This is a genomic window from Pseudomonas sp. GM41(2012), from assembly GCF_000282315.2.
Classification (GTDB): domain Bacteria; phylum Pseudomonadota; class Gammaproteobacteria; order Pseudomonadales; family Pseudomonadaceae; genus Aquipseudomonas.
On the sequence record NZ_AKJN02000011.1, the window covers coordinates 112,284 to 169,954 of the forward strand.

Here is a 57,671-nt window from a genome sequence, read left to right on the forward strand (position 1 = left end):
AGCTTGAGCTGATGCCGATGTTCTGGCTGGCCTTCACGCTGCTGGCCTATCTGTTCAGTCGCTGGATCTATCGGCGCACCGGGCGCTATGTGTTGTCGCCACTGATTCTGGTTCCAGCCTTGCTGTTGGCACTCGCTGTGCCGCTGCACACCGCGTATGCCGAATATTCGAGCAACACCCATTGGCTGATGTTGGTGCTGGGGCCGGTTACCGTCGCTTTTGCAGTACCTATCTGGCAGCAGCGGCAGATGCTCATGCGGCATTGGTCGGCGTTGTTGCTGGGGATGCTGGCGGGCAGCGCGGCGTCCATCGGCAGTTCGTTCGGGTTGGCCAAGGCGCTGGCACTGGACAGTTCGGTGACGATGTCGCTGGTGCCGCGCTCGATCACCACACCTTTTGCCATGCCGCTGGCCCATGACCTGGGTGGCGTACCGGAACTGACCGCGGTGTTTGTGATGTTCACCGGGGTGTTCGGGGCGATGCTCGGCGGCATTTTGCTCAAGTGGTTGCCCCTGCGCAGTGCCTTGGCTCGAGGGGCGCTGTTTGGTGTCGGTGCCCACGGTGCCGGAGTCAGTCGGGCGAATGAAGTGGGGGGTGAAGAGGGCTCGGTAGCGGGGTTAGTCATGGTTCTGACGGGGCTGCTGAATCTGTTCGCCGCCCCCTTGTTGGCGGCAGTACTTTGACATGGATCCACGTTCATCGGCGTACTGACTCGCTAGGCCATCAAGCTGGCTGCCAATGCAACTACACGATCCCCGGGGCGTGACTAGACTGGTGTAACGTCGGTAAACAATAGAAACCCCAAGAATAAAAATTAGAGGTTCCTTGCCGTGAACGTAGCTCCAGTCCAATCGCTACACAGTGTCAAAGACCAGGTCAGCGCCGCCGAATGGCAGACCCGAGTTGATCTTGCCGCCTGCTATCGTCTGGTCGCCCTGCATGGCTGGGATGACCTGATTTTTACCCACATCTCGGCCAAGGTCCCCGGTACCGAAGACTTTCTGATCAACCCGTTCGGGCTGATGTTCCACGAGATTACTGCGTCCAGCCTGGTCAAGGTCGATCAGGCCGGCAACAAGCTGATGGACAGTCCTTACGAGATCAACCCGGCCGGTTACACCATCCACAGCGCGGTGCACGAGGTTCGTCACGATGTCGTCTGCGTGCTGCACACCCACACCGCTGCCGGTGTCGCCGTGTCGGCGCAGAAACAAGGCATTTTGCCGATCAGCCAACAATCGTTGTTTGTCCTGTCCAGCCTGGCTTATCACGCCTACGAAGGTGTTGCGCTTAACCATGAAGAGAAAGCGCGGCTGCAAGCCGATCTCGGCGAAAACAATTTCCTGATGCTGCACAACCACGGTCTGCTGACCTGCGGCGGCACCATCGCCGATACGTTCCTGATGATGTTCACCTTCCAGCGCGCCTGCGATATCCAGGTGCTGGCGCAGAACGGTGGCGCCGAGTTGATCGCCATCGAACCGCAGATTCTGGCGGGCGCCAAGGCGATGATCGCCGGCGTCACCAAAAGTGCTCAAGGGATGGGCGGCGCACTGGCCTGGCCAGCGCTGCTGCGCAAACTCGATAAACAAGACCCGGGTTATAAACTCTAATGCCTCTCGCCGAGATTCCCCTGTGTGTCTGGCGCAAACGCGGCCAGACGTTCGTATTCCGTGGCCAGACCATCCGTTACTGGACGGCGGGGCAGGGTGAGCCACTGTTGCTCATTCATGGCTTCCCGACCGCCAGTTGGGACTGGCATTTCCTCTGGCAGCCTCTGACCCAGCGCTATCGGGTGATTGCCTGCGACATGCTCGGCTTTGGTGATTCGGCCAAACCGGTGGACCACGAATACAGCCTGCTGGAGCAGGCCGATCTGCAACAGGCCTTGCTGGCACACCTGAAGGTCGAGCAGTCGGTGCACCTGTTGGCCCACGATTATGGCGACAGCGTGGCTCAGGAACTGTTGGCCCGGCATTACGAAGCGTGCATTCATATCGCCAGTTGTGTGTTCCTCAATGGCGGCCTGTTTCCCGAAACCCATCGTCCGATACTGATGCAAAAGCTCCTGCTCAGCCCCTTGGGCTGGATGATCGGGCGAGCCTTTTCCCGTGACGGTCTGGTGAGGAGTTTCCGGCAGATCTTCGGTCCGCATAGCCGCCCTACCGAGAGCGAGATGGATGATTTCTGGAGCCTGATCGAGAGCAATCACGGGCCACGGATCATGCACAAATTGATCGCCTACATCCCTGAGCGGCGTGCCCAGCGCGAGCGTTGGGTCAGCGCAATGCAGCGTGGTGAAGTGCCGTTGCGGGTGATCGATGGTGAGGTCGATCCGATCTCTGGCGTGCACATGGTCAAGCGTTATCGGGAACTGATCCCGAACCCGGACACGGTCTTGTTGCCCGGTATTGGTCACTACCCGCAAACCGAGGCGCCGGGGCTGGTGCTCAAGCATTATCTGGAGTTTCGCGATCAGCTGGTTTCAACGCCGCGCAAGGTCGCCTGTTCCTGATTATCCCCCAGCCTTATCGCGCACCATTCAGCCTCACCCCAGTTCGTTGTGACTCGCATTGCCGTGCCTGACACTGGAACTTATTGTCCCCTGGCCTGCTGGAGTCCCCCAATGAATGAGTCTGTGCGCTTCGAAGATAAAGTCGTGATCATCACGGGTGCAGGCGGCGGCCTGGGCCGGGCCCACGCGCTGTTGTTCGCCAAACAGGGCGCCAAAGTGCTGGTCAACGATCTCGGCGGTTCGGCTCAGGGCGAAGGCGCAAACGCTTCGGCGGCCGACCGGGTGGTGGCCGAAATTCGTGAGGCCGGTGGCATCGCCGAGGCCAACCATGATTCCGTCACCGACGGCGACAAAATCGTTCAGAACGCCTTGGACACCTTCGGTCGCGTCGATGTAGTGGTCAACAACGCCGGGATCCTGCGGGACAAAACCTTCCACAAAATGGAAGACGCCGATTGGGACCTGGTTTACCGCGTCCACGTCGAAGGCGCCTATAAAGTCACCCGCGCCGCCTGGCCGCACCTGCGCGAGCAAAATTATGGCCGCGTGATTTTCACCGCTTCGACTTCGGGCATCTACGGCAACTTCGGTCAGTCCAACTACGGCATGGCCAAACTTGGTCTCTACGGCCTGACCCGTACCCTGGCCATTGAAGGTCGCAAGAACAACATCCTGGTCAACGCAATCGCGCCTACTGGCGGCACGCGCATGACTGAAGGCCTGATCCCGCCGCAAGTCTTCGAACAACTCAAGCCGGAACTGGTCAGCCCGCTGGTGGTGTACCTCGCCAGTGAGAACTGCCAGGAAACCTCCGGGCTGTTTGAAGTCGGTGGCGGCTGGATGGGCAAGGTGCGCTGGGAACGAAGCCTCGGCGCGGGGTTTGATCCGCGGATTGGGTTCTCGCCGGAAGATGTGGCGGCGCATTGGCAGCAGATCTGCGATTTCGAAGGCGCGGCGCATCCGCAGGACAATCTTGAAGCGCTGAAGGAAATGATGGCGAATTTGCAGAAGTATTCGATTTAATGGAAACCAGCAAGGTCACCATTTTTTGACCTTGCTGGTTCTTGATAGTCGGTTCCGACATCTGGTTTGCAGTGGTTTTCAAGGAAAATACTTGTGAACCAATGCCGCCAGATTCGCTGCCGTTTGCGCATCTATGATCCCGTCGTACATTTCCGGGCGAAAGTGCAGCTGAAAGGCCCGAACAAGGTGTGTGAAGCCTTGTTCGGTTGATGCGCCGGAAACGTCGTACCCGTAAGTCTTGAACAGTTTGAGCAAGTCGCTTCGGGCTGGAATGCCGGTCTCGCAATATTGCTGCAGATAGATATCTCGGGTGGCTTCGTCGAACCAGGCACCGACGCCTTTCAAGTAAAGGGCATGCCAGGGGAATTTCGGCCCTGGGTCACTCTTGCGGCCGACCGCAATATCCGAATGCCCCAGAACCTGGGTCGGGCTGATATCCGGGTAACGTTCAAGGATGTTTAACGCCAATTCTTCAATGGCGGCAATTTGTTCTGGCTGATACGGCGGAAAGTTGAAAACCCCTTGGCTAAACGTTGCAAGGTTGACGATTTCAACGCCGATAGACGTGTCGTTCAGATTACTTCGATTGCCCCAGGTGCTGACGCCTGCATGCCACGCGCGCTTGGTTTCGTCGACGAGATTGAAAACTTCCTGCCCGGTATAACCTGCTTTCAAGTAGCTCGGATCGGTGATGTCGGGAACCAGGTAGTGGGCGCTGACATTCGGACCGATGAGTGCATTGACCGAACTGGAGAAGTTGCCGGCTGTGTAGTGGAAGATCAGAAAGCGTACGCGGGTGTTGAAGCTTTTGGTGGAGCGGTACTTGTTGTAGTCGATAGGTTTCATGAACAGATTGCTCGCAATTAATTGGGTTAGAGTCAGCGTGCAAAAGAATGGCTGACTTGTTTTTAACCTTAATCGCGAGGGTGCTTCGCGTGATTACAGATCTATGTAGTCGCTTTCCGAGAGGTGTGTAGGTAATAGAAAGTTAGAGTGGATTAAGTAATGGGCGCCACTTTTACTTCTGCAAATCTTTGCCATCGCTATAAAACCATCCCCCATAAAAAAGGCCGCTGCAAACGCAGCGGCCAAAGTAAGACGATTGATCAAGGAGCAATAAATCAACGTCAGTGAACACGGGGCGATGAGTCGAACATCTTCAACTCCTCTGAAATCTGTTACCCATGGCGTGGACTGGCCACCGCCATTGTTTCGTGCTTTCCGGCCGTTTGCCGTGAAAGCCCGGCAAGAATAAGGCCTTGAGCCAAAAGGAAAAATAGCGATTCATGACATGAACTGTTGCAGCATGAGTAACAGTGCTGACAGACCCCTCCCACACGCCATGCGTCGCGTTGATAACCCCCCATCCAGCCCATCCATAACCGGCGCAAAACGCCGCCCCATGCGGGCATTCATCCTTTGGAGGTACACCGCGAATACCTCCTTGGTGCGCTTATCGCTCCCAACGTGCGGCAGTAGGGTGGGGCCTTCTGTCACTCACCGGGGAAGACGCATGACAAAAACAACAATGCGCGCCATCTTCACACCGCAAGCGCTCGCCGCTGCGGTTGCCTTGGGTTGCTGCGCCCAGGCGCAGGCTGTTTCATTCAACATCGGGGAAATCGAGGGGACCTTCGACTCTTCGCTGTCCGTCGGCGCGAGCTGGGGCATGCGTGATGCCGACAAGTCTCTAGTGGGCACGGTCAACGGTGGTACGGGCCAGTCTTCGACCGGGGATGACGGGCGGCTGAACTTCAAGAAGGGCGAAACCTTCTCCAAGATATTCAAGGGTATTCATGACCTCGAATTGAAGTACGGCGACACCGGGGTGTTCGTGCGGGGCAAGTACTGGTACGACTTCGAACTCAAGGACGAGGATCGCGAGTTCAAACCGATCAGTGACAGCGGCCGTAAAGAAGGCGCCAAGTCTTCCGGGGCGCAGTTGCTCGACGCCTTCGTCTATCACAACTATTCCATCGCCGATCTGCCGGGCACTGTGCGCGCCGGTAAGCAGGTGGTCAGTTGGGGTGAAAGTACCTTCATCGGCAACTCGATCAACAGCATCAACCCGATCGACGTTTCAGCGTTCCGCCGTCCTGGCGCCGAAATCAAGGAAGGCCTGATTCCGGTGAACATGCTGTTCGCCTCCCAAAGCCTGACCGACCAACTCTCGGTGGAAGGTTTCTATCAACTGGAGTGGGACCAGACTGTCGTCGACAACTGCGGCACCTTCTTCGGCAACGACGTGGTGGCAGACGGCTGCAACAAGAATTACACGGTTGCCAGCCCGGCGATCGCACCGTTGCAACCGATCGCTGCAGCGTTTGGCCAAGGCTTCGAAGTCAGTAGGGAAGGTGTGATCGTCCCGCGCGGAGGGGACCGCGATGCTCGCGATTCCGGGCAGTGGGGGACGGCGCTGCGCTGGCTCGGCGACGATACCGAGTACGGCCTGTACTTCATGAACTATCACAGCCGTAGCCCGACGGTCGGCACTACCACTGCCGGCCTGACAACGCTGGCACGGATCCCGGCCATCGTCGGTGCCGCCAACAGAATCGCGCCCGGTACCGGGTCGGCACTGGCTCAGAGTGTGATGCTCGGACGCGGCCAGTATTACCTTGAGTACCCGGAAGACATTCGTCTCTATGGCGCGAGCTTTTCCACCACCTTGTCTACCGGTACGGCGTGGACCGGCGAGATCAGCTATCGCCCCAACGCTCCGGTGCAAGTCAACACCAACGACCTGACCCTGGCCTTGCTCAACCCGATCGCAGGCGGCGCGGCATCGCCTATCGCCACCACGCCAGGTGCCGACAACAAAGGCTACCGCCGCAAGGAAGTGACCCAGGTCCAGAGCACCCTGACGCACTTTTTCGACCAAGTGCTGGGTGCCCAGCGGCTGACCCTGGTCGGTGAGGCGGCGGTGGTGCACGTCGGTGGCCTGGAGTCGCGAACCAAGCTGCGTTACGGCCGTGACTCGGTCTATGGCCAATACGGTTTTGGCGGCGATACCGACGGTTTCGTCACCTCGACTTCCTGGGGCTACCGCGCCCGGGCAATTCTCGATTACGCCAACGTGATCGGCGGGATCAACCTCAAGCCCAACCTGTCCTGGTCCCACGACGTCGCCGGCTACGGCCCCAACGGTCTGTTTAACGAAGGCGCCAAGGCCGTCAGCGTCGGCGTCGATGCCGACTACCGCAACACCTATACCGCGAGCCTCAGTTACACCGATTTCTTCGGCGGTGACTACAACACCCTGGAAGACCGCGACTTCCTGGCGCTGAGCTTCGGCGTGAACTTCTGATCTGGCTGAGAAGGATGAATTTGATGCGCAAGATGATTCTGCAATGCGGCGCCCTGGCCTTGAGTCTGCTGGCTGCCAACGTGATGGCGGCGGTCTCGCCGGAAGAAGCCAACAAGCTGGGCACCAGCCTCACGCCGGTGGGCGCCGAGAAGGCCGGCAATGCCGATGGCTCGATCCCGGCATGGACCGGTGGCATCCCGAAAAACGCTGGCGCAGTCGACAGCAAAGGTTTCCTGGCCGACCCGTTCGCCAGTGAAAAACCGCTGTTCACCATCACCGCCGCGACGGTCGACAAGTACAAGGACAAGCTCTCGGATGGCCAGGTAGCGATGTTCAAGCGCTACCCGGAAACCTACAAGATCCCAGTCTATCCGACCCACCGCACCGTGGCCCTACCCCCGGAGATTTACGAGTCGGCCAAGCGCAGCGCACTGAACGTGAACAGCATCAACGACGGTAACGGCCTGGCCAACTTCACCGGCAACCGCTACTACGCCTTCCCGATTCCGAAGACCGGCGTCGAAGTGCTGTGGAACCACATCACCCGCTATCACGGCGGCAACCTGCGCCGGATCATCACTCAGGTGACCCCGCAAACGAACGGCAGCTACACGCCGATCCGCTTCGAAGAAGAGATCGCCGTACCGCAACTGATGAAGGACCTGGACCCGGAAAAAGCCGCCAACGTGCTGACCTTCTTCAAGCAATCGGTGACGGCACCTGCGCGTCTGGCGGGTAACGTGTTGCTGGTGCACGAAACCCTCGATCAGGTGAAAGAGCCGCGTCTGGCGTGGATCTACAACGCCGGCCAGCGTCGTGTGCGTCGCGCACCGCAAGTGGCTTATGACGGGCCGGGTACTGCGGCGGACGGCCTGCGCACGTCCGACAACTTCGACATGTTCTCCGGCGCACCGGATCGCTACGACTGGAAACTGGTCGGCAAGAAGGAAATGTACATCCCTTACAACAGCTACAAACTCGACTCGCCGAGCCTCAAGTACGACGACATCGTCAAGGCTGGGCACATCAATCAGGACCTGACCCGTTATGAGTTACACCGGGTCTGGGAAGTGATCGGTACGGTCAAGCCGAGCGAACGGCATATCTACGCCAAACGCCACATGTACCTCGACGAAGACAGCTGGCAAGTGGCACTGGCGGACCACTACGACGGTCGCGGTCAGCTGTGGCGAGTAGCTGAGGGGCACGCTCAGTACTACTACGATCACCAGACTCCGGCCTACACCCTCGAAGCGCTCTACGACATCATTGCCGGCCGATACATTGCCCTGGGAATGAAGAACGAAGAGAAGCACAGTTTCGAATTCGGCTTCGAAGCCAAGGCTGCCGACTACACGCCATCGGCCTTGCGCGCCGAGGGCGTTCGGTAAGGGTTTTGATACATCGGCAGTACAAAAGGCGACCGGGTGGTCGCCTTTTTTATGGCTGCCAATCAGCGTGCTGAATACTTCTCAACAAGCGGGTTAGAGAGGGCTAGGGTTGCCGGACAATTATAAAAAGGCACGCCGCAATGACCGCCATGATCCCGTGTCTGGACCGTCCTGGATTCCTGCCCCGTCTGTCCACTCATCACCTGTCACGGGCTCGCTTGACCGAGCCGTTGTTGGCCTCCACGGCACGGGTGAAATTGCTCTGCGCGCCGGCCGGCAGTGGCAAGACAGCGCTGCTCGCCGAATGCCTGTTACAGGCCCCGCTGCAGTGCCGTGTGTTCTGGTTGCCATTGTCTGGCATGGCGGCGAGTGCGGCGGATTTTCGTCATCGTCTGGCAGAGACGCTGGGGCTGGCTTCGTCGAGTGAAACAGAGTTGCTGGGCTATCTGGCGCGATTGCAGACGCCGACCTGGCTGTTTCTCGATGACTATTGCCGCCTGCCAAACCCGGAGCTGGACCTGCTACTGGATCGCATGCTGGCGATCAGCAGTCCGATGCTGACCTGGTGGCTGGGTGCTCGCCGCCGGCCGCCCTGCAACTGGCCAAGGTTGCTGCTCGCCGATGAGTTGTACGAGTGCGAAAGCACTTCGCTGGCTTTCACGCCAGGTGAAGTCGAGCAGATAGTGCAGCCATGGGTACCGGAACAGACCAGCAAGGTGGCCAGGCGGATCATCCAGCGCACCGGCGGCTGGTGTGCCGGTGTGCGGATTGCATTGCTGCAGAAATGCGACTGGTCGCGTCAGGACAAACCCCAGGGACGGGCGGACACCTTGCTCGATTACCTGGAGCATGAGTTGTTCAGCTCGCTGACGCCTGAGTTGAGCGAGGCCTGGCGCGTGCTGGCCCACTTGCCCCGCTTCAATGCCCGGCTGTGCGATCACCTGTTCGGGGCCGGAGAGGGCGCTCAGTACTTGCGGACCTTGCAAACGCTGGGCTGTTTTATCGAACCGTGGGGGGACTCCACCGATTGGCTGCAGATATTCACCCCGTTCACACAGTTGTTGCGCGATGAGCAATGGCCGGCGGGACGCTCCTGGCATCGGCGTGCCTGCCAATGGTTCTGTACCGAACAGGACTGGAAATCGGCCTTCGAACAGGCCTTGCTCGCCGAGGAATACGAAGTGGCGGTCAGCCTGTTGCAGCACTTCAGTTTCGAGCATTTGTTCGAGGAGCAAACGGTGGTGCTGTTGTTGCGTTTGCATGAGCAGCAAGGCGAAGAACTGACGCTGGGCAGCCCGCAATTGGTCGGATTGATTACAGCTGCGCTGTTGTTCGCCGGACGTTTCGAACAGGCGACCGCCTGTATCGCGCATTTGGCGCATTTCACGCCTCAACCCTCGGCGGTGCTTCAGCGTCAACTGATTGCACGTTGGCAGGCCCTGCAGGGTTGGTTGCTGCATTTACAGGGACGAATGGAGGCTTCGCGCGCGCACTTTCTTGACGCGTTGAGCGCGCTCGATCCTGACTGTTGGACGGCGCGCCTGATGTGTTTGTCCGGTTTGACGCAACAGGCTTTGCTAAGGGGCGAACTCGACGTGGCGCAAGCCCACAACCGCGACGCGCTGTGCCTGGCGCGGGCGCAAGGTTCGCTGGTGTTCGAGGGCCTGATGGAGCTCGATCATGCGCAATGGCTGGAGCAGCGTGGCGCCCCGGCTCGCGCCGAGAGTTTGTTGTTCAACATACATGAACTGCTCTGCCAGCAGGCCGACCGGCCCGCGCCGTTGCTTGGACGTATCGCTTTGCGACGTGGGCGACTGGCGTTGACCATGGGCCAGGATGAACACGCACGCGAGTGCTTTCAGCGCGGTCTCGAGTTGTGTCTGCACAGTCACGACAAGCGTGTGTTATATGGATTTCTTGGTCTCGCGCAGCTGGCGGCCAATCAGGGTGATTACACCCAGGCGTTTATCCAATTGCGCGATGCTGAACGGCTGATGCAGCAGCGGCAAATTCCGGATACCGTCTATCGCGGCGTCCTGTTGCAAGTCAGCAGCCAGTTCTGGTTACAGCAGGGGCGACCGCAACTGGCCCATGAGGCACTGACGCGGGTACTGCGTCATTATTGTGGGCCGCAGGCTCGCCAGGCTCCCCCGGCAACACTGGAGCTTGTTCCGCGGATTGAGTGTCTGTTGATTCTGGCCGAGGTTTATCTGCAACAGCTCAGCAACGCCGCAGCGTTGCTTCAAACTCTGATCGACAATGCGCACGCTAACGGTATGTACGCCCTCGAAGCGGAGTTGCATCTGGCGCGGGCCGAAGTGATCTGGCTTCAGGGTGAATCGCATCTGGCCACTGCCGCTTTGCAAGAAGGGGAGCAAATGATCAGCCGTTGCCAAGGGCGGCAAGCGTGGCGCGAGTTGCAATTACGACAACCCCAGTGGCTACTTACATCTGCAGCGCAGGTGTCGATCACTGAACTGTCTGTTGAGGCTCACAGTTCCAGTCCCCTCAGTAAACGGGAACTTGAAGTTTTACAGTTGATCGCGCAGGGCAACTCCAATCAACAGATTGCCGATGTATTGTTCATCTCGTTACATACAGTAAAAACTCACGCCCGTAGAATTAATGGAAAGTTGGGGGTTGAGCGCAGAACGCAAGCTGTTGCGAAGGCTAAGTTATTGGGTGTGTGCGCGTAAAAGGTGTCTGTGTTTGATTTGCTTATATGTGTCTGCTCTTGTGTGTTTTTGTTTCCGGTAATAAGTTGTTCGCGTCTATAATATGTTGTGTTTTTTGAGTCGTGTTGCTTTGCATTGTTCTGGCGTAAGTTTTCGCTAAGTGCTTTGACACCCTGTCAGGCATAAACGTGTTAACAAAGGACGATGAATATGAACAGTTTGTTTAATGCAAAGGCGTTGATTGCCAACGCAACACCCTCGTGGCTGAACGGAATAGCTCAGGAAGATCGCGAACTCTATTTAGAGCATGAAGCATCGCTGGTGGCGAGGGAGAGTGAGTTGAAAAAACAGTTGGGGCACTTCAGCTCGCTCAAAGACTATGCCCGTAGTATCGTCAATCAGAACATTAAACTGGAGTTTGACCAGGACCGGGATGCCGATGAAATTGTGTGTAATGCCCGTTATACATTCCAGGTGGGAGGTCGGAAGATCGAGCAGGAAGATACTCGTACCCTGACCGAGCAGTTCATCTACGGCCTTTACGAGGAGGGGCAAAGGGCCGAACTCGTATTCAAGGGTGACGGACTTCCCGCCGAGCTGAATCAGCAATGGTTTGAAGAGATGATGAGCGCCGATGCCCGGGCTGCCTACGGTGCCCAGTTTCGTTCTCAGTATCAGCGTCAAGAAGTCATGCAAGCCTTGAAGAACGTCATGAGCCAGCGCCTGTTGCTGAGTGCGTTGGCTGCTAGCCATCAGAAGCACATTAACGAAGAAAGCTCCGCACGGATTGTCTCTGCCTTGTTCGGCGACCAGGCATTCACTATTGATGGCGTGCGCCTCATCGACAACACGCGTGCGCTTCAGCAGTTGATTCTGGTCGCAAGACGCGATGGTCAGGACGGTTTCTTGCTGTATGCGCCAGGCTCGCCAGGTGGACAGGACTGGTACGAATGCCAGAATTTGCAACATGTAGGCATACGGGTTGGCGAATGGACAATAGACGACAAAGGTCGGGACTACCTGACCTGGCAATCCCACAGTGTGGATCGAGAAGCCATTGCCACCTATCTGAAACAAGTCGAACGTCTGCCGAGTACCTGGAAAGGAGTGAGTCTGGTTGCATCGCCTTACAAAGGCGCTGAAGTACTGACCGCCACCATTGAAAACATTCGCGCCTGGCGAGTGGCCGAGGAAGAGTCCCGGACACCTTACGCTTATCGCGCGGCTTCCGACGCTCAACGCCAGGACTTTGCTCGCGCTCGGTGCGAACTCAAGGCTTTGCATGTCATTGCCACACGTGAGGGCGGTTTCATTCCCTACGGCAAGTTCTGCTTCGATCTGATTAAACAGCGAATCGAACAAGTTCTGGCTGAAAGGGGGGAGCGGGCAACGGTCAATCCTGATCGCATCTTTGTATCCGTCAGTCCGCAATTGGGCATGACGCTGACCGAACTGATCAGCACCGAAACGCACTTTTACGCCGATGAAAAACAGACGCCGTGGAGCTATCCGCGATTTACTCTGGAACATGATCATCCGCCGATCAGCGAACTTGATATCCGGGATATTGCCGGCTGGTCGCGTACGCTGCGCCCAGGCGAAAAGTACATCGAAATGCTGCGCTCGAAGCATTTGGATAGAAACCATCCCGAGGGTGCGTTTAAACGAGCGGTTCACCTTGAGCTCCAGCGCCGCCAAATGAAAGTAGGGGTAATGCAGGAGCGTTTTAACGGTCGTTTGACTGCCGAGCAGTATCGGCAACTGATGACTGTTATTGAAGACCTGGAAAAAATTGACACACGAACGATGAATCCCATGGGTGAACATCCGGGTGATGTTCGCTTCAGCGCCATGTTCAAGTTGTATTTGAAAGGAAAACTGGTGGTCGGTGTATTCGTTTTCCGATTGGTGATGGCTGATCGGATTGAGGAGTTCCTGTATACGCCTGACGCACCTGACGGCCGACTGATTCGTCCTCATTCGGAGTTTGTATCCGCCGTGAAGAAACTCAAGTTCGGCAACTATTTCTATAATCGGGTTCGTTTTAAGGATCAGCGGGTGGTGCATACGTACATCACAGATATGGAGGAAGCTGGCAACTTCAATGATGCCCCGGTTCTGGCACTCAACAGTCGCGTCAGAGACCTGGGCAGCAGTTATGACGATCTGATTTATCGCACGATTTTCGATGTCGATGAAAAGACCAAAAGCCTCGACGAAATCATCTTCAAGTTGGTGTTCGACGCGGTGCAGGCTGCAGCCACCGTTGTCAGCGTGGTGATTCCGCCGGTGGGCATTGCACTGAGTGTGGTGTTGTTCACCAAAAGTGTGCTGGAAGGTGCCGAAGCCTATAACGACGGGGATCGCGCCACTGCGGCAATGCATTTTCTGGATGCACTGATCGAACTGGGGTCGCTGGGTAAAGCCGCTTACAACAAGACCCAGCCAACCAAGTTGGTGAAGGACTTTATCGGATTGGCGGGTGATATGTATTCGGTTCAGAAGTTTTACAGCCAGGCGACCGGGCATCAGAGTTTGCCTTCACGGGCGCTCGAGGCCATTCAAGCTATTCTCGATGATCCACAAGCCCTCGACAGCAAAACTCGTCTGCTGTAACGGCTGAGACAAGATATCCCTCCCGTATATCGTCTGATGCATTACGTTGTTTAACTTTAAAAGTGTGCTGCACTAATCATTATGTCGATGAATCCGGGATCGGCTGATAGCCCATCCGCCAACTCACGGCCCGCGTCGCAGCCAACAACCGCTGCGCCGCCGGGCCGTTTTCATCGGCGTGAAACAATGATGCCGGGCCGACAATGGTCATCACCGCCGCAACATGCCCGACAGCATTGAATACCGGTGCCGACAACGCATCGACCCCCGGCATCAGCAAACCATGCACATGATGCAGACCGCGTTCGCGGATCTGTTCGCACAACGCCTTAAAGGCTTGATCGTCCGCCAGCGCATGTGAAGCGCTGCTTTGCAGTTCCTGCTCGCGCAAGTCCACGGTTTCACGCTTTGGCAGATAGGCGCCAAACACCAGCCCTGTGGACGAACTGAGCAACGGCAACACCGAACCCAACTGAGTCACCACCGTCACCGCGCGCACCGCCGGTTCGATGTGCACCACGGTCGCGCCTTGATTGCCCCACACCGCTATAAAGCAGGTTTCATTCAGATCGTCACGCAACTCGGCCAAGGGCAGGGCGCCGACTTTCAGCACGTCCATACTGTTGAGTGCTGCCAGCCCTACACGCAAGGCTTCGCGGCCCAGACCGTAATGGTTGGTGGCAGCATTCTGTTCAGCAAAACCGCTGGCGATCAGCGCCTGTAGATAGCGGTGAACCTTGCTCGCCGGCATCTGTACGTGTTCGGCCAGGCGCGACAGTGAAGTCGATGGCGACAACTCGGCCAGGGCCTTGAGGATGTCAGTGCCGACCTCGGCCGAGCGGACTTTCTGTTTATCGTTGCTGCGCGGCGTTTCCATGGAGGCGGTCTGATCCCGGGACGAATGGGCGTCTTTATAGCTTGACGGTCAATACCAATCAAATTACGTTAAGCGTAATCGAATTACGATAAAAATAACCCGGGCGTGCCCAGACCTCTTGAATGGAGCGACAGGCCATGCCTACTCCCTGTTCAGGAGGCTCCATGAACCTCGATTCAACGGCGCCCGAGCTGGCTTATCAGTCCGGCTTCGGTAACGAATTCAGCAGCGAAGCGTTGCCTGGCGCACTGCCCGTCGGCCAGAACTCCCCGCAAAAAGCCCCGTACGGTCTCTACACCGAACTGTTCTCCGGTACGGCGTTCACCATGGCCCGCAGCGAAGCGCGGCGCACCTGGATGTACCGTATTCAGCCGTCGGCCAATCACCCGGCGTTCGTCAAACTGGATCGGCAACTGGCCGGCGGGCCGTTGGGTGAAGTGACCCCCAATCGCCTGCGCTGGAATCCGCTGGATATACCGACCGAGCCAACCGATTTCATCGATGGGCTGGTGAGCATGGCTGCCAACTCCGGCGCGGAAAAACCGGCCGGGATCAGCATTTATACCTACCGCGCCAACCGTTCCATGGAGCGCGTGTTTTTCAACGCCGATGGTGAACTGCTGCTGGTACCGGAGCTGGGACGTCTGCGCATCGCAACGGAACTGGGCGTGCTGGAACTGGAGCCGCTGGAAATCGCCGTGCTGCCACGCGGCCTGAAATTTCGCGTTGAACTGCTCGATCCGCAAGCCCGCGGCTACATTGCCGAGAACCACGGCGCGCCACTGCGCCTGCCGGACCTGGGGCCGATCGGCAGCAACGGCCTGGCCAACGCGCGGGACTTCTTGGCCCCAGTCGCGCATTACGAAAACCTCAAGCAGCCGACCACGCTGGTGCAGAAATTCCTCGGCCAGTTGTGGGGCTGTGAGCTTGATCATTCGCCGCTAAACGTGGTCGCCTGGCACGGCAACAACGTGCCGTACAAATATGACCTGCGTCGTTTCAACACCATCGGCACGGTCAGTTTCGACCACCCGGATCCGTCGATCTTTACCGTCCTGACCTCGCCGACCAGCGTTCACGGTCAGGCCAATCTTGACTTCGTGATCTTCCCGCCACGCTGGATGGTCGCCGAGAAAACCTTCCGGCCACCGTGGTTCCACCGCAACCTGATGAACGAATTCATGGGCCTGATCAAGGGCGAGTACGACGCCAAAGCCGAAGGCTTCGTGCCCGGCGGCGCTTCCTTGCACAGCTGCATGAGCGCCCACGGCCCGGATGGTGAAACCTGCACCAAGGCGATCAACGCCGAACTCGCACCAGCGAAAATCGACAACACCATGGCCTTCATGTTCGAGACCAGCCAGGTGCTGCGCCCGAGCCGATTCGCCCTCGACTGCCCACAACTGCAAAACAACTACGATGCCTGCTGGGCCACGCTGCCCGCCACTTTCGACCCGACCCGGAGATAACCCATGACTCAGACTTCCATCACTCGTAGCTGGGTTGCCTCCGCCAACGGCCATGCTGATTTCCCTCTGCAGAACCTGCCGCTGGGCGTGTTCAGCGTGAAGGGGTCGGCACCGCGCAGTGGCGTGGCCATTGGCGAACATATCTTTGACCTGGAAGCTGCACTGGACGCCGGCCTATTCGATGGCGTCGCAAAAACTGCAGTCGAAGCCACCCGTGGCGGTCAGCTGAACGCGTTCTTCGAACTGGGCCGTGACGCTCGTGTTGCCCTGCGCGAACGCCTGCTGGAACTGTTCAAAGAAGGCAGCACCCTGCACGGCAAGATCGAAGCCCAAGGCGCAAAACTGCTGCCACTGGCGGCGAATTGCGAGATGCACCTGCCAGCGAAAATCAACGATTACACCGACTTCTACGTCGGCATCGAGCACGCGCAAAATGTCGGCAAACTGTTCCGTCCCGACAACCCGCTGCTGCCGAACTACAAGTACGTGCCGATCGGTTATCACGGCCGCGCTTCGACCATTCGCCCGTCGGGCACCGATGTTCGCCGTCCGAAAGGCCAGACGCTGCCAGCCGGCCAGACCGAGCCAACCTTTGGCCCGTGTGCACGTCTGGATTATGAGCTGGAACTGGGCATCTGGATCGGTCAGGGCAACGAGATGGGCGACTCGATCGCCATCGGTGATGCTGCCGATCACATCGCCGGTTTCTGCCTGCTCAACGACTGGTCGGCGCGAGATATTCAGGCTTGGGAATACCAGCCGCTGGGGCCGTTCCTGTCGAAGAGTTTCATCACCAGCATCTCGCCTTGGGTGGTGACGGCCGAAGCGCTGGAGCCGTTCCGTCGCGCTCAGCCGGCACGTCCGGAAGGCGATCCACAGCCACTGCCGTACCTGTTCGATAAACGCGATCAAGCGGCGGGTGCTTTCGACATCGAACTGGAAGTGCTGCTGCTCACCGAAGGCCTGCGCGAACAAAACCTGCCGGCCCATCGCCTGACCCTCAGCAATACCCAACACATGTACTGGACCGTGGCGCAATTGGTCGCGCACCACAGCGTCAACGGCTGCCAGTTGCAGGCCGGTGACCTGTTCGGTTCGGGCACGTTGTCGGGGCCGGAGAACGGTCAGTTCGGCAGCCTGCTGGAAATCACCGAGGGCGGTAAAAAGCCGATCGAACTCGCGTCTGGCGAGGTGCGTAAATTTCTTGAGGACGGCGACGAAATCATCCTGCGTGCCCGTTGCAACCGCGAGGGTTTTGCCTCCATCGGTTTCGGCGAGTGCCGCGGCAAAGTGCTGCCGGCACGCTAAGAGGATCGGGTCATGGAACTCTATACCTACTACCGTTCGACATCGTCCTATCGGGTGCGCATTGCGTTGGCGCTCAAGGGGCTGGATTACCAGGCGCTGCCGATCAACCTGATCGCGCCGCCAGGTGGTGAACATCGACAGCCGCCGTATCTGAGCATTAATCCACAAGGCCGGGTGCCGGCCTTGCGCACCGACGAAGGCGAACTGCTGATCCAGTCGCCGGCGATCATCGAATACCTGGAGGAACGTTATCCACAGGTGCCGCTGCTCTCCAAAGACCTCGCCGCGCGCGCCCATGAGCGTGGCGTGGCGGCAGTGATTGGTTGCGACGTGCATCCGCTGCACAACGTCAGCGTACTCAACAAGCTGCGGCAGTTGGGGCACGATGAACCGCAAGTGGTGGAGTGGATCGGGCACTGGATCAGCCAGGGATTGGCGACGGTGGAGCAGTTGATCGGCGATGAGGGTTATTGCTTTGGTCCGCAACCGGGACTGGCGGATGTTTACCTGATTCCACAGCTGTACGCGGCTGAGCGCTTCAGCATTTCACTTGAGGCGTATCCGCGGATTCGTCGAGTGGCGGCGTTGGCGGCGACGCATCCTGCGTTCATCAAGGCGCATCCGGCGAACCAGCCGGACACCCCATAAAGCCTCACACCGCCCCTTGTAGGAGCAAGGCTTGCCCGCGAAGAACGATAACGCGGTGATCCTGATGGACCGAGTCGCCTGCATCGCGAGCAAGGGCTAGGCGCCCCCCTGGCTCCTACAGGGGGCGGTGGTTAGTGGACGATGGAGTTAGGCGGCAAATGCCCCAATCGTTCAGTCAGGCGAATCCGCTGAATCGGGTCGTCACTGAGCAGCAGGGCATGCTCCAGGTCAAATCGCTCGGCGTTCGGGCAATCCAGCCGTTGATAGAGGCTGGCCCGGGCCAGGTAGTCGGAGGCACTGGCGTTGCCCAGTTCCAGCACTCGTTCGGCGTCGATCAGAGCGCCGATGTAGTCATCGTTAGAAAGGTGTAACTGACGCAGGTTGCGCGACAACCGCTGCAGCATTTGCACCGGTTCGGCGGTGAGCAAATGCTCGGCGCTGAGCTGCATGTTCGGGCCGTACTGGCGTTGCAGCAGTTCCCGGCAATCGTTGGGGTACAACCGACGCCCGCCGCAGGGGTCGAGCAGGTGATCGGCGCCCGGTACCCGCAGCAGGAAATGCCCGGGGAAGTTGACCCCAACCATGGGGATTTCCAGACCTCTGGCCAGTTCCAGGGCAATCAATCCCAGACTCAGCGGCTGCCCGCGTCTGCGTTCCAGCACTTTATTGACCAGCGCGACTTGCGGACGCAATGGCGTGGAGTCGTCCTGAGCGAATCCCAGGTCATTCATACGCCGTAACAACGGCTGGGCCAGTTCGCTCACCGGCAACATCGGCAAGCCACAACTGACCCGTTGTTGCAGGTCTTTGAAATCTTGCAGCACTGCCTCGGGATTGACCTCACTGTCGTGCTCGGCGGCAATCCACAGCGCCGCCTCGAACAGCGCGGGCGGTGAACGTTGCAGGCAGTCGAAAAAACGTTGGCGGGGGGTCATCAAAATCTCCGGGCAATGCCTCGTTTTAGCCCCGTCTCCGGCATTCGTCCAGTGCCGAACATAGGCGGTTACAGGTTATGCCCGAAAGTCTGCATGGCGGCCTCGCTTATTCCGGTGCGCTTCTGCAATTTTCGGGCGCAAGCCTATACTGGCGACTACAAGAAGTGATTCGGGAGCCCTACGATGTTCGCTCTCATGCAAAGCACTCGCCTTGAATCCCTGCATCTGAGCGTCGACTCGGTCACCGGGTTGAAGGCGGTCATTGCCATTCATAACAGCCGTCTGGGGCCTGCCCTGGGCGGGTGTCGTTACCTTGCCTATCCCAGCGACGAGTCCGCCGTCGAGGATGCGGTGCGCCTCGCCCAAGGCATGAGTTACAAGGCGGCGCTGGCCGGCCTGGCTCAGGGCGGCGGCGTGGCGGTGATTGTTCGCCCGGTCCATGTGGAAAACCGCGCCGCGCTATTCGAAGCCTTCGGGCGTTGCATCAATCTGCTCGACGGCCGCTACATCACCGCCATCGACAGTGGTACCTCGGTGGCGGACATGGATTGCATCGCCCAACAGACCCAGCACGTCACCAGCACCACCGCCGCGGGCGACCCTGCACCGCACGCGGCGATGGGCGTGTTCACCGGCATTCGTGCCACCGCCATGGCCCGGCTGGGCAGCGATAACCTCGAAGGCCTGCGAGTGGCGATTCAAGGGCTCGGCAATGTTGGCTATGCCCTCGCCGAACAACTGCACGCCGCCGGTGCCGAACTGCTGGTCAGCGACATCGATCACGGCAAAGTGCAATTGGCCATGGAGCAACTCGGCGCTCACCCGATCGCCAACGAGGCGCTGCTCAGCACCCCTTGCGACATTCTCGCGCCCTGCGGCCTCGGTGGCGTGCTCAACAGCCACAGCGTGACGCAACTGCGCTGCGCGGCGGTGGCGGGGTCGGCGAACAACCAACTGACCCATCTGGAAGTCGCCGATCAACTGGAGCGGCGGGGCATTCTGTATGCGCCGGATTACGTGATCAACTCCGGCGGGCTGATCTATGTTTCGCTCAAGCACCGCGGTGAAGAGCTATCGACCATCACCGCACACCTGTCGAAAATCAGCTCCCGGCTGACCGAAGTCTTCGCCCATGCCCAAGCGGAAAAACGCTCGCCGGCCCGAGTGGCTGACGAGTTGGCGGAGAAAGTGCTGTATCGATGAGCTTGAACCGATGAAGGAGTGAGGGCCTATCCGGCAGACTTGCTCCCAAGGCTTGGCGCCACAAGCGTCAGGCTTGACTGATGCACGCTGACGCGGCGTGCCAGGAGCCCCTGTGATGCCTCACAAGGTTGAGCTGCCTTACACCCGATTTTTATCCCCTGACGGCCAATTGCTCGGCGAACTTCCTGCCTGGGCCGACGATTTCAATTTGCTGACGCGCCTTTATCGGCAGATGGTCCTGACCCGCCTTTTCGATCAGAAAGCCGTCGCCCTGCAACGCACCGGGCGCATCGGCACTTATGCGCCGACGTTGGGCCAGGAAGCCATTGGCGTCGCCATCGGCAGCGTGATGCACGCTGAAGACGTGCTGATTCCGTATTACCGTGACACCGCCGTGCAGTTGATGCGCGGGGTGCGCATGGAAGAAATCCTCCTGTACTGGGGCGGTGACGAACGTGGCAGCGATTTTGCCGAACCGGCGGCGGCCCAGGACTTTCCGATCTGTGTGCCGATTGCCACCCAGGCCCTGCATGCCTGCGGCGTTGCCAGTGCATTCAAAATCCGCGGCGAACATCGGGTCGCCGTCACCACCTGCGGCGACGGCGCCACCAGCAAGGGCGATTTCCTCGAAGCCCTCAACGTCGCCGGTGCCTGGCAGTTGCCGGTGGTGTTCGTGGTCAATAACAACCAATGGGCGATCTCGGTGCCACGACGGATTCAGTGCGGCGCCCCGACCCTGGCACAGAAAGCGATCGGTGCCGGGTTCCACGGTGAGCAGGTCGACGGCAATGACATGCTCGCGGTTTACGACCGAGTACAAGCGGCCCTCGAAAGGGCGCGTCACGGTAAAGGCCCGGTGTTGCTGGAATGCCTGAGCTACCGCCTCGGCGACCACACCACCGCTGACGATGCCACACGCTACCGGTCGGCGGACGAGGTCAAGCAGGCCTGGCTCGAAGAGCCGGTCAAACGCCTGCAACGTTTCATGGTCGACCAGGGCGTGTGGGACGAAGGCCGCGAACAGGCGCTGATCAGCGAATGCCAGGGCTTGGTGCAGCGCGCTGTGGATAACTTCGAGGCAGCGGGTACTCAGGCGCCCGAATCGATCATGGATCACGTCTACGCCCAATGGCCGGCGTCCCTCGCCGGGCAGCGTGAAGAGTTGCTCGAACGGGCGGCGCGTCGCGCGGGAGATTCGAGCCATGAGTAACGGCAAAGTCACGTTGCTGGAAGCGGTGAACCTCGCGCTGCATAGGGCGATGAGCGAAGACGAGAACGTCATCGTCCTCGGTGAAGACGTCGGGGTGAACGGCGGCGTGTTTCGCGCCACCCAAGGGTTGCGCGACAGCTTTGGCTTCAAGCGAGTCATCGACTCGCCGCTGGCCGAAACCATGCTCGGCGGACTGGTGGTCGGCATGGCCGCTCAGGGTCTGAAACCGGTGGTGGAAATCCAGTTCATGGGTTTCATCTACGCCGCCATGGAACACCTGGTGTCCCACGCCAGCCGCATGCGTAATCGCACGCGCGGGCGGATCACGTGCCCGATGGTGATGCGCACACCGATGGGCGCAGGGATTCGTGCGCCGGAACATCACAGCGAAAGCACTGAAGCATTGTTCGCGCACATTCCAGGGCTGCGGGTGGTGATTCCGTCATCGCCGGCCCGGGCCTATGGCTTGTTGCTGGCGGCCATCGATGACCCGGACCCGGTGGTGTTCCTCGAACCGACCCGGCTCTATCGCATGAACCCGCAAGCTCTGTTGGACGATGGCAAGCGCCTGCCACTGGACATCTGTTTCACCCTGCGCGAAGGCAGCGACATCACGCTGATCAGTTGGGGTGCCAGTGTGATGGAAACCCTGCAAGCCGCCACCGCATTGGCCGAGCGGGGCGTCTCGGCGGAAGTGATCGATGTCGCGAGTATCAAGCCGCTGGACCTCGACACGATGGAAGCTTCGGTGCGCAAGACCGGTCGTTGCGTGATCGTTCATGAAGCGCCGCGCTCCTGTGGCGTCGGTGCGGAAATCGCCGCGAGCCTCTATGAGCGGGTGTTGCTGGAATTGCAGGCACCGATCCAGCGAGTCACGGCGCCGGACATTCCGCCGCCGCTGTATCGACTGGAGTCGCTGTACATGCCCAACGTCGAGGACATTCTTCAGGCCTGCGACAACGTTCTTCACTTCACCTGAACCCAAGGAGGCTGCGATGAAATACTTCAAACTGCCGGATCTGGGCGAAGGTTTGCAGGAGGCGGAAATCGTCCGCTGGCACGTTGCGGTCGGCGATACCGTCAAGGCCGATCAACTGCTGGTGTCGGTAGAAACCGCGAAAGCCTTGGTGGATATCCCCGCCCCCTACGACGGCGTGGTGGCAAAACTTTACGGCGGCGAGGGCGACATTGTTCACGTCGGTGAACCCTTGCTCGGCTACGAAGGCGAAGCCGATGCGGGCACCGTAGTGGGGCGACTCGAAGGTGGCGGCAGCAGTCAGGAGGACTCGTTTTTCATCGGGGCGGCCCCCTCGACCCGAGAGCATCTGGCGACTCGCGCCACGCCGGCCGTGCGACAACTGGCCCGGCAACTCGGCGTGGAGTTGAGCGGGTTGACGGGCTCAGGCCACGAAGGGCTGATCACCCGCACGGATGTGGAAAACGCGGCTCAAACTGAACTGGATCGCTTCGGCGGTGAACGGTTGCGCGGTGTACGGCGCAGCATGGCGCTGAACATGGCGCGGTCCCATGCGGAAGTCGTACCCGTGACAATTTTCGGTGACGCCGACCTGCATCGCTGGGGTCAGGCCCGCGAACCGCTGATTCGTCTCGCCAAAGCGATGGCGGCCGCGTGCGCCGTGGAACCGGTGCTCAACAGCGCCTTCGACGGCAAAAGCCTGTCGCTCAAGCAACACGAACGGCTCGACCTGGGCATCGCCGTGGACACCCCGGACGGCCTGTTTGTACCAGTGCTGCGCGATGTCGGTCACCGCACTCCGGCTGACTTGAAGGAAGGCGTCATGCGATTAAGGGCCGACGTGCAGGCTCGATCGATTCCGCCCAAGGAAATGATGGGTGCAACCCTGACGCTGTCGAATTTCGGCACTTTGTTCGGTCGCTACGCCAACCCGGTGGTGGTGCCGCCGCAAGTGGCGATCCTCGCCGCTGGCGCGATCCGTGACGAACCGGTCGCGGTCGATGGCGCGGTGGTGGTGCATCCGGTTTTGCCGCTGTCCCTGACTTTCGATCATCGTGTGGTCACGGGGGGCGAGGCGGCGCGCTTCTTCAAGGCGCTGGTCGAGGCGCTGGAACGTTAGCATCCGGCCAAATCACCCTCCGAACTCCAGCTTTAAGGACGATGGTGTCCGCGTATTTTAAGCGGGCGCGATCACCCTTATCGCCAGGGTTTTCATGCGCCTACGAAGCTCTTATCCCAAATCGTTCAAGGCCCAGGTTGTTCAGGATTGCCTGCAACCCGCAGCAACCATCTCCAGCGTTGCCATCAGCCACGGCATCAATGCCAACGTCATTCGCAAGTGGATGCCGCTCCACCGGGGTCAGCCAGCAGCATTCGGCATGCCCCGGAAGTCATAGTGGCTAGCGAGCAGCTTCAGGCTTTGTGCTGGGGCTGTCCAAGGCAGCGAGGCGGTGCGCTCGGCTCGATCACAGTGCTTTGACACCTTCCGGTAGCCCATCGGTTTATCGCCGCTGATCGCCCGTCTGGCACAATCAGAGGCATGACGTCCTCACGACCAGATGACTCCGGAACAGCTGAGTCCGACCGTGGGCACTTGCGCGCTCGAACTGATTGTTTGCCGGGTCGTTATGCAGCGGAAAATGGGCGGCGGCGATCATGAGCCTGATCCAGTCGGCGCGCATGAATGGGTATGGCCCGAATGCCTATCTTAAAAATGTGCTGATGCGGCTGCCGACACAGCGAGCAAGTGAGATCATGGCGCAATTAACGGAGTAGTCATAACGATGATATTGGTTGTTGAGGGTATCAGCGCCAGTGGGAAAACCACTTGGTGCGATAAGCATGGAGGGCAACATGTCATTCCTGAAAACGGCCGTTTTGAAAACGAGCCAGATCGGATAAAGGATCCGGTCGGAGCGGCAACTTTTTGGGCAGAGCGAAACGTGGATCGCTGGCAAACGGCGCTGGCCATGGAAGACATTTCTTCGTGGGCTTTGTGTGACAGTGACCCTCTCAAGCTCCACTACATTTGGAGTCTTTGGCAGATCGGCGAGGCGAGCGAACACGACTGGCGAACAGAGTTGGACGCTACAAGAGAAACGATCGCACAAGGACGTATTGGCTTTGCTGACTGTTACATTGTTGGCCGCATAGATCCTCAGCTCGCGCGCGAACGAGCCAAAGCAGACACCGCCCGCCGACGGAGTAGATTCGAGCTACACGTGCGCCTCCAGCAAGCTCTGCTGACCTGGTACTCAGCTATGAATGAAACGCTTCCCGGCAGAGTGCGATTCGGGTTCCCTTCAAAAATGCCCACCGTAGAAAACCTTGATGAAAGATACTCGGTAACGGCCTTTGATCAAATGATCGCATCTCTCCCCAAAAAATAATCCGCCCTCTTGCCGACAGGGATTTGAGAGGCTAATGCAGAGAACGTGAATTGACGTGAAAGCAATGTATAGGCGTATTAGCCAGCCGCTTTCGCTGGAACAACCCGAAGCCTGACTTTTCGCAGGCATGAAAAAGGCCCTGAGTCATTTGACTCAGGGCCTATTCAATTCGGGCGTTGCTTACTTGGCAGCCTTGGGCGCTTTAGCTGGCTTGGTCGGCTCAGCGACTTCAACAGGTGCAGGCGCCTCAACGGGGGCAGCCTTTTCAACGACTTCAGCAGGCGCGTTCAGCAGTTCGGACAGAGCATCCGGCTGACTCTTGAACGCCTTGGCGAACACATCGCGGTTCTTCGCCATGTAGATCCCGGCTTCTTCCACTTGCTGTTCGGTCAGGGACGGAACGGCTTTTTGCAACACTTCGGCCAGCAACTCGGCCAGTTCGAGCATTTTGTCATGACGGTCAGCTTCGGCTTTATCCATGAACAAGCGCTCCAGATCTCGGCTGCTGCGGTATACCACTTCGACGGCCATTCACCACCTCACATGCCTTCACATTAAATTGTCTGTTCGACCACTGTATTTATATACAGCGAAAAGGATAAGCGAATCCCTGCGCTTTGGGTAGTGGCTTTTTAATGTAGACCGAATTCAGGTGGTCTGCGCAAAACCTGTGGGAGCCGAGCTTGCTCGCGATGAGGCCCTCGAATCCAGCACAAAAGTGTCCAGTAGCAGCCCATCGCCATCTCACCCAACAGCCCCTGGCCTTTTTTCTGCATGCAGAACAAACGTCACGTCAAACCCGCATCATCCGCTCGAACCGAGCTAAGGAAGAATCATCGTGAAAATCAACTGGGCCGAGAACCTGCGGCAGAACGTGCATCAACTGGCCGAGTCCCTGGGCAACCTGTTCGTCGAGACCTTCCACTACCTGGCGCTGTTCGCCATCGGTGCAGTCACCGCGTGGGCGGCGGTGATGGAGTTTTTGCAGATGATCGAGGCGGGGCACATCAAGATCGATGACATCTTGCTGCTGTTCATCTACCTGGAACTGGGGGCGATGGTCGGGATTTACTTCAAGACCAACCACATGCCGGTGCGTTTCCTGATCTACGTGGCGATCACCGCGCTGACGCGACTGCTGATCTCCAACGTCTCGCACCACAACCCGCCGGATATCGGCATCATCTACCTGTGCGGCGGGATTCTGCTGCTGGCGTTCTCGATTCTGGTGGTGCGTTACGCTTCGTCGCAATTCCCTTCGGTGAAGATCGAACACCCGCAACGCAAGATCGGTGCGGGTTCCGGTGAGCATCCCGAAGTCGAGAAGGGCGAGCTTTAAAGCCGCATGGCTGGCCGGCTGTGGCCCTTGACGCGTGGCGGCGGCAGGTTGTGATTGTCGCCGTCGGTCATGGCTTCGAGGATGGCCACGGCGCTATGGCCCTGTTCGATAGCAATGCCGAACTGAATGCTTTGCACCAGGCGTTTGAGGCGCTGGGGGTCATTGCGTTGTTCGGCGCTGATCATCCGTTTGGCGACCACATGACCGCTGTTCGACAGGGTCAGCATGATGCTGCCATCCAGACCCTGAATGCTCAGGTTGATCTGATAATCCGCTGCAAAAGCATCGGTAATGAGCTGAAAAGGGTTGTCCATGATGCGTTACCGCCTGATTGAACGTGCAGTTGTTGACCCGCCGTGATCGGGATTAGTTCGCAACACCAGACCACCGGCACGTCGCTCGCTGAGGTTTTCAAAAGTCCTTTTGCCTCTGGAGGGTCAAAGCAAGGGGCATGCCGGAAAAATTGTCGAACAATAGACACGGCAAAAAAGAGGCGGGCACTACAGCCCGCCTTCTTTTTGCCTGCCCGTTTCAGGGCATGAATGAGTAGATGATCGCAGACAGTGCAATCAAACCGATCAGCACCACGAACACGTTCGAGGCCTGCCCCGAATACTGGCGCAAGGCTGGCACTCGACGGATGGCGTACATCGGCATCAGGAACAACAGGCACGCGATGATCGGCCCGCCGAGGGTTTCGATCATGCCGAGGATGCTCGGGTTGAAGGTCGCCACGGCCCAGCAACTGAGGATCATGAACAACGCGGTCACGCGGTTCAGCCAGCTCGTTGACATCACCCGGCCACGGCCGCGCAGGCTTTTCACGATCAGGCCCTGAAAGCCTTCACTGGCGCCGATGTAATGGCCGAGGAAGGACTTGGTGATCGCCACCAGCGCAATCAGCGGCGCGGCGTAAGCGATGACCGGCGTCTGGAAGTGGTTGGCCAGGTACGACAGGATCGAGATGTTCTGCGCCTTGGCAGCTGCCAAATCCGCCGGTGACAAGGCCAGCACGCAGCTGAAGCAGAAGAACATCACCGTCACCACCATCATCGCGTGGGCGATGGCGAGGATGCCGCTGCTTTTGCGTTCGGCCTGGTCGCCGTAACGCTGTTTCTGATCGACGGAGAAGGCGGAGATGATCGGCGAATGGTTGAACGAAAACACCATCACCGGAATCGCCAGCCACAAGGTCTTGAAGAACAGCGGCATCGGCATGCCTTCACTGGCGGTGGCGAAGAACGCGCCGTTCCAGTTCGGGATCAGGCTCAAACCGAGCAGCAGCAACGCCGCAACGAACGGATAAACCAGCACGCTCATGCATTTGACGATGACGCCCTGACCGCAACGGACGATGGCCATCAGGCCGAGGATCAGCGCCAGCGACAGAATCGCCCGTGGTGGCGGGGCGATGTGCAACTGATGCTCCATGAAGCTGCTCAAGGTATTGGTCAGCGCCACGCTGTACACCAGCAGAATCGGGAAGATCGCAAAGAAATACAGCAGCGTGATCAGCTTGCCGGCACCGATGCCGAAGTGTTCTTCCACCACTTCGGTGATGTCCCCGGAACGCCCGGACAGCACGAAGCGGGTCAGGCCGCGGTGGGCGAAAAAGGTCATCGGAAAAGCCAGCACTGCCAGGATCAGCAACGGCCAGAAACCGCCTACGCCGGCGTTGATCGGCAGGAACAGCGTGCCGGCGCCGATGGCGGTGCCATAAAGGCCAAGCATCCAGGTGGTGTCGTGTTTACTCCAGCCCTTGTGGGTTGTTTCGCTAATGCGTGTCAGGTCTACAGCAGGATTATCGGCAGCAGGTGTACGTACATCGGTCATCGTTTGGCCTCGTTATTGTTCTTGCTCGGGCTCACGTGTTACAGGCGTCGGGAATGCTCCTCAGCACTCCACCCAGCTAACAGCCAGGCCGCCCCGTGAAGTCTCTTTGTATTTGTCGTGCATGTCGGCGCCGGTGTCGCGCATGGTGCGGATGACCCGGTCCAGGGAAATGAAGTGTTTGCCGTCGCCGCGCAGGGCCATTTGCGTAGCGTTGATCGCCTTCACGGCGGCGATGGCGTTGCGCTCGATGCACGGCACTTGCACCAGGCCGCCGACCGGGTCGCAGGTCAGGCCGAGGTTGTGTTCCAGGCCGATTTCGGCGGCGTTTTCCAGTTGCTCGGGCGTGGCGCCAAGCACGTCCGCCAGCCCGGCGGCGGCCATGGCGCAGGCGGAGCCGACTTCGCCCTGGCAGCCAACTTCGGCGCCGGAGATAGACGCGTTTTTCTTGCAGAGGATTCCTACGGCCGCAGCGCCCAAGAAGAACGCCACCACGTCATCGTCCGACGCGTCCGGGTTGAATTTCATGTAGTAATGCAGCACCGCCGGAATGATCCCCGCCGCGCCGTTGGTCGGCGCCGTGACCATGCGCCCACCCGCTGCGTTTTCCTCGTTCACGGCGAGGGCAAACAGGTTCACCCACTCCATGGCCGATAGCGTGGAGGTGATGACATTCGGCTTGCCGATTTCCAACAGGCTGCGGTGCAATTTCGCCGCGCGACGGGGAACATTCAGACCGCCGGGCAGGATGCCTTCATGGCGCAGCCCTTGCTCGACGCATTCGCGCATCACCGACCAAATGTGCAGCAGGCCCTGACGGATTTCGGTTTCGCTGCGCCAGGCCAATTCGTTGGCCATCATCAATTCGGAAACGCGCAGACCGTGCAGGTTGCAGAGCTTGAGCAGTTCGGCGGCGCTGGAAAAATCGTACGGCAGCACCACGTCGCTGGTGGGCGCGATGCCGGACTCGGCTTCGGCCGCTTCGATGATGAAACCGCCACCGATCGAGTAGTACGTTTGCTCCGATAGCTCACCAGTTTCGCCGAAGGCTGTCAGCGACATTGCATTGGGGTGGTAGGGCAGGCTCTCGTCGAGCAGCAGGAGGTCGCGTTGCCAGTTGAAGGCGATGGTGGTTTTGCCTGCCAGAGACAGTTCGCCGGTTTCGCGCAGGGTCTGGATACGGCTGTCGATAGACGTGGGATCGATGCTGTCCGGCCACTCGCCCATCAGGCCCATGACGCAGGCACGGTCGGTGGCGTGACCGACGCCGGTCGCCGACAGCGAGCCATAAAGCCGGATTTCTACGCGCCGTACGTCGGCCAGCAAATGTTGGTCAATCAGGGCTTGGGCGAAGGTCGCGGCGGCGCGCATCGGGCCGACGGTATGGGAACTGGACGGACCGATGCCGACTTTGAAGAGATCGAAAACACTGATAGCCATGCTAAAGCCTATACAAGCAATGGAAGAGAAATCGCTGCCATTTTTGTAGGACAAGCGCAATGTCGGCGATACTGCCTACCTCGGTCCTACGTGACCAACGAAACTTTCTAAGACAGCCTTTAGCAGGACTAAACAATGAGTCGCCAATTGCACGCCCAGACTTACGTCTGGCTGCACGTGTTTTCCTGTGCCGCGCGGCACTTGTCGTTCACCCGTTGCGCCGAAGAACTGCACATCACGCCGGGTGCGGTCAGTCAGCAAATCCGACAGCTGGAAGAGCGGCTGGGTTTTCGCCTGTTTCATCGTCGCGCTCGGGGCGTGGAACTGAGCGCCGAGGGCCAGCGACTGGCCATCACGGTCAACGAGGCTTACGGCAGCATCGATGCGGAATTGCGACGACTGGACGCCGGGATGATCAGTGGGATTTTGCGGGTGCGTTCGATTCCATCGTTCCTGAGCAAGTGGTTGACCCCCCGTCTGCCTCGTTTGCAGCAGCGCTTTCCGGACATTCAATTACGCCTGGTGGCCGAGGACAGCAGCGTGCCATTGCACGAAGGCGACTTCGATTTGGCCATCGACCTGAATGACGGCAGCTATCCCGGGTTGTTATCCACAACCTTGCTCGACGAACAGATCTTCCCGGTCTGTGCCCCAAGCCTGCTGCGCGGCCGGCCGCCGCTGCATGGCCCGGCGGACCTGATGCATTTCCCGTTGCTGCACGACATTACCGCCTGGCGCGGCAGTTACGAGTACGCGGAATGGGAGTTTTACCTGAACGCCATCGGCTTCGAAGGTGCGGACGTGCGGCGCGGGCACACCTTCAATCGCAATCACCTGACCATCGAAGCGGCGATTGCCGGGATGGGCGTGGCGATTGCTCGGCGAACCTTGCTCAATGACGAGTTGGAGCGGGGGACGTTGATCGTGCCGTTTGGCCTGGCGGTACCCAATCACAAGCGTTACGTGCTGCTCTATGCGCCTGGGGCGCTGAGCCATCCGGGCGTGCGTGCGGTGCATGACTGGCTGGTGGAAGAGGCGGGGATATTTCGAAGCCTGCATCCGCTGGCGGAGCGGCAGATGTGAGTAATTGTGACAAAAGAGTCCGGCGATCCAACTCCCGACCTTAACAGCGCTTTTGCTCCTTGTCCGGCTTTTTTTGCGAATCAAAATTTATCTTTTTTTAGGGGTTGAATTGTTCTGCGAGCAGACCGATTGTGTAAGCAAGAGGTCGCGGTGATGACGCCCAAGGGCCAGCCGAAGGGCCTCTCGCGAGCTAGCTGAAATAAGGGATGAACTATGCAAATCCAAGTCAACAGCGATAACCATATTCAAAGCAGCATCCGACTGGAGGAGTGGGTACGTACTACCATTGAGAGCACGCTCGAACGTTATGAAGAGGACCTGACACGCGTCGAGGTTCATCTGCGGGACGAGAACGGCGACAAGCCCGGTCCCCATGACATGCGCTGTCAGCTGGAAGCGCGGCCAAAAGGCCACCAACCGATTTCTGTCACCCATAAAGCCGCAAACCTGGAACTGGCGATCGACGGCGCGGCCGAAAAACTTGAACATGCACTTGAGCACCTGTTCGGCAAACTGCGGGGCAAACCACGTGCCGCTGTGGTGCCGTTCGAGAGAGTCGCAGCCGATGCGCTGCTGGAAGACGAGTTTCTCGAGAACGAACAGGCTGCGCAAAACGGCTGATATCTGATTAGGTTTTTACCTTCCACCACTGACAAACGGGTCTGCTTATGCAGGCCCGTTTTTGTTTGTGGATTCACCCAATCCCTGGCTCCATGATTACCTGTGGCGAGGGGATTTATCCCCGTTGGGCTGCGAAGCGGCCCTCTGCATTCTTCCTGACATACTATCTAGGCAGGATTGGCGACTGCTTCGCAGCCGAACGGGGGCAAGCCCCCTCACCACAATGGTGTCTAGCTCTGGAACTCATTGAGTCAGAACGCTACCGACGTCTGCACATAAACCGTCCTTGGCTCCCCCACATACTTGCCCTTGTTGTTGTCATCAAACGAGCGGGTAAAGTACTGATGGTTGAAGATGTTCTTCACCCCCACCGCCACATTCAAGTCCGATAACTTCGGCCCGAAGTCATACGCCGCGCGGCTGCTGAACAGCATGTACCCAGGAATCTTGCCGGTGCTGCCATCCGCACTTTCAGCCGAGGTGTTGGCGTTGTCGGCAAATTGGTCGCTCTGATAGCTGCTGTCCAGGTTCAGCTTCCATGCGCCTTCGGTATAACCCACGCCAATCGTGCCTTTGTGTTTCGAGGAGAACGGCACGCGATTGCCCTTGTTCGGTCCATCTTCGCGGATGGTCGCGTCCACATAGGCGTAAGTGGCGTAGACATCGAAACCAGCCAGCGAAGGGCTCAAATCATCGAGGGCATAGTTGACGCTGGTTTCGATACCTTGATGGCGAGTTTCGCCACGGGCGATCACCGAGTCGTTGGTCTGGTTGCTTTCGTACTGGTTGTCGAAGTTGATCAGGAACGCACCGATCTCTGCCCGCAGCGCACCGTTGTCATAACGGGTGCCCAGTTCCCAGGTACGCGCCTTCTCCGGTTTGACTTCGCCACTGGTCACCCGATTAGGCATCTGGCTGTATTGCACGCTACCGAACGAGCCTTCGGTATTGGCGTAGAGGTTCCAGGTGTCAGTCACGTGATAAAGCACGTTCAACGCCGGCAGCGCCGTGTTGTAGTCGCCCTTGTACTTCACGTTCGTCAGGTTGTTGGTTTGCTGCGATTCAATCATCTCGTAGCGGATGCCCGGGGTGAACGTCCACTTGCCGATGTCGATCCGGTCGTCGACGAAGAACGCATTGGCCTCGGTGCCGCCACGGGTGTCGCGGTCGTTGCGGCTGTTGGTGGTCGGGTATTCGTTGCTGGCGGTCGGCGTGCGATAGCGCAATTCATGGCCGGCTTCGTTGATGTAGCGATAGCCGACGCCGACTTCATGGCTGGTCGGGCCGACATCGAAGCCCTGGGCGAAACGGGTTTCCAGACCGCGCACCCAATACTCGCGTGGCGACAGCGAGAGGAACGAGCCCTGATCCAGATAGCCGCTGCGCAACGTCTTGGTGAAGAAAGTGTTGGCGGTGAATTCCCGGCGATCTTCCTGATAGCGATAGCCAACGTTGAACATCGTCCGACGACCCCAGAACTGGTCTTTCGGACGCGTCGACTGGTACGGATTGGCATCATAATCGGCGACGTTCAGGCCGCCGGGCATGTCGGCCTTGCCTTCGTAATACTGGGCCATCGCGTTGAAGCTGTTGGCGTCGTCGAGCTGGTATTTACCCTTGAGGATCAGGTCGTCGATTTCGGTATCGCTGTGTTCTCGCCAGTCGCCACCGCGCGTGCCGGAATACAGCAGCGCACCGCCCAGACCGTTCTCGGCAGTGCCGCCGGCCAGCAGGTTGCCAGTGGTCTTGAACCCGTCGTGGCTGGAGGAAGGGCTGGTTTCGGTCTGAAAACCACCCTTGACCGTCGGCTCATCGGGAATCGCCCGGGTCACGAAGTTGACCACGCCGCCGACGTTCTGCGGCCCGTAACGCACGGCACCGCCGCCGCGAACCACGTCGACCGCGTCCATGTTGCCCATGCTGATCGGTGCAAACGACAACTGCGGCTGACCATAAGGTGCGAAGGGCACCGGAATGCCATCCATCAATACCGTCGAGCGCGAGGCCAGCCGCGGATTGAGCCCGCGAATGCCAAAGTTCAGCGCCATGTCATGACTGCCGGTGCCGTTGTTGTCCGGCGCATTCACCCCGGGGATGCGGTTGAGCACGTCCTTGGCCTGAGTCGCGCCCTGGCGTTCGAACTCTTCGCGGCGGATCACGTCCCGCGCCCCCGGATGCTCGAATACGTTGATTTGCGCCGCATCGCCGAGCCAGTCGCCGACGACTTTGGAGGTGTCCAGTTCCAAGGCCGTATCGCCCACCGGTTGCAGGCTGAAGGCATTGTCACCTTCGGCGCGGGCTTGCAGGCCGGTGCCTTCGAGCAAGGCGTTCAAACCTTGCTCGGGGGTGTAGTTGCCTTCCAGACCGCGACTCTGCACGCCGCTGGTAACTTGCGAGCCAAAGGAAATCAGCACACCGGCTTCACGGCCGAACTGGTTGAGGGCGTTTTCCAGTGAGGACGGCGCGATGTGATACGGCTTGGCGTCAGCGGCGTGTGCCAGCGTTACAGCGCCGAAACTCAGGCTGGCGCCCAGCAAGAGTTGGCGCAAAGTGCGGGCCAGCGGGGTGAGGCGGGTGGAGTGCATGGACGACGATCCTGAGAAGGTGGAATCAAGGTGGCTTTCCTTCTCTGTCACGCCAGATCTGAAAAACGGCTCATTTATTTTTTTAGGCGTTTAAACCTTCGCCTCAACCGTCACCCAATACCGGGTAAAGCGCTTCACTTTCACCGGCAAACTGATTTCCAGCAGGTCAAGAATCCGTTCGCTGTCATCCACTGGGTACGTCCCGGAGATCAGCAAATCCGCGACCTTCGCATCGCAATGGAGTTGCCCGCGGCGATAGCGACCGAGTTCGTCAAGGAAATCTCCGAGGCGCATGTGCGCGGCCACCAGCATGCCGTCGACCCAGGCGCCGCTGTTGGCGTCCAGGGGCAGAGCACTTCCGATGCCTTTTGCGCCAAAGCTCAACTGTCGGGCGCTTTGCAACATCAGCGGTGAACCACCGTCGGGCATCAGTTCAACGCTGCCTTCGAACACCGCAACCTGGGTGTGATCGGCAAACTGCCGCACGTTCATACGCGCGCCTTGCGTCTTCAACAGGCCTTGGGCGGTACGAACCTGAAACGCTTGGGCGGCAATGAGTAACATCTCGCCTTCGAGCAAACGGATCAGCCGTTGCTGACCTTCAACGTGCACATCCACGGAGCTGGCGGTATTGAGCTGTAACTGATTGCCATCACCGAGCGGCACCTTGCGTCGCTGGCCGACTGGGCTGCGGTAATCGGCCAGTAACGGGGTCAGTGGGTTGTGCTCGCGCATTCCCCACGTGACTGCGCAACCGGCACCGAGAATCAGCAGCAGTTTCAGCGCCTGACGACGGCTGGCGGATTTCGGCGAGTTGAGGGCGGCGTGAGCCAGCGGCGAGGTCAAACCGCGCAAGCGTTGGTTGACCCTCTGGATATGTTCCCAGGCCCGTTGATGTTCACTGTGCGCATCGTGCCATCGCTGCCAGGCGAGTTGCTGGCGTGGGGTCAATGGCCCTTGCTGCATTTCCATCAACCAATGCACCGCCTGTTCGGCGACTTGGGATGAAAAGTCCGGTGGGGTGTTCATTGAGTTGTTCATAGGGCGAAGTAGCAGCGCATGGCCGCTTTGTTCAGGTGACGTTTGACCGTGGCGATGGAAATTCCCAACTCGGCGGCGATCTGTGGATAAGTCAGGCCATCGACCTGCGCCAGCAGAAACGCGCGCTTGACCAGGCGCGGCAGGCCATCGAGCAACTGGTCCAACTCCATCAGGGTTTGCAGGATGATTGCTCGTTCTTCCTCTGATGGCGCCACGACTTCTGGCATCTGCGCCAGCGCATCGAGGTAGGCACGCTCCAGATCCTGGCGGCGGTAATGGTTGAACAGCACGCGCTTGGCGATCGTCGTCAGGAACGCTCGCGGTTCGATGATCTGCGGTGTTTCCCGTGCAGTCAGCACCCGCATGAAGGTGTCCTGGGCCAGGTCCGCGGCGCTGTCCGGGCAGCCGAGCTTGCGCCGCAACCAACCGGTGAGCCAGTTGTGATGGGCGTGATAGAGGACTTCGACGGTATTGGCTGGCTGCAACGGGACCACTCCGAGCGCATTCGGATACGTTAGAGAACAAGAATTGTTCGCATTGTAGTGGTGGGTACCCTTATCCGGCAATCGACTGTATCGACGATCTCATCGGACTCTTTTGCATATGAGAATATTTATCATTAATATTGCGGCCTTGTTGGCTCCGTGACATTCACGAGGCCTCACCCGTTTCAAGGTCGAAACATGAAAGGCAAAATCACCGCGCTCCCCGTTTCCTACCGACTGGCCGTCACTTCCCGAGTGCTGGCCGCCGTGCTGGGGGGGTACCTCGTTGCGGCATTGGCCAGTGTCAGCCTGACGATGTGGCTGCCTTTGGCTCGTGGCGAAGCGGTGGTCACCGGGATGATGACCTCGTTTCTGGTCTATCTGGTCGCCGTACTCTGGTGCTTTGCCTGTCGCAGTGCGTGGCAAGCCTGGTTCGGATTGATCGTGCCGAGCGTGGTTTTGGCGGCGGTGGCGGGGCTGGCGTACTGGATGGGCCACTGATGAAAGAGGGCTTTCGGCAGGCCATGGCCTGGCTGCACACTTGGGCCGGGTTGATCTTCGGCTGGCTGCTGTTCGCGATTTTCCTGACCGGCACGCTCGCCTACTTCAAGGATGAGATCAGCCACTGGATGCAGCCGGAAATTCCCGCCCGTTCACTGTCCTCCGAAGCCAGTCTGACCCTGGCCCAGCACTATCTCGAGCAACACGCCGCGGGTGCCTCGCGATGGCTCATCGATTTGCCGGATGCTCGCGAACCGGGGCTGTCGGTGAGGTGGCAGCAAGCACCGGCCAAGCCCGGCACGCGCGGTCAATTCACCGAAAAACTCCTCGACCCGCAAACCGGCGCAGAAGTGCAGGGCCGGGACACACGCGGTGGCGAGTTCTTTTACCGCTTCCACTTTCAGCTGCAGATGCCCTATCCGTGGGGACGCTGGCTGTCGACGATCGCAGCGATGGTGATGTTCGTCGCGCTGATCAGCGGGATCATCACCCACAAGAAAATCTTCAAGGACTTCTTCACCTTCCGCCCGCGCAAGGGCCAGCGCTCCTGGCTGGACGGGCACAACGCGGTGGGCGTTCTGGTGTTGCCGTTTCATCTGATGATCACGTACAGCAGCCTGGTGATTTTCATGACGATGGTGATGCCGGCGAGCATCCTTGCCGCGTACAAAGGTGATGCCGAGGCGTTTTACGATGAGGTGTTTCCGGCGTCCAATACGCCCGACATGGCAGGCAAGCCGGGTCAGTTGGCACCGTTGGCACCGCTGCTGGAACGGGCCAGTGAGCAATGGGCGGGCGGTCGGGCCGGGCGGCTGACGGTCAACAATCCGGGCGATGAGAATGCCTCGGTCATTCTTGCGCGTGACGGTGCTGACCGGGTGGTCCACGACTTTGGCAGCGCGTTGACATTCAACGGCGTGACCGGCCAGCTACTCAGCGCAACGCCGAAGCAAGCATTGCCCATGGCGGTTGCCGGCAGTTTCTACGGCTTGCACATGGGCCATTTCGCCGGTCCGGTGTTGCGCTGGCTGTACTTCATGTGTGGTTTGGCCGGCGCCGCAATGATCGGTACAGGGCTGGTGATCTGGCTCGGCAAGCGTCAGCTCAAACATGCGAAGAGCGGTGTGATGCCGTTTGAGTTGCGGCTGGTGGAAGTGCTGAACATCGCCAGCATGTCGGGGTTGATGGTCGCGGTGGCGGCGTTCTTCTGGGCCAATCGATTGTTGCCGGTCGCAATGGCCGGGCGGGCGGATTGGGAGGTGAACAGCTTCTTCATCGTCTGGGGCTTGAGTGTGTTGCACGCCATGGTCCGCCGTGGTCGCGCCGCGTGGGTCGAACAGTTGGCGCTGGCGGCGTTGCTGTTCTGTGCTGTGCCGGTGCTGAACGTGCAGACCACGCCTTATCACTTGGGCGTCACCCTGATGCAGGGCGATTGGGCCATGGCCGGTTTCGATCTGACGTGCCTGGGCGGTGGTCTGTTTTTCGCGTGGGCTGCGCGGAAAATGCAGCGCGCGGGGCAGGCTGGAATCGTCACCCGACCACGGGCGAAATCGGTAGCGCTTGCGCAAGAGGCGCACTGAATGTTCCTGGCCTTGTTGCTGTGCTACGGCGGTTTCACCGCGCTCTGTTTATCCATGGATCGGCATCACGCCGAACTGCTGGGGCGCAAGCCCTCGGCCCGTCGCCGCCAAGGGATGAAACTCAGTGGCTGGCTGTTGCTGGCGTTATCGCTGTGGGCCGCAGTGTCGTCGACGGGTTGGGGGCTTGGATTGGTGGAGTGGTTTGCGGTGTTGATGCTCAGCGCTTTGCTGCTGGTGTTGTTGATGCCGTATCGCCCGCGCCTGGCCCTGGCGTTGGCCGGTTTGAGTCTGCTCGCCAGCCCCGTCGCCGTGTTTGCAAAGGGCTGACCTGATGATCACCAGCCCCCCGGAGTCCCATGACGATGAACATCGCGGTGCGCGTGCGCATTTCCTGCAGGTGTTCCTTTCCCAGCGTTCGCAAATGGAAGCGCTGGTGAGCCGTCGTGTCGGGTGTCGGGCAACGGCCGCGGATCTGGTGCAGGACTTGTTCCTGCGCTTCTGGCGTAGGCCGCTGGTGCAGGTCGAAGAGCTCAGCACCTACCTGTTGCGCTGCGCCGGCAACATCGCCATCGACCATTTGCGCAGCGAAGGCACGCGGGTGCGGGTCAACGAGGGCTGGATGCCGGATCAACCGGACAGTCACGGCAGCGAACCGCAAGCGGCGCTGGAGGCAGGCAACGACTTGCGTCACGTCGAAGCGGCGTTGCGTGCGCTGCCCGAGCGCACGCGGCAGATCTTTTTGCTCAACCGTATTCACGGGCGCAAATACGCCGAGATCGCCAAGGCCATGGGTTTGTCCCAAAGCGCGGTGGAAAAACATATGATGCGCGCCCTCGAGGCTTGCAAGGCCAGCCTGCGGGAACCCGAACCGCGCACGCCAGGGAAAGCACTGTGAACAACACCGAACGCGTCATCCCGACGCCTGCTCAGGAACAGGCGGCCTTCGCCTGGCTGAGTCTGTTGCATGACCAGCCCAGCAGCGGCGATCAGGCCACCTTCAGCCATTGGCTACAGGCCGACCCCGCCCATGCCGAGGCTTACGCCCAGGCGCAAGTGGTGTGGGAGTTGACCGAAACACCGGCCCGAACATTGGCCGATGAAGACGCGTTGGCCTTGCAGGGTTACCTCAACGCGATGAATCGCTCGCGCCGTACCAGCGTTCGGCGTTGGTCCGGTGCGTTGGCGATGGCGATGGCGGCGTGCATGGTGCTGATGATCGGCGTCGGTGCTGGCTGGCAACCGTCGCGCTGGGTCGATGATCTGGGCGCGGACTATGTGTCGGCGCCGGGGGAAATTCGCACCGTCACGCTGGCGGATCAGTCACAAGTCACGCTTGATGCCGACAGCGCGATTGCGGTGGATTTCAGTCGTGGCGAGCGGCACGTTCAGCTGCGGCGCGGCGCCGGATTTTTCAGCGTGACCCACACCGGCGAGCCGTTTGTGGTGGACGCTGAAAAAGGTCAGGCGCGGGTGCTGGGGACTCAGTTCGAAGTGCGTCTCCAACCGCACGGCGCGCAGGTCACGGTGTTGTCCGGGCGAGTGGGTGTGACGGCGGACAAGCACGCCGAGCAACAAATTCTCATCGCTGGCCAGCAAGTGGCCTATGGCGAGGGGGCGGCGCAAAAACTCCATGCGGTCGACAGCGAAGCGCAATTGGCGTGGCGTCAGGGATGGCTCAATTACTACAAGGCGACACTCGCCGACGTGGTGCAAGACCTTGGGCGTTATTACCCGGGACGGATTGTGCTGCTCAACGATGAACTCGCGGCGCGGCGGGTCAGTGGCAGCTTTCCGAGCAAGGACCCGCAAGCGGTGTTGAGTTCGTTACAAGGGGTGTTGGGGTTTGAGCAGCACAAGGTGTTGGGGCATCTGATTATTTTGCGTTGAAGCATATGGCCTCATCGCGGGCAAGCCCGGCTCCCACAGGGATAGGTGTTGATCACAAAAATGTGGGTCAACTTCAATCCCTGTGGGAGCCGAGCTTGCTCGCGATGGCGGCAGATCAAACACCACATCTCCCAAGGCAAAAAAATAATTTCAACATTCTGGTGAGGTAAACCCCGACGCCATCCGTGTAGTGACTGAAACTGCGAGTCATTCGCATTCCGTGGGTTCTACACAGGTCATGAGCAATGAAGTCCAGGGCAAAATCGGGATCGGTCAAACAGTGGTTGGGTACGTGTGCCTTGAGCTTTACGGCGTTGGCATTGCTGCCGTTGAGTATGGCGGTGGCGGCTGAGGCCGGCAGTGCCCGACAGAGTGCGCCGTTCAGCTTCGCAATGGCTGCCAAACCGCTGCCCCAGGCCTTGAGCGACTTCAGCCGGATCACCGGCATCAGCGTGGTCTACACCGATGAGGCGCCGTACGGCATCAACGCTCCAGCGCTCAGCGGGCAGATGAGTGCCGAGCAGGCGATGCAGCGTTTGCTCAGCGGTTCGGGGTTCACCTTCCGTCGCACCGACGGCCACACGTTGGTGCTGGAGCCGTTGCCTACCGATGGCGCCTTGAACCTGGGCGCGACCACCATCACCTCGGTGGCCGATCAATCCATGAGCTATCAGCCGCCGCCCACCAGTTCGGTGATGCGCTCTTCGGCCTTGATCCAGGAAATCCCCCAGACCGTCAACGTGGTTCCGGCGCAGGTCATTCGCGATCAGGCGCCGCGCAATCTGGATGACGCGCTGGCCAACGTCAGCGGCATTACTCAAGGCAACACACTGGCGAGCACTCAGGATTCGGTGATGACTCGCGGTTTCGGCGACAACCGCAACGGCTCGATCATGCGCGACGGCATGCCGATCGTGCAGGGCCGTGGCATGAATGCGACCGTGGACCGGGTCGAAGTGCTCAAGGGCCCGGCCTCGCTTCTTTATGGCATTCAAGACCCGGGCGGCGTGGTCAACATGGTCAGCAAGAAACCCGAGCTTGAGCAGTACAACGCGTTGACCCTGCGTGGCTCGACCTATGGCGACGGCAAAAACGGCAGCGGTGGCGGCCTCGACAGCACCGGCGCACTGGGTGATTCCGGGTTGGCCTATCGCATGGTCCTGGACCACGAAGACGAAGATTACTGGCGCAACTTCGGTACTCACCGCGAGACATTGGTCGCACCGTCACTGGCCTGGTTCGGCGAAAGCACCAAGCTGCTGTTCTCCTACGAACACCGCGAGTTTCTGACCCCGTTCGACCGGGGCACGATCATCGACCCGCGTGACAACCATCCGCTGGACATCTCCCGCGAGCGTCGCCTCGACGAACCCTTCAACAACATGGAAGGCCGTTCGGACCTGTATCACTTCGAGGCCGATCACGAGCTCAACGACAACTGGAAAGCCCATTTCGGCTACAGCTGGAACCGCGAAACCTACGACGCCAGCCAGGTGCGCATCACCGCCATCGACACCAAGAAGGGCACGTTGACCCGCAGCATGGACGGCACTCAGAACGCTATCAGCACCGACCGCTTCACCACCGCCAGCCTTGAAGGCAATGTCCAGCTCGCGGGGATGAAACATGATCTGGTGTTCGGCGTCGATGATGAATACCGCAAGATCTACCGCGAAGACCTGATCCGTCAGAAAAGCCTGAGCACCTTCAGTTACGTCAACCCGGTTTACGGCCGTGAAGTCGCCGGCACCACGGTCAGCCCGGCTGACAGTGCGCAGACCGATGAACTGCGCAGCGATTCGGTGTTTTTGCAGGACTCGATTCACCTGACCGATCAATGGATTTTCGTCGCTGGCGCGCGCTTCCAGGAATACGACCAGTACGCCGGCAAAGGCGTGCCGTTCCAGGCCAACACCGATAGTAACGGTCAGAAATGGGTGCCTCGCGCCGGTCTGGTGTATCGCTACACCGATGAACTGTCGTTCTACGGCAGCTACACCGAGTCGTTCAAACCCAACTCGACCATCGCACCGTTGAGCGGCAGCAGCACCGTGCTGGACGGCAGCATCGCGCCGGAAGAAGCCAAGTCCTGGGAAATCGGTGCCAAGCTCGACATGCCGGGCCGCGTCACCGGTAACGTCGCGCTGTTCGACATCAAGAAACGCAACGTGCTGGTGGCCAATTCCGAAGGTCCGGTGACGATCTACAGCGCCGCCGGTGAAGTGCGTTCCCGTGGGCTGGAAGTGGACTTGAGCGGTCAGTTGAGTGATCGCTGGAGCATGATCGGCAGCTATGCCTATACCGATGCCGAAGTCACGGAAGACCCAATCTACAAAGGCAAGAAATTGCAAAACGTCGCCAAGAACAGCGGTTCGCTGTCGGCGGTTTATGACTTTGGCACTATCGTCGGTGGCGATCAGCTGCGGGTCGGCGCGGGGGCGCGGTATGTCGGTGAGCGAGCGGGTAACGCGGTAAACGATTTCGACTTGCCGAGCTACACCGTGGCTGATGCGTTCGCCACCTACGACACCAAAGTCGAAGGGCAGAAGGTCAAGTTCCAGCTCAACGTGAAGAACCTGTTTGACCGCACCTACTACACCTCGGCGGCGAGCCGCTTCTTTGTGTCGATGGGGGATTCGCGGCAGATCTCCTTGTCCAGCACGTTGGAGTTCTGATCGGAAACCGCGTCATCGTTCATCGCGAGCAAGCTCAGCTCCTACAGGGGTAGATGTGATCCCTGTAGGAGCCGAGCTTGCTCGCGATGGCGGTATCCCAGGCACCGATAACCTTCGGGCCTACCGCAAGAACGCCTGCCGATACTCACCAGGCGTTCCCCCCAATGCCTGTCGAAACCGATTGGTGAAATGACTCGCACTGGCAAACCCACACGCCAACGCAATATCCCCCAACGGCTGCGACGTTGTACGCAACAACTCCCGCGCCCGGCTCAGTCGCCGCGCCAACACATACTGATGCGGCGGCAAGCCAAAGCTCTCGCGAAACATCCGCGCAAAATGGTATTCGGATAACGCACACAACGCCGCCAACTGCCCCAGGCTAATCGCCTCGGCCAATTGGTTGTCGATGAACTCCACCAACTGCCGCCGCTGATGCGCTGCCAATCCGCCTTTCAGCCGCAAGCCTTCACGCATTCCAACCTGGCCCAGCAGCACGTGGCTGAGCATTTCATGGGCCAGGCTGCTGGTGAGCACGCGTTCGCCGGGCTCGTCCCAGTTGAGTGTGAGCATTTGCCGAAAGCGCCGGGCTTGCACCGGGTCGTCGAGAAAGGTGGCTTCGCGCAGCTGCAGCTCGCGAGGTTCGCGGTCCAGCAACGTAACGCAGCCGAGGGCGAATTGTTCGGGGCTGAAATACACGTGGGCCAGGCGTATGTCGCCGTTGATCACCCAACCCGATTGATGCTCGGCCGGCAGGATGCACAGCTTGTCCGGGCCGCCCTTGGTGCCGGGCTGGTCGCGACGAAAGGTGCCGGTGCCGCCGGCGATGTAACAGGACAGGGTGTGATGACTCGGCGCTTCGTAATCCTGGGCGTCGTGATGGTTGCTCCACAAGGCTGCAGCCATGCCGTCACCGAGCTCGGCGCTGTGCTCGAGACGAGCATTGGGCGAGCGGTTGAGGGCTTGAAAGACTTGCAGGGTTTCCAGTGCAGGCATGATGGCTTCTCTCCGACGCCTTGCATCCTACTCCGTAGCCGTTCGGCTGCCAGCCTGTGGCCCGACAAAAGCGCAAGTTTATGCAAGTGCGAAAGGCCTTGGCGCAGGACACTGAAGGCCTATTCAGGAGTCTTTGCCATGAACCTTTCGTTGTATTTGCTGACCGTGCTGATCTGGGGCACCACCTGGATTGCCTTGAAATGGCAATTGGGCGTGGTAGCGATTCCGGTGTCGATCGTCTATCGCTTCGGCCTCGCAGCGTTGGTGTTGTTCGTGATGCTGCTGCTGAGTCGCCGTCTGCAAGTGATGAACCGTCGCGGGCATCTGATCTGTCTGGCGCAGGGGTTGTGTCTGTTCTGCATCAATTTCATGTGTTTTCTGACGGCCAGCCAGTGGATACCCAGCGGTCTGGTCGCGGTGGTGTTTTCCACCGCCACGTTGTGGAACGCACTCAATGCACGCGTGTTCTTCGGCCAGAAAGTCGCGCGCAATGTGCTGATGGGCGGTGCGCTGGGGCTGCTTGGGCTTGGCCTGTTGTTCTGGCCTGAGGTGGCGGGCCACACCGCGAGCCCGCAAACCTTGCTCGGGTTGGGCCTGGCATTGCTCGGGACCCTTTGCTTCTCGGCGGGCAACATGCTGTCGAGCCTGCAACAGAAAGCCGGGCTCAAACCGCTGACCACCAATGCCTGGGGCATGGCCTATGGCGCGGCCATGCTGTCGGTGTGGTGCCTGGTCAAAGGCATTCCGTTCGACATGGAATGGAATGCGCGCTACATCGGCTCGCTGCTGTACCTGGTGATTCCGGGTTCGGTGATCGGTTTCACGGCCTACCTGACGTTGGTCGGGCGGATGGGGCCGGAACGCGCAGCCTATTGCACCGTACTGTTCCCCGTCGTGGCGCTGAACGTGTCGGCGTTTGCCGAAGGCTATCAATGGACCGCGCCCGCCTTGGTGGGTTTGGTACTGGTGATGCTGGGCAATGTGCTGGTGTTTCGTAAGCCCAGGGCGCCGAGTATGCAAGGGAACGGCAAACTGGCGTGAAGGTTTGGTTAATCGAGCGCTGAAACTTCAGCGTTCGATGTTGAGTGCGATGTAAATCAGCAGTGGAAACATGAAGTCCACGATGTGCCGAGCCCAATCCTTGGCATTCCAGGTTGCAGATTCATCCATGTTGAACCATTCGGTACCGATCACTTGCAGGCAAATGTAGTAGACAAAAAGGCCAATCAATAATCCGACGATCGCAAACTTCTTCGCTTCGTGAAAAACGTCTGCAGGCGTATTGATGTTTCGATAAAGATGGTAAGTGCCCAGCAAGCAGAACGCTGTGTAAACAACTTCTAGAGTGATGATGAACCAATAAATACGGTGATGGAGCATCGGCGAAGTGATTGCTCTGTAGCTCAGGTTCAGGTTTTCTCGGGTGGTGTCCATGCTGAGAATGTGGCCGACGTATTCGTAATTGGACGGGTAGTCGGTAACGTTGCTGAATATCACCATCAAGCCAAAGAAGCTTATATAGGCCATCAGTATTACTTTGCTGTATCTAATCAGTTTGTCGGTCGTAAGGTGGTTCAATGTAGTTACTCTCCATAACTGAGGTCCGTAAGTTGGACTCAGTAATGGGGAGTCTATAGTGAGTATCTTTTTTTTAGCCGTTAACTGAATTGCAAGGTGTGTAGGTCACGGGCAGGCGCTTAAACACCTGCCCGTTTTAGTTAGCCTTTCCAGACGTGTGGGTTCACCAGATCTTGTGGTCGCTCACCCAGCAAAGCGCTGCGCAGGTTGGCCAGGGCACGGTTGGCCATGGCTTCGCGGGTTTCATGAGTCGCCGAGCCGATGTGCGGCAATGTCACCGCGTTTTTCAGTTGGAACAGGGGGGACTCGGCCAGCGGTTCTTTCTCGTAAACGTCCAGCCCTGCACCTCGAATCCGGTTGTTTTGCAGGGCTTCGATCAAGGCGGGTTCGTCCACCACCGGGCCGCGGGAAATGTTCACCAGAATCGCGCTCGGTTTCATCAATGCCAGTTCACGATGGCTGATCAGGTGTCTGGTTTTTTCGCTGAGCGGCACCACCAGGCAGACGAAATCGGCTTCGGCCAGCAGTTGATCAAGGCTGCGCAACTGCGCGCCGAGTTCTTGCTCCAGCTCGGTCTTGCGGCTGTTGCCGCTGTAGAGGATCGGCATGTTGAAGCCCAGCCGTCCGCGACGGGCGATGGCCGCACCGATGTTGCCCATGCCGACGATGCCCAGGGTTTTGCCGTGTACGTCGCAGCCGAACAACGGCGCACCCACGGTGGCTTGCCATTGGCCAGCCTTGGTCCAGGCGTCCAGTTCGGCGACGCGGCGGGCACTGCTCATCAGCAGGGCGAAGGCCAGGTCGGCGGTGCTTTCGGTGAGGACGTCGGGGGTGTTGGTGAGCATGATCCCGCGTTCGTTGAAGTAGGCGAGATCGTAGTTGTCGTAGCCGACCGAGACGCTGGAGACGACTTCCAGTTTGGCGGCGTTTTCCAACTGTGCGCGACCGAGTTTGCGACCGACGCCGATCAGGCCGTGGGCGTGGGGCAGGGCTTCGTTGAATTGGGCGTTGATGTCGCCGTTTTTCGGGTTTGGCACTATGACGTCGAAGTCTTGCTGCAGGCGTTCGACCATTTCGGGGGTGACGCGGCTGAAGGCGAGGACGGTCTTTTTCATGGGAGGAGGGCTCTCGGCGCAGGTGAATGCCAAGCACGCTAACATTCTTCTTTGGATTTGGGGGAGGCTGTTGGGCTCTTTTGTCCGTGGCGGCCTTTGGGCCGACCATGTTGCTGTTGGTGGTGTACATATCCGTTTCTGCGGTAACGGCGGCTTGGGGTTTCGCCCTTACGGCGACTCACTTTTTTTACAAGCGCCTAAAAAAAGTAAGCAAAAAAACGCTCGCCCCAAGCGTCCGGCCCCTCGCTTAGGCTCGGCGTTCCTTCGTTCCGGCGTCCATCTGGGGGCATCGCCTCCGGTCGGCTTCGCTTCGACCTCCTCTCGATGTGTTCGACTGCGTCGAACGGCGCTACGCGCCTGCCCCCCAGATGAACACCTCCACTCAGCCTCCCGACGGGGCGGGTGGATCAAGATCAAGAGCTGCAGGCGAGCTAACGCTCGGCCTGTTGAGTGGTGAGGGGCGGAAGGTGTATGCCGATCCATTGTGGGAGCGAGCCTGCTCGCGATGGCGGCCTGACAGCCGACCGATCACCCGCAGGTGTACACCATTCCCCTGTGGGAGCGGCGGTGCGACGATTCGACTTGCTCGCGAAGGCGGTCTATCAGCCGACCGATCAATTCGCCACCCGAACCCCACCCATGCTCCCACTCAATTCATACGCCACCAATTCTGCCTGATGCGCCGCCAATATCTCCGGCAACGATCCACGCAAGTACTCGACCCACGTTTTAATCTTCGCATCCAGATACTGCCGTGACGGGTAGATCGCATACAGATTCAATTCCTGCGACCGGTAGTTCGGCATCACCCGCACCAGCGTCCCGTTGCGCAATCCTTCAATCGCCGCATACACCGGCAAAACCCCAACCCCCATGCCGCTGGTGATCGCAGTCTTCATCGCATCGGCGGAGTTCACCAGAAACGGTGAGCTATTAATCGTCACCATTTCCTGGCCTTCGGGGCCGTCGAAGGTCCATTTCTCCAGCGGAATCACCGGGCTTACCAGACGCAGGCATGCGTGGTTCAGCAAATCGCTGGGCTTCTGCGCGCAGCCGTTGGCTTTCACATAGGCCGGCGAGGCGCAAACGATGCTGTAGGTGATGCCCAAACGCTGGGAGACGAAGCCCGAGTCCGGCAGTTCGCTGGCGAGCACGATGGACACGTCGTAGCCCTCGTCCAGCAAGTCCGGCACGCGGTTGGCCATGGTCAGGTCGAAGGTGACGTCGGGGTGGGTTTTGCGATAGCGGGCGATGGCGTCGATCACGAAGTGCTGACCGATGCCGGTCATGGTGTGCACCTTGAGCTGCCCGGCCGGGCGGGCGTGGGCGTCGCTGGCTTCGGCTTCGGCTTCTTCGACGTAGGCCAGGATCTGTTCGCAGCGCAATAGATAGCGCTTGCCGGCCTCGGTCAGGGCGATGCGTCGGGTGGTGCGGTTGAGCAGGCGGGTTTGCAGGTGGGCTTCCAGGTTGGAGACCGCGCGCGAAACGTTAGCCGTGGTGGTGTCGAGTTGCACGGCGGCGGCGGTGAAGCTGCCGGCCTCGGCCACGTAACTGAAGGCGCGCATGTTTTGCAAAGTGTCCATGGGGTGCTCTCGGAGGCGATGGCAAATTGTGACACGAAGTTACGGTGGCTGAGACCCCGACCAAGGGATTATCGCGTTAACGGTAACAAAGATTCACAGGATTCCCAGCTTATCGCCAACAGAACCCACCCCTAGAATTGCGCCACCGCTGGAACATCGAACCCTGTGGGTGTGGGCTTTTTGTGGCGAGGGGGTTTACCCCCGTTGGGTCGCGAAGCGGCCCCAAAACCTGCCACCGTGGTGTGTCTGGTGGACCGCATGCTCAGGTTTTACGACTGCTTCGCCGCCGAACGGGGGTGAACCCCCTCGCCACAAAAGCTCGCTCACACATGGGTTGCGGTGTCGTTCCCACAAAATTTTGTACCTCCCCCCTACTTCAGGAATTTTCAGCAGTGCCGCGTCGCATCAACAGAGCGCTTCAGACGCTCAGTGTTTTGGCTTTAACCCTGGCAATCAGCGGCTGCATCGGTACCGGAGGTATTGCCCCACAGGGCAAGGCACTCGAGGCCAATTCATTGGCCACCGACGAAGCCATCCAGAACGCCGCACAGGACGCTCACTGGCCCACCGCGCAATGGTGGCAGGCCTATGGCGACCCGCAATTGAACCGCTGGATCGACCTCGCCCTGCAAGGCAGCCCGACCATGGCCATGGCGGCGGCGCGAGTGCGTCAGGCCAAATCCATGGCCGGGATCGCCGAGTCCGCCGAGTCGCTGCAGATCAATGGCGAATCCACCCTCAAACGCCATAACTGGCCCACCGATCAGTTCTACGGGCCGGGCGAGTTGGCCAACACCACCACCTGGGACAACAACGCCGCATTGGGCTTCAGCTACGCCCTCGACCTTTGGGGGCGCGAAAGCAACGCCACCGAGCGCGCCGTCGACATGGCTCACATGAGCGCCGCGGAAGCGCGTCTGGCCCAGCTCGAATTGCAGAACAACATCGTGCGCGCCTACATCGAGCTGTCGTTGCATTACGCGCAACGGGACATCGTCGAGGCGACCTTGAAACAGCAGCAGCAAATTCTCGACCTCGCGCAGAAGCGTCTGAACGGTGGCATCGGCACCCATTTTGAAGTCAGTCAGGCTGAAACGCCGCTGCCGGAAACTCACCGCCAGATCGATGCACTGGACGAAGAAATCGCCCTCAGCCGCAACCAGCTCGCGGCCCTTGCGGGCAAAGGTCCGGGGGAGGGCGCGCAGTTGCAGCGGCCAACGTTGTCGTTGGGTGCAGCGCTGAAACTGCCGTCGTCGTTGCCCGCGCAGTTGCTCGGTCAACGCCCGGACGTGGTCGCCAGTCGTTGGCAAGTTGCGGCCCAGGCACGGGGTATTGATGTTGCTCACGCTGGTTTCTACCCCAACGTCGACCTGGTCGGCAGCCTCGGCTACATGGCCACCGGCGGTGGAGCGCTGGAGTTTTTGACCGGCAAGAAGCTCAACTACAGCGTCGGCCCGGCGATCTCGTTGCCGATCTTCGATGGTGGCCGGTTGCGCTCGGAGCTGGGCGAAGCCTCGGCGGGTTACGACATCGCCGTGGCCAAGTACAACCAGACGCTGGTCAACGCGCTGAAAAACATCTCCGACCAGTTGATTCGCCGCGAATCCATGGACAAGCAGCAGACCTTCGCCGCCGAGTCGGTGGCCACGGCCCGGAAGACTTACGACATCGCGATGATCGCCTACCAGCGCGGGCTCACCGACTACCTCAACGTGCTCAACGCCCAGACGCTGTTGTTCAAACAGCAGCAGGTTCAGCAGCAGGTGCAGGCGGCGCGACTGAGTGCTCATGCTGAACTGGTGACGGCACTCGGCGGTGGGCTAGGCGCAGGTAACGATGCGCCGAAAGACAGCCAGACCCAGGCACCGAAAACCCCGGCCACTCTCCACAGTGCAGTTCAGAGAATCTTGAATTGAACAGTAAACCTGTGGCGAGGGGGTTTATCGGAACGCCGCATCGCCCCGTTGGGTTGCGAAGCGACCCCAAAACCTGCCAGCGCATTTTTTCAGACACACCGCATTCACCGATTCTACGACGGCTTCGCCGCCGAACGGGGCGGTGCGACGTTTCGCTAAACCCCCTCGCCACAGGTTTCGCATGACTGAAGTTTCTTCTAAATGAGCAGGATTTCATGACTCCCTTGCCCGCACCTTTGCGCTGGCTGTATTCCCTTGAATGGCGCCGGGGTTTCTTCGACTGGGCGCGCAGCGATGGCGTGACCTGGGTCTACATTTTCAAGGTGTTGTTCGCCGCGTTTCTGACGCTGTGGCTGGCCATGCGCCTGGAGTTGCCGCAGCCGCGCACGGCGATGATCACCGTGTTCATTGTCATGCAGCCGCAAAGCGGTCACGTGTTGGCCAAGAGTTTCTATCGCTTCCTTGGGACATTGGCCGGCTCGGCGGTGATGGTCGCGTTGATTGCCTTGTTTGCGCAGAACACCGAGTTGTTCCTCGGATCGCTGGCGATCTGGGTCGGCATCTGTTCGGCCGGCGCGGCGCGCTATCGCAACTTCCGCGCCTATGGATTCGTGCTCGCCGGGTACACCGCCGCGATGGTTGGTTTGCCCGCACTGGCGCACCCGGACGGCGCGTTCATGGCCGCCGTGTGGCGGGTGCTGGAAATCTCCCTGGGGATTATTTGCTCCACGCTGGTCAGCGCCGCGATCCTGCCGCAATCCGCCGGCGCCGCGATGCGCAACGCCTTGTATCAGCGCTTCGGCGTGTTCGCGCTATTCGTCACGGATGGCTTGCGCGGTCGCAGCAAACGGGACGCTTTCGAGGCAAGCAACGTGCGCTTCATCGCCGAGGCTGTCGGATTGGAAGGACTGCGTAGCGTCACTGTGTTCGAAGACCCGCACATGCGTCGACGCAACGGTCGGCTCAGCCGTTTGAACAGCGAGTTCATGGGCATTACCACCCGTTTCAACGCCTTGCACCAGTTGCTCGAACGCTTGCGCAGCAGCGGCACCGATCACGTGGTTGCGGCGATCAAGCCGGGTTTGCAGGACCTCGCCGAACTGCTCGACGGCTTCAGCGGCCGTGCGCTGACCAATGCCGATGCGGGCCGTCTGGTCATCGCGCTGACCGCCTATAAAGAAGGTCTGCCGGCGCGGGTTCGCAGCTTGCGAGCGGTTTTTCAGGAGAGCAATCCGAGCGACGCCGAGCAGCTGGATTTTCATACCGCGTACGAATTGCTCTATCGCTTTGTCGATGACCTGCACAGTTATGCACAGACCCACGCGTCCCTGGCCGATCACAGCCATGCGCGTGAGCAATGGGATGAGCCGTTCACCCCGCAAACCAACTGGATGGCGTCGGCCGCCTCGGGGATTCGCGCGGCGTTCATTCTGGTGGTTCTGGGCAGCTATTGGGTCGCCACCGCGTGGCCGAGCGGGGCGACGATGACCCTGATTGCCGCCGCGACCGTGGGCCTCTCGGCGGCGACACCGAATCCAAAACGCATGGCCTTTCAGATGGCTTGCGGGACGCTCCTCGGAGCGCTGATCGGCTTCGTCGAGATGTTTTTCATCTTCCCGTGGATCGACGGCTTTCCGTTGCTCTGCGTGATGCTCGCGCCAGTGATCGTGCTTGGTTCGTTCCTGACTTCGCGGCCGCAATACGCCGGTGTCGGTCTTGGTTTGCTGATCTTCTTCAGCTCCGGTTCGGTGCCGGACAACCTCACCGTTTACAACCCTTACGCCTTTATCAACGACTACATCGCCATGGTGCTCGGCATGCTGGTGTGCGCGGCGGCCGGGGCGATCATTCTGCCGCCCAACAGCCGCTGGTTGTGGCGTCGGCTGGAGCAGGATTTGCGCGGGCAAGTGGTGTACGCCATCAGCGGCAAGCTCAAGGGTTTGGCGTCGAGTTTCGAAAGCCGTACGCGGGACTTGCTGCATCAGGCCTACGGTCTCGCGGCAGGGCAGCCGCAGGTGCAACGGGACTTGTTGCGCTGGATGTTCGTGGTGCTGGAAGTCGGCCACGCGATCATCGAGTTGCGCAAGGAACAGGCGATCCTGCCGGTGCATCCGGCCTATGCCGAATCGCAGCCGTGGCGTCAGGCGATCCGGGTGATGGGGCGCTCGCTGGTGCGGCTGTTTCTGCAACCGAGCCAGAGCAATCTGGAGCGTGGATTGATCGCCGTCGATCACGCGATCAGCCGCGTGCAAGCCACCGACGAACCTTTCGCGCCGCACTTCGACACCTCGGCCCTGCGACGGGTGAAGAGCTATTTGCACTTCATCCGCACGTCATTACTGGACCCGCAATCACCGCTCGCCGCTTATGCCAAAGGACTCGAACATGCCTCGTGAAATCGCCTTCCACGGCGTGTACATGCCGACCATGACCCTGATGTTTTTCATCGCGGCGGCGCTGGCCTGGGCACTCGACCGGTTCCTGTCCGGATTCGATCTGTACCGCTTCTTCTGGCACCCGGCGCTTCTGCGCCTGAGCCTGTTTACCTGTCTGTTCGGCGCCCTGGCGCTGACTGTTTACCACTGACTCTCTATCACTGAAGAAGGCCCTGATGAAAAAGCTTTTCAGCCTGCTCGCCACGCTATTGGTGCTGGCCCTTGCGATGTGGATCGGCCGGACCTTGTGGGTGCATTACATGGACACGCCATGGACCCGCGACGGCCGGGTGCGCGCCGACATCATCAACGTCGCCGCCGACGTCACTGGGGAAGTGGTGGACGTGCCGGTGCGCGACAATCAACAGGTGAAGAAGGGTGATTTGCTGATGCGGATCGACCCTGAGCACTACCGCATTGCGGTCAAACAGGCGCAGGCGCTGGTGGCCTCGCGCAAGTCGACGTGGGAGATGCGCAAGGTCAACGCCCACCGCCGCGCCGACATGGACAACCTGGTGATTTCCAGGGAAAACCGCGATGACGCCAGCAACATCGCCGACTCGGCCCTGGCCGATTACCAGCATGCTCAAGCGCAACTGGAAGCCGCCGAACTGAACCTGAAACGCACCGAGGTCCGCGCAGCGGTGGACGGTTATGTGACCAACCTCAATGTGCATCGCGGCGACTACGCGCGCATCGGCGAAGCGAAAATGGCCGTGGTCGACATGAACTCGTTCTGGGTCTACGGCTTCTTCGAAGAAACCAAATTGCCCCACGTGCGGGTCGGCGATAAAGCCGACATGCAACTCATGAGCGGGGAAGTGTTGAAGGGGCATGTGGAAAGCATTTCTCGCGGTATCTACGACCGTGATAACCCGGAAAGTCGCGAGCTGATTGCCGATGTGAACCCGACCTTTAACTGGGTGCGTCTGGCGCAGCGGGTGCCGGTGCGGATTCACATTGATGAAGTGCCGGAGGGTGTGCTGTTGGCGGCGGGGATTACTTGCACCGTGGTTGTTAACTGACCGTAAGACCGAGTCGCCTTCATCGCGAGCAGGCTCACTCCCACAGGGGTTGGCGTCGTTCACAAAATCTGCATTCGAACTCGGTCAATGTGGGAGCGAGCCTGCTCGCGATGAAGGCGACACGGTCCCACTGACAGATAGCGGCAGTTCACTCCTTGCAAAACGTCTCATGCAAATGCCGCCAAACCACCTTGCCATCCGCCCGCTTCTCAAACACCACCGTCGAACGCCGGTCAGAGTGCAGACCGGTTGCATCGGTCTGCTGCTCGCGATAACTCACCGTTGCACCATCGTCGTACAAAGCAATGCCACGCAACTCGCTGAGCTCAATCCTGAACCCGAGCTTCTTCCCGCCCGCCATCAAAAACAATTCGCTCAACGCGTCAAAAGCCAGCACCCGGCCCAACGGCGAGACCATGGAAAACTGCGGCGAAAAACGCGTCAGCAACTGTTCAAGCGCCGGCTCGTCCTGTTCCTCGGCCAACCATTGCTCGATGGCGATGTGGGCCTGGATCACTTCGTCAAAGTATTCGGTGTAGTCGGTCATGTTTGATTCCTGAAATTCTGCAGCGTCTGGTCTGACGTCTTCGCGGGCAAGCCTTGCTCCTACAGGGTTTGCGTTGATGTTGAGATCGCGACAAACCTGTAGGAGCGAGGCTTGCCCGCGAAGAACGATAACGCGGTCTCAGAGTTGCCCGCGCAACCCAAACCGCTTCATCAACCCCGACTCCAGCAAGCCTTTAGGCAACAACCCCGCCAGTAACGGTAACGCCCGACTGCCATTACCCAGACGAATCAGGCGCGGTGGTTTGCTCTGCTGCACGGCCTTGAGCAAACCGGCGGCAAATTCACTGGCCGGGGTCGGGTTGTCCTGGGAGGCCTTGGCCCGTGCGCGAATGCCTTCACGCAGCGGAAACCACGGCGATTGTTCGGTAATCAGTTGCTCCGCCTCATGGCCGGCATTCTTGGCAAAACTCGAGGCGATTGCGCCCGGCTGGACTTCCATGACCCGCACGCCAAACGGCGCCAGTTCCATGCGCAAGGCATCGGTCAAGGCATGCACCGCCGCTTTCGAGGCGCAGTAGGCGCCGGCGAATGGCGTGACCAAAACCCCGGACACGCTGCCGATGTTCACCACCAGGCCCTTGGCGCGACGCAGCACCGGGAACAGGGCGCGGGTGACGCCGACGATGGCGAATACATTGGTTTCGAATTGCCGCTGCATGGCCGGCACCCCGCCGTCGAGCAACGGCCCCATGGCGCCGTAACCTGCGTTATTGATCAGCACGTCGAGGCCGCCATGTTGCTGGTTAATACGCTCGCTCAAGTGTTCGAGTGCCGCGCCGTCGTTGACGTCCAGTTGCACGGCAGTGAAACCGGCAGCGGCCAGCGCCGCTACGTCTTCAGCCTTGCGAGCGCTGGCCCAGACATCGTATCCGGCATTTTTGAAAACATCGGCGAGGGCGCGGCCAATGCCGCTGGAACAACCGGTAATCAACGCAACGGGCATGGCGCGGTCCTTGTGCAAAAAGAGGAAGGGGATTAATCGGAGAAACTACCCTGCAAATGCTCGGCGCGAAACTCCAGTGTTTGCGGGCGATAACCGGGGCGCAACGGCGGCAACGGCAAACAGTCTTCCCAGTTGGCACCGGCCTGCAATTCGCCGGGGCCGCGATAGCGCGGTGCGGCGTATTGATTGTCGGCCAGATTAACCGTATCGCCCGGCGCATATGCGGCGACGCGCCAGCGTAGCTCGGTCAGCGGCACGTCGTTGCCGTTGTTCATTGTCAGATGCAACGGCCGGTCCACCGGGCACTGTTCGGGTCCGTAAGTGATGCGCAACTCAAGGCGCGCCAGTTGCTTGACCTCGCGGTTGTCCATCCAGATCACCCACGTTGCCACCAGACCCAATCCGATAGCGGCTGCCACCGAGACCGGCAATGCCTTGGCCGGGTAGCGTAGCAACAAAATCAGCCAGGTGATGACCAGCAGGACGCCGATGAACATGTTTGAACGCTCCTTGAACTCATGACCACCATCCTACCGAAGGGCCGAAGGAATGGACATTCGTCGATCAAGGTCTGTTGCCGTTGGTCGGTACTGTGATTTCTGACAGTAGCCTTGGCTGTCCACGAACGATTAGATGACTGCTGGCAAACAGGGACGCGACCGGCATGCAAGCCTTGACGATGGGAATGCACCACAAAACACCCGGATTGTCCGTTGTCGACCCGCGTGGTCTGCCGATCCGTTCGGTTGATTATTGGCGTGAGGTCGAAGGTGACCCCACTCAGGCACGCATCAGCCGCACCTTTTATGATGCCGCAGGACGTGCCGTTGAACAGTGGGATCCACGGCTTTGGGCGCTGCAAGAAGAAGAGCTGTTGAGGCGCGCCAACCTCACGACGGTGTTTTCGCTGTCGGGTAACGCGCTGTTCATTGACAGCGTCGATGCCGGTTGGCAGCTCAGCCTGCCAGGTCTGGGCAATGAGTTGTTGCTGGGGTGGGACAGTCGAGATACGCGCCGTGAGATTGAGTACGACGACCTGCTTCGTCCGTTGGTGGTGTTCGAGCAAGGCGCGACCGAGCCGCGAAGGGCGGTTGAACGCATGGCCTATGGCGGTCCCGATGATGGCGTCCGGAATCAATGCGGACAGTTGATCCGTCATGACGACCCCGCAGGGACGGTGCTGTTCGAGGCGTTTTCAATTACCGGCCAATGCGTGAAGCAAGTCCGTCACTTCACCCTGGACCCTGTTGCATCTGACTGGCCGGCGTTGGAAGCCGATCGCCAGCGACTGCTTGAGCCGGGTGAGGGCGCCGCTTCGACGTGGAGCTTCGGCCCGCTGAATGATGTGCTGGAACAGGTCGATGCCAAGGACAACCGCCAGGTCTTCAGCCTGACCCTTGACGGTCGCTTGCGTGAGACGCGTCTGCAACTTCACGGACTGAGCACCTGGCAATTGCTGGTCAGCGATATCCAGTACAACGCCGAGGGGCAGGTGACGCACGAAACCGCCGGCAACCATGTACAAACAACTCTCCTTTACCGCGCTGAAGACGGTCTTTTGATGGAGCGCCGGGCACAGGACGCGAGTGCCCGGTGGTTGCAGCACTTGATCTACGACTATGACCGGACGGGCAATGTCCTCAGCATTGAGGACAAGGCACTGCCGGTGCGTTACTTCAACAACCAGCGTATCGATCCGGTTAGTCGCTTTATCTACGACAGCCTTTACCAATTGATCGATGCGTTTGGCTGGGAGGCGGGCAGCGCCAATCAGGGACCGGAATCCGTGGGACGGGCTGACTCGGCGGCGGTCAGCAACTATCACCAGACCTACAGTTACGACGAAAGCGGCAACCTGCTGAAGCTGACGCATGTCGGGGCGCAGAGTCCGGGGCGTGAACTGAAGGCGGCGCGATACAGCAACCGCTGCCTGCCCTGGCGCAACGGCGTACCGCCCACCGAAGAAGCAATCGCCGCTGCGTTCGATGCCAAGGGCAATTTGCTGGAGCTGGATCAGGGACGGTTTTTGACGTGGGACCTGCGTAACCAGTTGGAATCGGTCAGTCCGGTGGAGCGCGCTTCCGGGCGCAATGACCGGGAGTCCTATGTCTATGATGGCGGTGGCCAGCGCGTGCGCAAAATCCGCTCACTGAACACCAATGCCCGAACCGTGGTGGCCGAAGTACGTTATTTACCGGGGGTGGAAATTCGCACCGACAGCGGCACCGGAAAGGTGCTGGAGGTCATCACCGCGCAGGCCGGGCTCAACAGTGTTCGGGTGCTGCATTGGGAAACCGATCCGCCGCCCGGCGTGACCAACGATCAGTACCGTTACAACCTGGTTGATCTTCTGAACTCCTGCACCCTGGAGCTCACCGATGATGCGCGAGTCATCAGTCAGGAAACTTATTACCCCTTTGGTGCAACCGCCTGGTCTGCCAGCCCGAACGACACCGATGGGGATTACAAAACCGTTCGCTATTCGGGTAAAGAGCGGGATGCGACGGGGCTCTATTACTATGGGTTTCGGTACTACATACCGTGGTTGCAGCGCTGGCTGAATCCCGATCCTGCGGTGGATATTGATGGATTGAATCTGTTCTCGATGGTGCTGAACAACCCAATGACGTTTATTGATTCATTCGGCCTGCAAGGTGATGAAGTCGGGAGCTACGAAATCAACCTCGGCACGCTTCAGCGGATGGGATTGAAGGCCAAGGCAATGGTCGCAAAAGTCGCGGTATTTGACGATAAAACCAAGGCGTTTAAAACCAGCTCCAAATTCAAAGCGGTGGAAGCGGGCGTGGACACCAAGTACGCCTTTGGCAAAGATGAGTTGAAACGCAGCTTGCTGGATTACAAAAGTGTGTACAGGCAAGCCTTAGGGATGTTTCCGGCCAGATCGGAAGAGGCCCAGAAGAATCTTGAATTAGGAGAAACACTCTCATCTTGGATGGCGGAGTTGGTGGAGGAGAGGTTTCAGAATCCCTGGATTGACGAGCCGGATCCAGGAAGTGCCGAGCCAAAAATAATATACGAGGACAGGTTCTTTGCGATTCTGAAAAAAGAGGACAAGCTGAAAGCTGCCGGAACCAGGCAAATTTACGCAATCGCCGCGATTTCCACCACTACGATTAAGGGGGGGGCCAGTAATGATAATTATGTTGAGGCGGAAGTGGATATTTTGGTGGCCAACCCCGCCTCCCAGCTGAAGCCAGACGAACTGAAAGAGGCCGTGAACGCCGAGCTGATATCGAAAAACATCTCTAATGTACGAGGCGTGGGCAACTTTCTGACACTCAAGTCTTTGAACAGGATAAACAAGACCAGTAAGTTGGTACAAATCACTACTACAGCGATCAACCCACGATCAGCGGCCATTGCCTCGAGATCTGGCGCCAAATTGACGTGATAAAAAAGCCCCCACCCAACCCGCTGCGGATAGGGAAACGCAGCGGGTCGGGCGGGGGCTTCTTGTGTTACAGATCAATCACTGCGCGATGGTTTTCACCGACACGCCGCGTTCGATCGGGTTGGAGCGACCGTAGATATCTTCAAACCGCTCGATATCGTCTTCGCCCAGGTAGCTGCCCGATTGCACTTCGATGATTTCCAGCGAGATCTTGCCCGGATTGCGCAAGCGGTGGACCGAGGCGATCGGGATGTAGGTCGACTGGTTTTCAGTGAGCAGGAACACGTTTTCGTCGCAGGTCACTTCAGCAGTGCCGCTGACTACGATCCAGTGTTCGGCGCGGTGGTGGTGCATTTGCAGCGACAGGCACGCGCCCGGTTTGACCGAGATGCGCTTGACCTGGAAGCGGCCGCCCATGTCCACCGAGTCGTAGGAACCCCAAGGACGATAGACTTCGCAGTGCGTCTGGGTTTCGCTGCGGCCCAGCTCGT

General features: G+C 59.4%; 50 protein-coding genes and 2 pseudogenes (3 of these 52 running past the window's edge). 34 read left to right on the forward strand and 18 right to left on the reverse strand.

All coding sequences use genetic code 11. The features are described 5' to 3' along the window. A protein-coding gene (locus PMI27_RS02360; protein ID WP_008150681.1) for a CidA/LrgA family protein crosses the window boundary here: on the forward strand, positions 1-7 show its 3' end. It extends 380 nt beyond the left edge of the window; 7 of the gene's 387 nt are visible here — the last part of the coding sequence; its start codon lies beyond the left edge, outside the window; it ends in the stop codon at positions 5-7. Further along, on the forward strand, positions 1-683 hold the 3' portion of the coding sequence (locus PMI27_RS02355; protein ID WP_008150679.1) for an LrgB family protein. It extends 4 nt beyond the left edge of the window; 683 of the gene's 687 nt are visible here — the last part of the coding sequence; the start codon falls outside the window, past its left edge; it ends in the stop codon at positions 681-683. The genes PMI27_RS02360 and PMI27_RS02355 overlap by 11 nt, the downstream gene beginning before the upstream one ends. Positions 684-830: 147 nt before the next feature. Beyond that, on the forward strand, positions 831-1,613 hold the full coding sequence (locus PMI27_RS02350; RefSeq protein ID WP_008150676.1) for a class II aldolase/adducin family protein: 783 nt from the start codon (positions 831-833) through the stop codon (positions 1,611-1,613). After that, positions 1,613-2,515: an alpha/beta fold hydrolase gene (locus PMI27_RS02345; protein ID WP_008150673.1), complete on the forward strand. Its 903-nt coding sequence runs from the start codon at positions 1,613-1,615 to the stop codon at positions 2,513-2,515. Before PMI27_RS02350 ends, PMI27_RS02345 begins: the two co-directional genes overlap by 1 nt. 111 nt (positions 2,516-2,626) lie before the next feature. Then, positions 2,627-3,538, forward strand: coding sequence for an SDR family oxidoreductase (locus PMI27_RS02340; RefSeq protein WP_008150671.1), 912 nt, complete (start codon positions 2,627-2,629; stop codon positions 3,536-3,538). Positions 3,539-3,616: 78 nt separating this feature from the next. Here the strand turns inward: PMI27_RS02340 and PMI27_RS02335 are convergent, their stop codons facing one another. Beyond that, positions 3,617-4,384, reverse strand: coding sequence for an N-acetylmuramoyl-L-alanine amidase (locus tag PMI27_RS02335; protein ID WP_008150669.1), 768 nt, complete (start codon positions 4,382-4,384; stop codon positions 3,617-3,619). Positions 4,385-5,051: 667 nt separating this feature from the next. Here PMI27_RS02335 and PMI27_RS02330 point away from each other — a divergent pair. The 4 genes from PMI27_RS02330 (at position 5,052) to PMI27_RS02315 (ending at position 13,527) form a co-directional block, all read left to right on the forward strand. Continuing rightward, positions 5,052-6,845, forward strand: coding sequence for a DUF1302 domain-containing protein (locus PMI27_RS02330; protein WP_008150667.1), 1,794 nt, complete (start codon positions 5,052-5,054; stop codon positions 6,843-6,845). Positions 6,846-6,868: 23 nt separating this feature from the next. Continuing rightward, positions 6,869-8,236: a DUF1329 domain-containing protein gene (locus PMI27_RS02325; RefSeq protein ID WP_008150665.1), complete on the forward strand. Its 1,368-nt coding sequence runs from the start codon at positions 6,869-6,871 to the stop codon at positions 8,234-8,236. Positions 8,237-8,376: 140 nt separating this feature from the next. Continuing rightward, positions 8,377-10,932: a LuxR C-terminal-related transcriptional regulator gene (locus PMI27_RS02320; RefSeq protein ID WP_008150664.1), complete on the forward strand. Its 2,556-nt coding sequence runs from the start codon at positions 8,377-8,379 to the stop codon at positions 10,930-10,932. Positions 10,933-11,121: 189 nt separating this feature from the next. Beyond that, entirely contained in the window at positions 11,122-13,527 is a 2,406-nt protein-coding gene (locus PMI27_RS02315) for a dermonecrotic toxin domain-containing protein (protein WP_008150661.1), read from the forward strand. A gap of 79 nt (positions 13,528-13,606) precedes the next feature. On the opposite strand, the gene PMI27_RS02310 is transcribed toward PMI27_RS02315, so the two are convergent. Next, positions 13,607-14,404: an IclR family transcriptional regulator gene (locus PMI27_RS02310; RefSeq protein WP_008150657.1), complete on the reverse strand. Its 798-nt coding sequence runs from the start codon at positions 14,402-14,404 to the stop codon at positions 13,607-13,609. Between the two features lie 164 nt (positions 14,405-14,568). On the opposite strand from PMI27_RS02310, the gene hmgA reads away from it, so the two are divergent. Genes hmgA through maiA form a run of 3 tightly spaced genes read left to right on the forward strand, consistent with a single transcriptional unit; the run spans position 14,569 to position 17,829 of the window. After that, positions 14,569-15,873, forward strand: coding sequence for a homogentisate 1,2-dioxygenase (gene hmgA / locus PMI27_RS02305; RefSeq protein ID WP_008150656.1), 1,305 nt, complete (start codon positions 14,569-14,571; stop codon positions 15,871-15,873). Between the two features lie 3 nt (positions 15,874-15,876). Beyond that, positions 15,877-17,181, forward strand: coding sequence for a fumarylacetoacetase (fahA, locus tag PMI27_RS02300; protein WP_008150654.1), 1,305 nt, complete (start codon positions 15,877-15,879; stop codon positions 17,179-17,181). 12 nt (positions 17,182-17,193) lie between these two features. Then, positions 17,194-17,829, forward strand: coding sequence for a maleylacetoacetate isomerase (gene maiA / locus PMI27_RS02295; protein ID WP_008150651.1), 636 nt, complete (start codon positions 17,194-17,196; stop codon positions 17,827-17,829). Between the two features lie 131 nt (positions 17,830-17,960). Here the strand turns inward: maiA and PMI27_RS02290 are convergent, their stop codons facing one another. Continuing rightward, positions 17,961-18,764 (reverse strand): SirB1 family protein, encoded by an 804-nt coding sequence (locus tag PMI27_RS02290; RefSeq protein ID WP_008150649.1) that lies wholly within the window; start codon positions 18,762-18,764, stop codon positions 17,961-17,963. Between the two features lie 183 nt (positions 18,765-18,947). Between PMI27_RS02290 and PMI27_RS02285 the strand changes: the two genes are divergently transcribed. The 7 genes and pseudogenes from PMI27_RS02285 to PMI27_RS02265 all read left to right on the forward strand — a co-directional run bounded on the left by PMI27_RS02285 (position 18,948) and on the right by PMI27_RS02265 (position 24,543). Further along, entirely contained in the window at positions 18,948-19,967 is a 1,020-nt protein-coding gene (locus tag PMI27_RS02285; protein WP_008150648.1) for a Glu/Leu/Phe/Val dehydrogenase family protein, read from the forward strand. Between the two features lie 115 nt (positions 19,968-20,082). After that, on the forward strand, positions 20,083-21,177 hold the full coding sequence (pdhA, locus tag PMI27_RS02280) for a pyruvate dehydrogenase (acetyl-transferring) E1 component subunit alpha (protein ID WP_008150645.1): 1,095 nt from the start codon (positions 20,083-20,085) through the stop codon (positions 21,175-21,177). Continuing rightward, a complete protein-coding gene (locus tag PMI27_RS02275; RefSeq protein WP_008150643.1) occupies positions 21,170-22,156 on the forward strand; it encodes an alpha-ketoacid dehydrogenase subunit beta in 987 nt (328 codons plus the stop codon). The genes pdhA and PMI27_RS02275 overlap by 8 nt, the downstream gene beginning before the upstream one ends. A 16-nt stretch (positions 22,157-22,172) precedes the next feature. Continuing rightward, positions 22,173-23,273 carry a dihydrolipoamide acetyltransferase family protein gene (locus PMI27_RS02270; protein ID WP_008150641.1) on the forward strand — a complete coding sequence of 367 codons (1,101 nt, stop codon included), beginning with the start codon at positions 22,173-22,175 and terminating at the stop codon, positions 23,271-23,273. A 94-nt stretch (positions 23,274-23,367) separates the two neighbouring features. Continuing rightward, on the forward strand, positions 23,368-23,550 hold the full coding sequence (locus PMI27_RS32585) for a transposase (RefSeq protein ID WP_081757448.1): 183 nt from the start codon (positions 23,368-23,370) through the stop codon (positions 23,548-23,550). Positions 23,551-23,731: 181 nt separating this feature from the next. Beyond that, positions 23,732-23,929 (forward strand): annotated as a pseudogene (locus PMI27_RS30845) (transposase domain-containing protein); the annotation flags it as partial. 8 nt (positions 23,930-23,937) lie between these two features. Then, positions 23,938-24,543 carry a hypothetical protein gene (locus PMI27_RS02265; protein WP_008150638.1) on the forward strand — a complete coding sequence of 202 codons (606 nt, stop codon included), beginning with the start codon at positions 23,938-23,940 and terminating at the stop codon, positions 24,541-24,543. Positions 24,544-24,819: 276 nt separating this feature from the next. Here PMI27_RS02265 and PMI27_RS02260 read toward each other — a convergent pair. Beyond that, positions 24,820-25,074 (reverse strand): annotated as a pseudogene (locus tag PMI27_RS02260) (YebG family protein); the annotation flags it as partial. A gap of 307 nt (positions 25,075-25,381) precedes the next feature. On the opposite strand from PMI27_RS02260, the gene PMI27_RS02255 reads away from it, so the two are divergent. Then, complete coding sequence (locus tag PMI27_RS02255; RefSeq protein ID WP_008150634.1) at positions 25,382-25,882, forward strand: phosphate-starvation-inducible protein PsiE; 501 nt, start codon at positions 25,382-25,384, stop codon at positions 25,880-25,882. Here PMI27_RS02255 and PMI27_RS02250 read toward each other — a convergent pair. The 3 genes from PMI27_RS02250 to PMI27_RS02240 all read right to left on the reverse strand — a co-directional run bounded on the left by PMI27_RS02250 (position 25,879) and on the right by PMI27_RS02240 (position 29,152). Next, positions 25,879-26,196: a DUF3509 domain-containing protein gene (locus PMI27_RS02250; protein WP_008150633.1), complete on the reverse strand. Its 318-nt coding sequence runs from the start codon at positions 26,194-26,196 to the stop codon at positions 25,879-25,881. The genes PMI27_RS02255 and PMI27_RS02250 overlap by 4 nt on opposite strands. 217 nt (positions 26,197-26,413) lie before the next feature. Beyond that, on the reverse strand, positions 26,414-27,715 hold the full coding sequence (locus PMI27_RS02245) for a serine/threonine transporter (protein WP_008150631.1): 1,302 nt from the start codon (positions 27,713-27,715) through the stop codon (positions 26,414-26,416). Positions 27,716-27,775: 60 nt separating this feature from the next. Continuing rightward, a complete protein-coding gene (locus tag PMI27_RS02240; RefSeq protein WP_008150628.1) occupies positions 27,776-29,152 on the reverse strand; it encodes an L-serine ammonia-lyase in 1,377 nt (458 codons plus the stop codon). Between the two features lie 135 nt (positions 29,153-29,287). Between PMI27_RS02240 and PMI27_RS02235 the strand changes: the two genes are divergently transcribed. Together PMI27_RS02235 and PMI27_RS02230 are read left to right on the forward strand one after the other, a co-directional pair. Next, a complete protein-coding gene (locus tag PMI27_RS02235) occupies positions 29,288-30,235 on the forward strand; it encodes a LysR substrate-binding domain-containing protein (RefSeq protein ID WP_008150625.1) in 948 nt (315 codons plus the stop codon). Positions 30,236-30,448: 213 nt separating this feature from the next. Next, a complete protein-coding gene (locus PMI27_RS02230; protein WP_008150614.1) occupies positions 30,449-30,856 on the forward strand; it encodes an HPF/RaiA family ribosome-associated protein in 408 nt (135 codons plus the stop codon). A gap of 251 nt (positions 30,857-31,107) precedes the next feature. Here the strand turns inward: PMI27_RS02230 and fecA are convergent, their stop codons facing one another. The 3 genes from fecA to PMI27_RS02215 all read right to left on the reverse strand — a co-directional run bounded on the left by fecA (position 31,108) and on the right by PMI27_RS02215 (position 34,967). Then, positions 31,108-33,441, reverse strand: a complete 2,334-nt coding sequence (gene fecA, locus PMI27_RS02225) for a TonB-dependent Fe(3+) dicitrate receptor FecA (RefSeq protein ID WP_008150613.1) — start codon at positions 33,439-33,441, stop codon at positions 31,108-31,110. 90 nt (positions 33,442-33,531) lie between these two features. Continuing rightward, on the reverse strand, positions 33,532-34,470 hold the full coding sequence (locus PMI27_RS02220; RefSeq protein WP_033053643.1) for a FecR domain-containing protein: 939 nt from the start codon (positions 34,468-34,470) through the stop codon (positions 33,532-33,534). A gap of 8 nt (positions 34,471-34,478) precedes the next feature. Next, complete coding sequence (locus PMI27_RS02215) at positions 34,479-34,967, reverse strand: sigma-70 family RNA polymerase sigma factor (protein WP_008150611.1); 489 nt, start codon at positions 34,965-34,967, stop codon at positions 34,479-34,481. Positions 34,968-35,165: 198 nt separating this feature from the next. Between PMI27_RS02215 and PMI27_RS02210 the strand changes: the two genes are divergently transcribed. The 6 genes from PMI27_RS02210 (at position 35,166) to PMI27_RS02185 (ending at position 41,610) form a co-directional block, all read left to right on the forward strand. After that, positions 35,166-35,468, forward strand: coding sequence for a DUF3649 domain-containing protein (locus tag PMI27_RS02210; protein WP_008150609.1), 303 nt, complete (start codon positions 35,166-35,168; stop codon positions 35,466-35,468). Further along, a complete protein-coding gene (locus PMI27_RS02205) occupies positions 35,468-37,048 on the forward strand; it encodes a PepSY-associated TM helix domain-containing protein (RefSeq protein WP_008150607.1) in 1,581 nt (526 codons plus the stop codon). The genes PMI27_RS02210 and PMI27_RS02205 overlap by 1 nt, the downstream gene beginning before the upstream one ends. Continuing rightward, entirely contained in the window at positions 37,049-37,375 is a 327-nt protein-coding gene (locus PMI27_RS02200; RefSeq protein WP_008150605.1) for a DUF3325 domain-containing protein, read from the forward strand. A 4-nt stretch (positions 37,376-37,379) separates the two neighbouring features. Then, positions 37,380-37,943, forward strand: coding sequence for an RNA polymerase sigma factor (locus tag PMI27_RS02195; RefSeq protein ID WP_008150603.1), 564 nt, complete (start codon positions 37,380-37,382; stop codon positions 37,941-37,943). Further along, positions 37,940-38,935, forward strand: a complete 996-nt coding sequence (locus tag PMI27_RS02190) for a FecR family protein (protein WP_008150602.1) — start codon at positions 37,940-37,942, stop codon at positions 38,933-38,935. Before PMI27_RS02195 ends, PMI27_RS02190 begins: the two co-directional genes overlap by 4 nt. A gap of 245 nt (positions 38,936-39,180) precedes the next feature. Next, positions 39,181-41,610: a TonB-dependent siderophore receptor gene (locus PMI27_RS02185; protein WP_008150601.1), complete on the forward strand. Its 2,430-nt coding sequence runs from the start codon at positions 39,181-39,183 to the stop codon at positions 41,608-41,610. A gap of 120 nt (positions 41,611-41,730) precedes the next feature. On the opposite strand, the gene PMI27_RS02180 is transcribed toward PMI27_RS02185, so the two are convergent. After that, positions 41,731-42,606 (reverse strand): helix-turn-helix domain-containing protein, encoded by an 876-nt coding sequence (locus PMI27_RS02180; protein WP_008150600.1) that lies wholly within the window; start codon positions 42,604-42,606, stop codon positions 41,731-41,733. 138 nt (positions 42,607-42,744) lie between these two features. Here PMI27_RS02180 and PMI27_RS02175 point away from each other — a divergent pair, with 138 nt between their 5' ends. Then, a complete protein-coding gene (locus tag PMI27_RS02175; RefSeq protein ID WP_008150599.1) occupies positions 42,745-43,647 on the forward strand; it encodes a DMT family transporter in 903 nt (300 codons plus the stop codon). Positions 43,648-43,674: 27 nt separating this feature from the next. Here PMI27_RS02175 and PMI27_RS02170 read toward each other — a convergent pair whose 3' ends face one another. The 3 genes from PMI27_RS02170 to PMI27_RS02160 all read right to left on the reverse strand — a co-directional run bounded on the left by PMI27_RS02170 (position 43,675) and on the right by PMI27_RS02160 (position 46,882). Next, positions 43,675-44,184, reverse strand: a complete 510-nt coding sequence (locus PMI27_RS02170; RefSeq protein WP_008150593.1) for a DUF2165 family protein — start codon at positions 44,182-44,184, stop codon at positions 43,675-43,677. 140 nt (positions 44,185-44,324) lie between these two features. Beyond that, complete coding sequence (locus tag PMI27_RS02165; protein WP_008150592.1) at positions 44,325-45,299, reverse strand: 2-hydroxyacid dehydrogenase; 975 nt, start codon at positions 45,297-45,299, stop codon at positions 44,325-44,327. A gap of 614 nt (positions 45,300-45,913) precedes the next feature. Continuing rightward, positions 45,914-46,882, reverse strand: coding sequence for a LysR family transcriptional regulator (locus tag PMI27_RS02160; RefSeq protein WP_008150590.1), 969 nt, complete (start codon positions 46,880-46,882; stop codon positions 45,914-45,916). A 392-nt stretch (positions 46,883-47,274) separates the two neighbouring features. Between PMI27_RS02160 and PMI27_RS02155 the strand changes: the two genes are divergently transcribed. The 4 genes from PMI27_RS02155 (at position 47,275) to PMI27_RS02140 (ending at position 52,258) form a co-directional block, all read left to right on the forward strand. After that, positions 47,275-48,798 carry an efflux transporter outer membrane subunit gene (locus PMI27_RS02155; protein WP_008153500.1) on the forward strand — a complete coding sequence of 508 codons (1,524 nt, stop codon included), beginning with the start codon at positions 47,275-47,277 and terminating at the stop codon, positions 48,796-48,798. A 215-nt stretch (positions 48,799-49,013) separates the two neighbouring features. Beyond that, the gene (locus PMI27_RS02150) at positions 49,014-51,194 is read left to right on the forward strand and encodes an FUSC family protein (RefSeq protein ID WP_008153499.1); all 2,181 of its coding nucleotides are present in this window, start codon (positions 49,014-49,016) and stop codon (positions 51,192-51,194) included. Further along, positions 51,184-51,384 (forward strand): DUF1656 domain-containing protein, encoded by a 201-nt coding sequence (locus PMI27_RS02145; RefSeq protein ID WP_008153498.1) that lies wholly within the window; start codon positions 51,184-51,186, stop codon positions 51,382-51,384. Before PMI27_RS02150 ends, PMI27_RS02145 begins: the two co-directional genes overlap by 11 nt. Before the next feature lie 25 nt (positions 51,385-51,409). Further along, positions 51,410-52,258, forward strand: coding sequence for an efflux RND transporter periplasmic adaptor subunit (locus PMI27_RS02140; protein ID WP_008153497.1), 849 nt, complete (start codon positions 51,410-51,412; stop codon positions 52,256-52,258). A 148-nt stretch (positions 52,259-52,406) separates the two neighbouring features. On the opposite strand, the gene PMI27_RS02135 is transcribed toward PMI27_RS02140, so the two are convergent. The 3 genes from PMI27_RS02135 to PMI27_RS02125 all read right to left on the reverse strand — a co-directional run bounded on the left by PMI27_RS02135 (position 52,407) and on the right by PMI27_RS02125 (position 54,265). Beyond that, on the reverse strand, positions 52,407-52,805 hold the full coding sequence (locus PMI27_RS02135) for a DUF4440 domain-containing protein (RefSeq protein WP_008153496.1): 399 nt from the start codon (positions 52,803-52,805) through the stop codon (positions 52,407-52,409). A gap of 138 nt (positions 52,806-52,943) precedes the next feature. Further along, the gene (locus tag PMI27_RS02130; protein WP_008153495.1) at positions 52,944-53,768 is read right to left on the reverse strand and encodes an SDR family oxidoreductase; all 825 of its coding nucleotides are present in this window, start codon (positions 53,766-53,768) and stop codon (positions 52,944-52,946) included. Between the two features lie 32 nt (positions 53,769-53,800). After that, the gene (locus tag PMI27_RS02125; protein WP_008153493.1) at positions 53,801-54,265 is read right to left on the reverse strand and encodes a hypothetical protein; all 465 of its coding nucleotides are present in this window, start codon (positions 54,263-54,265) and stop codon (positions 53,801-53,803) included. Between the two features lie 167 nt (positions 54,266-54,432). Here PMI27_RS02125 and PMI27_RS02120 point away from each other — a divergent pair, with 167 nt between their 5' ends. After that, a complete protein-coding gene (locus PMI27_RS02120) occupies positions 54,433-57,180 on the forward strand; it encodes an RHS repeat-associated core domain-containing protein (protein WP_008153492.1) in 2,748 nt (915 codons plus the stop codon). Between the two features lie 78 nt (positions 57,181-57,258). Here the strand turns inward: PMI27_RS02120 and PMI27_RS02115 are convergent, their stop codons facing one another. Continuing rightward, positions 57,259-57,671, reverse strand: partial view of a mannose-1-phosphate guanylyltransferase/mannose-6-phosphate isomerase gene (locus PMI27_RS02115; RefSeq protein WP_008153491.1) — the end only. It continues 1,039 nt past the right edge of the window; only the last 413 of its 1,452 coding nucleotides appear in the window; its start codon lies beyond the right edge, outside the window; it ends in the stop codon at positions 57,259-57,261.

Coding starts and splice junctions, on each gene's coding strand:
- PMI27_RS02195 (WP_008150603.1), top strand. CDS start 37,380: ATGATCACCAGCCCCCCGGAGTCCCATGACGATGAACATCGCGGTGCG.
- PMI27_RS02165 (WP_008150592.1), bottom strand. CDS start 45,299: ATGAAAAAGACCGTCCTCGCCTTCAGCCGCGTCACCCCCGAAATGGTC.
- PMI27_RS02330 (WP_008150667.1), top strand. CDS start 5,052: ATGACAAAAACAACAATGCGCGCCATCTTCACACCGCAAGCGCTCGCC.
- fecA (WP_008150613.1), bottom strand. CDS start 33,441: ATGCACTCCACCCGCCTCACCCCGCTGGCCCGCACTTTGCGCCAACTC.
- PMI27_RS02150 (WP_008153499.1), top strand. CDS start 49,014: ATGACTCCCTTGCCCGCACCTTTGCGCTGGCTGTATTCCCTTGAATGG.
- PMI27_RS02335 (WP_008150669.1), bottom strand. CDS start 4,384: ATGAAACCTATCGACTACAACAAGTACCGCTCCACCAAAAGCTTCAAC.
- PMI27_RS02265 (WP_008150638.1), top strand. CDS start 23,938: ATGATATTGGTTGTTGAGGGTATCAGCGCCAGTGGGAAAACCACTTGG.
- PMI27_RS02160 (WP_008150590.1), bottom strand. CDS start 46,882: ATGGACACTTTGCAAAACATGCGCGCCTTCAGTTACGTGGCCGAGGCC.
- PMI27_RS02315 (WP_008150661.1), top strand. CDS start 11,122: ATGAACAGTTTGTTTAATGCAAAGGCGTTGATTGCCAACGCAACACCC.
- PMI27_RS02345 (WP_008150673.1), top strand. CDS start 1,613: ATGCCTCTCGCCGAGATTCCCCTGTGTGTCTGGCGCAAACGCGGCCAG.
- PMI27_RS02130 (WP_008153495.1), bottom strand. CDS start 53,768: ATGCCCGTTGCGTTGATTACCGGTTGTTCCAGCGGCATTGGCCGCGCC.
- PMI27_RS02145 (WP_008153498.1), top strand. CDS start 51,184: ATGCCTCGTGAAATCGCCTTCCACGGCGTGTACATGCCGACCATGACC.
- hmgA (WP_008150656.1), top strand. CDS start 14,569: ATGAACCTCGATTCAACGGCGCCCGAGCTGGCTTATCAGTCCGGCTTC.
- PMI27_RS02270 (WP_008150641.1), top strand. CDS start 22,173: ATGAAATACTTCAAACTGCCGGATCTGGGCGAAGGTTTGCAGGAGGCG.
- PMI27_RS02140 (WP_008153497.1), top strand. CDS start 51,410: ATGAAAAAGCTTTTCAGCCTGCTCGCCACGCTATTGGTGCTGGCCCTT.
- PMI27_RS02210 (WP_008150609.1), top strand. CDS start 35,166: ATGAAAGGCAAAATCACCGCGCTCCCCGTTTCCTACCGACTGGCCGTC.
- PMI27_RS02200 (WP_008150605.1), top strand. CDS start 37,049: ATGTTCCTGGCCTTGTTGCTGTGCTACGGCGGTTTCACCGCGCTCTGT.
- PMI27_RS02185 (WP_008150601.1), top strand. CDS start 39,181: ATGAAGTCCAGGGCAAAATCGGGATCGGTCAAACAGTGGTTGGGTACG.
- PMI27_RS02235 (WP_008150625.1), top strand. CDS start 29,288: ATGAGTCGCCAATTGCACGCCCAGACTTACGTCTGGCTGCACGTGTTT.
- PMI27_RS02230 (WP_008150614.1), top strand. CDS start 30,449: ATGCAAATCCAAGTCAACAGCGATAACCATATTCAAAGCAGCATCCGA.
- PMI27_RS02310 (WP_008150657.1), bottom strand. CDS start 14,404: ATGGAAACGCCGCGCAGCAACGATAAACAGAAAGTCCGCTCGGCCGAG.
- PMI27_RS02285 (WP_008150648.1), top strand. CDS start 18,948: ATGTTCGCTCTCATGCAAAGCACTCGCCTTGAATCCCTGCATCTGAGC.
- PMI27_RS02220 (WP_033053643.1), bottom strand. CDS start 34,470: ATGAACACCCCACCGGACTTTTCATCCCAAGTCGCCGAACAGGCGGTG.
- PMI27_RS02325 (WP_008150665.1), top strand. CDS start 6,869: ATGCGCAAGATGATTCTGCAATGCGGCGCCCTGGCCTTGAGTCTGCTG.
- PMI27_RS02180 (WP_008150600.1), bottom strand. CDS start 42,606: ATGCCTGCACTGGAAACCCTGCAAGTCTTTCAAGCCCTCAACCGCTCG.
- PMI27_RS02240 (WP_008150628.1), bottom strand. CDS start 29,152: ATGGCTATCAGTGTTTTCGATCTCTTCAAAGTCGGCATCGGTCCGTCC.
- PMI27_RS02125 (WP_008153493.1), bottom strand. CDS start 54,265: ATGTTCATCGGCGTCCTGCTGGTCATCACCTGGCTGATTTTGTTGCTA.
- maiA (WP_008150651.1), top strand. CDS start 17,194: ATGGAACTCTATACCTACTACCGTTCGACATCGTCCTATCGGGTGCGC.
- PMI27_RS02175 (WP_008150599.1), top strand. CDS start 42,745: ATGAACCTTTCGTTGTATTTGCTGACCGTGCTGATCTGGGGCACCACC.
- pdhA (WP_008150645.1), top strand. CDS start 20,083: ATGCCTCACAAGGTTGAGCTGCCTTACACCCGATTTTTATCCCCTGAC.
- PMI27_RS02340 (WP_008150671.1), top strand. CDS start 2,627: ATGAATGAGTCTGTGCGCTTCGAAGATAAAGTCGTGATCATCACGGGT.
- PMI27_RS02120 (WP_008153492.1), top strand. CDS start 54,433: ATGCAAGCCTTGACGATGGGAATGCACCACAAAACACCCGGATTGTCC.
- PMI27_RS02320 (WP_008150664.1), top strand. CDS start 8,377: ATGACCGCCATGATCCCGTGTCTGGACCGTCCTGGATTCCTGCCCCGT.
- PMI27_RS02275 (WP_008150643.1), top strand. CDS start 21,170: ATGAGTAACGGCAAAGTCACGTTGCTGGAAGCGGTGAACCTCGCGCTG.
- PMI27_RS02135 (WP_008153496.1), bottom strand. CDS start 52,805: ATGACCGACTACACCGAATACTTTGACGAAGTGATCCAGGCCCACATC.
- fahA (WP_008150654.1), top strand. CDS start 15,877: ATGACTCAGACTTCCATCACTCGTAGCTGGGTTGCCTCCGCCAACGGC.
- PMI27_RS02245 (WP_008150631.1), bottom strand. CDS start 27,715: ATGACCGATGTACGTACACCTGCTGCCGATAATCCTGCTGTAGACCTG.
- PMI27_RS02205 (WP_008150607.1), top strand. CDS start 35,468: ATGAAAGAGGGCTTTCGGCAGGCCATGGCCTGGCTGCACACTTGGGCC.
- PMI27_RS02250 (WP_008150633.1), bottom strand. CDS start 26,196: ATGGACAACCCTTTTCAGCTCATTACCGATGCTTTTGCAGCGGATTAT.
- PMI27_RS32585 (WP_081757448.1), top strand. CDS start 23,368: ATGCGCCTACGAAGCTCTTATCCCAAATCGTTCAAGGCCCAGGTTGTT.
- PMI27_RS02290 (WP_008150649.1), bottom strand. CDS start 18,764: ATGACCCCCCGCCAACGTTTTTTCGACTGCCTGCAACGTTCACCGCCC.